This is a genomic window from Paraburkholderia sp. EG304 (assembly GCF_046543485.1).
Lineage (GTDB): Bacteria > Pseudomonadota > Gammaproteobacteria > Burkholderiales > Burkholderiaceae > Paraburkholderia > Paraburkholderia youngii.
On the sequence record NZ_JBKGUA010000012.1, the window covers coordinates 112,182 to 167,322 of the forward strand.

Sequence of the window (55,141 nt, forward strand, 5' to 3'; positions counted from 1 at the left end):
AGTTGTCAAAACGGGCTTATCCCGAATTAATGCGGTTGACCGTGATCCGTTTCGATGATTAATTCGCCAGGAATCGCCTGAAAACTGTTGAGGAGAGTAATGGAGCAACTGAAACAGCAAAGCAGTGGGACGGATTGGACGGTCGAGGAAGAATGCGACCTTTGCCGTATCACCTATTCGATCTACTCAAACTTCCCGCCGATGCCGTCCGCACAGGCCCTGAACGCCGAAACCGGCGAGTTCTTTCCGTTTGACAGGGTTCGCAAGACGAAATCCGGCTACGCCATGGCCGAAGCGTTGGGTTATGCATGGGCGTGCAACTGTCGCGGACGCGACCCTAAACGGTTCAACGAGCAGTTCGAGCTAAGAGACTCCACCGGCAAGCGGCAGGCGGGGGTGCGTTACAGGATCCGCGTCGGTTCGAGGGTCATCGCGAAAGGTGTCACCGATTCCCAAGGGCGGACCCAGCGTGTTTCGACAGATAAAGCAAGTGAGGTTTCCATCGAAGTTGCCGGGCAATAGCAGTGGACCCAGGTAAGTCTTCTATCTCTGGTGAACACATGACAAATGAATTTCTGACCAAGAATAGCCAATACTTTAAGACCGACGAGAATGAAGAATGGACAAAGGTCGGCACAGCCATTACCAATGCCATTCCCGGGTCAATATCCAATGTCGTAATCAATACGACGCCTATCTGTCCAAATATGAGCAATAAAGAATTTAGAGGGTTAATAATGCGTTTACGAGATGCAGCGTTAACTCTCATAAAGGAGCGCATTGCAGATGTTGCACGTTGGGATATGTCAGCACAGGATCGCGCAGGAATCTGGTTTGGCAGGAGCGATCAATATATCCGCGATAAATTGAATATCGGTCTACCACGGCTTGCAGCCGCGATGCGAGAACTGCAACCTGAGAAAATAATTCGTTGGGACGAACAGAAGGTTGTACAGCTTTCCTGTGCAATAGTTCCCGATAGGGGCACGAACGATGCTGCTGTGTGCAAGCCAGATTCGCAAAGGCGATATATTGCAATTTATCCCCATTTTTGCACGCTGCCACCCGTTGCAGTCTCAGCAAATTGCCAATTGAAGGTAATCATCCATGAGTGCACGCACTATGTCGATACATTCAATTCAGACGATGTGATGTATGGTTTTGGTCGGGGCGTCGGTTACTGGGCTCAGAACGATCCTGAGGGGGCTTGCAGGAACGCAGATAGCATCGCATGCTACATCGCGCACTTCGATACCCAAACGGAATTCAACCAAAAGAAGATCTGGTGATCCCATGAAGAAATTCGCGTTCGCCGTCCTTTCGGCTTTTTGGTTCGCCGCTTCTCAGCAGGCGGCTGCATGTACTATTTCGGAAGATTTTACGGAAAGTGTTCCGCTTAACTATCAGGGAATTCCTAATTCCTATCGTCTTAAAATGGTGGACTTAGTATCAAATGCACGCCGATGGCCCGACGTTGAAATTCAGGCTCAAATCGTCACAAACGCTTACGTCGGCGAAAAGAATGCAGAAGAATTAGCAAAGTCGAGGGGTCAACAGTTGAAAGAATTCCTAATTCAACTTGGAGTGAAGTCGCAATATATATATGTCGACACCCATCTGGAAGAGTCGCCCTATCCGCAAGACAACAGCGGATTCAAGGGATACCTACAGCTAAGCGTTGGTCTCATGCCGCTTTGCAAGGGCGGCTGCGAACGACTATGCGACGATCCCCGCATAACGCCGACGAGCAAGGCCGTCAAATAGAAATTCGCCCCGCTTCGGCGGGGCTTTTACCTTCGGCGCGTCGGTGCAGCAGATCGTGCGCAGTTGTTCTTTGTCAGGCGGACAGCACGACTGAGCGGGAAGCGCTGGACATACGACAACGCGTGGCAGAAATCAAGGGACCAATGGCAGTCTTGCCAAACACAACGCGCATAGAATCGATCCGTCCAGCTGGAAGAAATGACAGATGGCGTGTTTCGATTTCTCCTTCGATAAGGTATCCCTATGAGCCTCCAAATCGGTTTTCTGGTGTTTCCGAAAGTACAGCAACTCGATCTGACCGGCCCGCATGACGTGCTCGCATCGTTGCCGGAAGCCACGATGCATCTGGTCTGGAAGACGCGGGAGCCGGTGGTGTCGAGCAACGGCCTCGTGCTGACGCCGAGCGCGACGTACGAAAGCTGCCCGGCGCTCGACGTGATCTGTGTGCCAGGCGGGAGCGGCGTGACCGCGCTGTTGCAAGACGAGCAGACGATCGACTTCGTTCGCCGGCAGGCCGCGAGCGCGCGCTACGTGACTTCGGTCTGCACCGGCGCATTGCTACTGGGCGCGGCCGGATTGCTGCGCGGGCGGCGCGCGACGACTCACTGGGCGTTTCACTCGTTGCTGGAGCCGCTCGGCGCGATTCCGACGCATGCGCGTGTAGTCCGCGACGGCAATCTGATTACCGGCGGCGGCGTGACGGCTGGCATCGATTTCGGGTTGACCGTGGCTGCCGAATTGGCGGGCGTCGAAGAGGCGCAGGCGATCCAGCTCGAACTCGAATATGCGCCCGCGCCGCCGTTCGACGCGGGCGACCCGGCGTTGGCGCCGCAAGCGGTGGTGGAGCTGGTTCGGCAGAGGTCGGCGGAAAGTCTGGCGGCGCGGCGTCGCGTCGTGATGGAGATCGCAGAGAGAAGCTAAACCTTGATTGCGCGTGTGGGCATTCCATTAAACTGTGAGGGTCCACCCGTTTCCGCCAGTCGGATTGATGCGATGAAGTACTGCAAATTGTCCCGGGGGCACTCCCCATGCGCGTAGGCAAGCCCGTCAAGGCACTGCCGCAGCCGTCATGCGACTACTGCGGCAATCGTGCTTTGCTCGCGCGTTACGGCGACGAGTCCTACCCGTATCGCAGCGATCAAGGCCCGCTGTGGATCTGCACCGCCTGTCAGGCGTGGATCGGCGTGTATTCGCGCAGCAAGCACAACCTGCCGCTCGGCCGCCTCGCCGACGCGGCGTTGCGCGAGTCGAAGAGCAAGCTGCACGACGCGCTCGAACCGCTCGTCGCCGCGAAGGTGCGCCGCGATGGCGTGAACGCATTCGAAGCCCGCGCGAAAGCGATCCGGTGGGTCGCGACCGAGCTCGGCTTCGATCCGGTTCCGGCGAGCATTCACGCGTTCACGCCCGGGCAGTGCGAACAGGCGCTGCGTTATGTCGAGGCTTTCGTTGAAGCGCGGCGTGCGCGATAGCGCGACTTTCCGCAGGCCGCTACATCTCCAGCAAAACATCGCGCAGCGCATCCAACGACGCATCGCGCGGATTCCTCGGCCGTTGTAACGCAATCGGCAGTTCGCGCGCGATGCGGCTCGGGCTGCCAACGCCCGCCGGGGACAACAGCAGCACGCGATCGGACAGACTCAGCGCTTCGTCGAGATCGTGCGTGACGAGCAGCACCGTCGTGCCGCGCGCATGCTTCAACGCGAGCAGCAACTGCTGCAGCCGCGCGCGCGTGATCGCATCGACGGCGCTGAACGGTTCGTCGAGCAGCAGCAGTTCAGGTTCGTTGAACAGACCTCGCGCGAGCGCGACGCGCTGCGCCATGCCGCCGGACAGTTGCTTCGGCAGCGCGTCGCGCACGCCAGCGAGGCCCACCTCGGCGAGCAGCGCATCGACGCGCGGATCGTCTCCCGCGTGTGGCCCCGCGGCAAAGGCGATGTTGTCGGCCACGCTGAGCCATGGCAGCAGGCGCGGTTCCTGAAAGATCATGCCGACGCGCGGCACGGCGCGAGCAAAGGCACGCCGTCGATCAGCACGGTACCCGTGGTTGCGCGATCGAGTCCCGCCACCGCGCGCAGCAGTGTGCTTTTACCGCAGCCGCTAGGACCGACCAGACTGACGATCTCGCCGCGCGACAGCGCGAACGATACCTTGTCGAACACGTTGCGCTCGCCAAAGCGCCGCGTCAGTCCACGTACTTCGAGTAACGGAGCAAGTGCCCGATTCATCGCGCGGCCTCCGACGTCTGGTGCGCATCGCGCCACGACAGCGCGCGTAGCTCGATCGCTTTCAGCATGCCGTCGCTCAGTTTGCCGAGCAACGCGAGCAGCAGGATCGCGCCGAACACCAGATCCGGCCGGCCGGTTTCACGTCCATCGCTGAGCAGATAACCGAGCCCGCGCGTCGCCGCGATCAGTTCAGCGGCCACCATGAACATCCAGGCGAGGCTGAGCCCGGTGCGCAGCCCGGTGAAAATCTGCGGCATCGACGCGGGCAGCAGTATGCGCGTGAACAGCGCGCGCCGGCTCAGCCGGTTCAATTCGCCGAATTCGATCAGCTTGCGGTCGACGCCGTGAATGCCGGCCACCACGCTCAACTGCACGGGGAAAAACGCGCCGATCGCGATCAGCGTGATCTTCGGCGCTTCGTCGATGCCCATCCATAGCAGCAGGATCGGCACCCACGCAAGCGACGGAATTGCGCGCAAGGCCTGAAACATGGGGTCGAGCAACGCATCGACGCGCCGGCTCAGGCCCATTGCCGCGCCGATCAGCAGCGCGAGCACGGCGCCGATCGCAAAGCCGCCGTACACGCGGATCACGCTCGCGCCGATATGGCGCGCGAGCCGCGCCGCGCCGAGATCCCATAGCGTCTGCGCGATCGCGCTCGGCGCGGGGACCAGATGCATCGGCAGGATCGACGCGCGCACCAGCAGCTCGATGACAGCCAGGAACACGACCGGCAGCGCGAGACCGGCATAGCGCCACAGTCGTAATGGGTCGATCGCGCGCGGCGGTTGGGCGAGTTCGCTACACGACGGACAGGACGAATCCCTCCGTGCGAGCGTGAAGTTCTTCGCGGTGCTCATCGGCAGGCTCGGGTCTGGTGCGTGCGGTTCATTTCGTGCCGTTGCTCGCCGTCGCAATCACCGGCTGCGCGACTTTAGCGTCGACCAGTGCATCGATGATCGCGTTCAGATCGGTGCCGCTCTTCACGAGTTGCTCGTCGACCAGGATCGGCGCAGCGGCTTTGAGCGCGGCAATCTGCCGGGCGCCAGGCTGAGGCTGGCTGAAGTCGTTGCGGCTCAACTGCAGTTTCGCGACCGGCAGCGAAACCTTGGATTCCTCCGCGACGATCCTGGCGGTGTCGTCAGGGTGAGCGGCGATCCAGACGCGGGCCTTTTCATAGACCTTCAGCACACGCGCGAGCGCGTCCTGATGGTCGCGGATGAAGTCCTCGCGCGCATTCAGGAAGCCCCAGGTGTTGAAGTCGACGTTGCGATACAACAGCCGCGCGCCATCGTCGACCTGCGCGGCCGCCATGTGCGGATCGAGCCCGGCCCACGCGTCCACCTGGCCGTTGGCGAGCGCGGTGCGGCCATCGGGATGCTGCAGGTTGACGATCTCGACATCGTCGCGCGACAGCCCCGCCGTATGCAGCGCGCGCAACGTGAACAGGAACGGATCGGTGCCCTTGGTGGCCGCGATCTTCTTGCCCTTCAGATCGGCGAGGGTTTTGATCGGCGAGTCCTTGCGCACGACGAGGGCGGTCCACTCGGGCCGCGAATAGATGTACACCGCGCGAATCGGATTGCCGTTCGCCTTGCCGAGCACGGCGGCGAGGCCCGCGGTCGAGCCGATGTCGATCGCGCCGCTGTTCAGGTATTCGAGCGCGCGGTTGCTGCCGAGGCTGAGCACCCACTTCACTTGCGTGTGGTCGGCGGCGAACTCCTGTTCGAGCCAGCCGTTGCGCTTGATCACGAGGCTTTCCGGCGAATAGTACGCATAGTCGAGCTTCAGCTCGTCGAGCGGCGCGGCGTTAGCGGTGTGGGCTGCGCCGAAGATGCCGAGTGCAAGCGCGGCCGCGGCCGTTTTCAGCCAACCGCGTCTGCTGCGGTTGCGTTCGCCGCCGGGCTCGATTGCATTGCGCGCTGTCGTGAAGAATGAAAAGCCCCGGGTCGGTGTCATCGATTGTCCTTATGGTCGCGTGTGGTGGTCGTTCAATGTAACCAGGACGGTCGCGCGAGCGAACCAACAAATGCTCAGAATCAAAGCAGTTTTGGCGCTATGGCGGAGAGTCACGACGCAAAAGCAATGCTGCGTTCCAGTGATTAGCTATGCATGATTCGTTGGAACCGCGCCGGTCGAAAATGCCTATAGTCGGAGCCTTCTTCGTATCTCAAATCAACCCGAAGGCTTCCGATGAATCACTCTCTCCGTCAGTTGCGGCGTGCGCTGCGCGCCGCTGCCTTCGTCGCGGCGTCGGCCGGCATTGCCGCGTTTTCGCCGTTCGCTTCATCCGCGCACGCGCAAAGCCGCGAAGTCGTGATCGGCTATCAGGACATGGTCGTGCCGTGGCGTTACGCGCAAGCCACCGGCGCCGTCGAAAAAGCGACGGGCTACAAGGTCACGTATCGCAAGCTCGGCAGCGGCGCGGATGTGGTGCGCGCACTGGCGTCAGGCTCGATCCAGTTGGGCGAGGCGGGATCGAGCCCGATCGCGGCGGGCCTGTCGCAAGGCGTCGACCTGTCGCTGTTCTGGATTCTCGACAACATCAACGACGCGGAAGCGCTGGTCGCGCGCGACGGTTCGGGCGTCACGAAGATCACCGACCTGAAGGGCAAGACGATCGGCGTGCCGTATGTGTCGACGTCGCATTTTCATGCGCTGGTCGCGTTGCAGCAGGCGGGGGTCGATCCGTCGTCGGTGAAGATCCTGAACCTGCGTCCGCCTGAAGTCGCCGCCGCCTGGCAGCGCGGCAATATCGATGCGACCTACATCTGGGACCCGGTGCTCGCGAAGGTCAAGCAGAATGGCAAGGTGCTGATTACGTCGGGCGAAGTCGCGAAGGGAAGCGGCAAGGCAACCTTCGACGGCTTTGTCGCGTCGCGGCAGTTCGAGCGCGACAACGCGGCCTTCATGGCGGGTCTCGTCAAGGTGCTCGCCGATACGGACGCGCTGTATCGCGATCACAAGGCCGACTGGACCGCGGCTTCGCAGCAGGTGCAGGCGGTCGCGCAGGAGTCGGGCGCGGCACCGGCCGACGTGCCCGCGAGCCTCGCGCTGTACGCGTTCCCGAGCGCCGCGGAGCAGGCGTCGCCGACCTGGCTCGGCGGCGGCAAGCAGTCCGGTGCGGCGCAATCGCTCGCGGCCACGGCGGCGTTCCTGAAGACGCAGGGCACGATCCAGAACGTGTTGCCCGATTACTCGGCGGCCGTGAATCCGCGCTTCGCGCAGCAGGCCGCGCGATGAGCATGCTCGACATCCGCGGACTGCGCGTGAGCTACGCCGGTGCGAGCGAGCCCGCACTCGCGGGTGTCGATCTGCGCATCGAGCGCGGCGAGTTCGTGGTCGCGCTCGGGGCGTCGGGTTGCGGCAAGACCACGTTGCTCAACTGCATCGCCGGGTTCGTCGATCCGAGCGAGGGCGAGGTGCGGCTCAACGGCACGCCGATCGACGGACCCGGTGCCGAGCGCGGCGTCGTGTTCCAGAAGCATGCGCTGATGCCGTGGCTCGACGTGCTCGACAACGTCGCGCTCGGCTTGCGGTTTCGCGGCATCGCGCGTGCGCAGCGACACGAGATCGCGCGGCGCACGCTGGCGCTCGTCGGGCTCGAACGGCACGCGAACGCGAAGATCCATGCGCTGTCGGGCGGCATGCAGCAGCGCGTGGGTATTGCGCGCGCGTTGGCGAGCGATCCTGAGATATTGCTGATGGACGAGCCGATGGGCGCGCTCGATGCGCTGACGCGCGAGACGGTGCAGGAACTCGTGCTCGACGTGTGGGCGCGCACCCACAAGACGGTGTTCTTCATCACGCACAGCGTCGAGGAAGCGCTGTTTCTCGCGACGCGTCTGGTACTGATGACACCGGGGCCCGGACGCATCGCCGAAGTCCATGAACTGCCGTTCGCACGCGAATATCTGGCGACTCGCGATGCACGCGCGGTCAAGTCGTCGCCGGCTTTCATCGAGTGGCGCGAGCGTCTGACGCGGCGGCTGCACGATACATTGCGTGAGGCCGCCTGATGAGCATGATCGAATCGTCGCAACAACACGCGCCGGCACGTCCTGACACAGCGCGTCGCTCGACCCGGCTACGCGGCGCGGCGCACGGCCGCAGACCTTATCGCGGCATGCCGGGTGAAGGCCCGAGCGCGTGGCTCAGTGTGACCTGCGTCGCGGTAGTTGCGCTGCTGTGGTGGACCGCGACTCATCTGCACTGGCTACCACCGCTGTTCCTGCCCGCACCGGACGCGGTCTGGCATGCGTTCGTCGATGCATGGCACGGTCGCATCCAGGGCGGCTTGCCGTTGTCGGAGCATCTGCTGTGGAGCGCGATCCGCGTGTTCGGCGCGTTCGCGCTCGCGAGCATCACCGCGATACCGGTCGGCATTCTGATGGGCGTGAGCCGCGTTGCGCGCGGACTGCTCGATCCGCCGCTGGAGTTCTACCGGCCGCTGCCGCCGCTCGCGTATCTGCCGCTCGTCGTGATCTGGTTCGGCATCGACGAGACCGCAAAGATCGTCGTGATCTGGCTCGCATGTTTCGCGCCGATCGCGATGGCCGCGCGTGCCGGCGTGCGCAGCGCGAGCGTCGAGCAAATCAACGCGGCGTGGTCGCTCGGCGCGAATTTCCGCCAGGTGGTATTGCACGTGGTGCTGCCCGCCGCGCTGCCCGAAATCCTGACCGGGCTGCGCATCGCGATCGGCTTCGGCTGGACCACGCTGGTTGCGGCCGAAATGGTCGCCGCCACTGCCGGACTCGGCCAGATGGTGCTCAACGCGTCGAGCTTCCTGCGCACCGATGTGGTCGTGATGGGGATCGTGCTGATCGGTCTGATCGCGTGGCTGTTCGATCTCGGCATGCGCGCGCTCGAACGCAGGCTGGTGCCGTGGAAAGGCAAGCAGTAAGCACCTGCCGCATATCTGAATCGCCGCTTAGCTCGTGACGATTAGTTGGTTCGCCATTGCGATGCGCGTTGTTACAGTCAGTGCGTCGTTGTCGTGAGGCAGTCGTGAATCACGTCGTACATAAAACATCCAAAACAAAGGCCTAACCATGAAAATCAGATTCGTTGGCGCAGCAGTGATGGGGTTGCTGCTCGCGATTTCCGGCACAGCGCACGCCGATCGTCTCGACGACATCAAGAAGGCGGGCGTGCTGCGCGTCGCCACCTTCGACAGCAACGCCCCGTTCGGTTTCGTCGATCCGAAGACCAATCAGATCGTCGGACTCGACGTCGACTATGCGCGGGCGGTCGCAAACAAGCTCGGCGTGAAGCTCGAAATCCAGCCGACCAATCCGGCGAACCGCATCGCGTTCCTGAAGTCGGGCAAGGTCGACCTCGTGTTCGCGAACTTCACGATTACCGACGAGCGTAAGAAGGAAGTCGATTTCAGCACGCCGTACTTCGCGTCAGGTACGCAGTTCATCGCAAAGAAGGGCGTACTGACGTCGCCGCAGCAGGTGAACAGCCTGCGCGTGGGTGCGGACAAGGGCACGACGAACGAACAGCAGGTGCGCGCGCAATTCCCCAACGCGACGATCGTCGCCTACGACGACACGCCGTTCGCGTTCGCCGCGCTGCGCGCCGGCAACGTGCAGGCGATCACGCAGGACGGCCCGAAGCTCGTCGCGCTGCTCGCGAACGTGCCCGACAAGGCGAATTACGAGATCCCGCCGTTCACGATTTCGAACGACTATGAAGGCGTCGGCGTGCCGAAGGGCGAGACGCGTCTGTTGAACGTCGTCGACGATACGCTGAAGGGCCTCGAAGCGAACGGCAGCGCCGCGAAGATCTACGACCGCTGGTTCGGACCGGAGAGCCGCGCGCCGTTGCCGCGTCTGTTCAAGATCGGCGATCCGCAGAAGAGCTGATCCGACGGAAACTTTAGAGCCGGCCTGCCGTGTGAAAACGGCGGGCCGCTTTTCATTGCGCAACGAAAGCGCTCGAGTAGAAGGGCAGAATGAACGGTTGGCTGGAACCGAAGTACCTTGGGTGGATCGCGCATGGCTTTCTGATGACGCTCATGTTGTCGGCCTGCGCGGGCGCGGCGGCGACGTTCGCCGGTTTCGGGCTCGCGCTCGCGCGTAATGCGCGCAACGGTATGCTCGCGCGTGCGGCCGCGCTATACATACTGGCGTTTCGCAATTCGCCGTTGCTCGTGCAATTGCTGTTCTGGTATTTCGGTGCAGCGACGCTGTTGCCGCAGCCGTGGATGGAATGGTTCAATGCGTCGCACACGGTGTCGCTATTTGGCTGGACGATTGCGTGGCCGTCGTTCGAATTCGTCGCGGGCTGGGTCGGGCTTACCTGCTATACGACCGCGTTCGTCGGCGAGGAATTTCGCGCGGGTATGCGCGGCGTCAAGGATGCGCAGCATCAGGCCGCCGCGGCGCTGGGGCTCACGCCGCTCGCGGCGTTCCGTTACGTGATTCTCCCGCAGGCGATCCGCATCGCGACACCGCCTCTTGCCGGGCAATACATGAACCTCGTGAAGAACTCGTCGCTGGCGATGACGATCGGGCTCGCGGAACTGTCGTATGTATCGCGGCAGGTCGATACGGAAACCTTCAAGACGTTTCAGGCATTCGGCGCGGCGACGGTGCTCTATATCGCGATCATCGCGGTTATCGAAGTGGTGTTGCTGGTGTGGAAACGCGGCGGTGCGCGGCGCGGCAACGCGCGGCTTTTGCAGGGAGGGCATTGATGAGCGAGCTCGAATGGCTGCCGACACTGCGCTATCTGCTGCTCGGCACGTTCCCCGATGGGCCGCTCGGCGGCGCGGCGCTGACGGTCGTGATGTCGATCGTCTCGGCGTTGCTGTCCGCTCTGGTCGGTCTCGCCGGCGGCATCGCATTGTCGATGACGCGCGGCGCCGCGCATCTGGCGCTCACGGCCATTGTCGGCTTCTTTCGCGCGATCCCGGTGCTGATGCTGATCTTCTGGACCTTCTTCCTGATGCCGATACTGCTGCACATCGACGTGCCCGGCCTCGCCACCGTGGTTTGCGCACTCGCGCTGATCGGTGGCGCGTATCTGTCGCATTCGGTGCAGGCAGGCATCGCGGCGGTCGGCGCGGGACAGGCGCAAGCGGCGGCGTCACTCGGAATGACGCGCTGGCAGGCGCTGCGATACGTGCAATTGCCGCAGGCGATACGGATCATGATGCCGTCGTTCGTCAATCAGTGGGTCACGCTGATCAAGGATACGTCGCTCGCTTATATCGTCGGCGTGCCCGAATTTACGTTTCTCGCCAATCAGGTCAATAATCGGCTGATGGTGTATCCGGTGCAGATCTTTGTGTTTGTCGGCATCGTTTATCTGCTGCTGTGTTCGACGCTGCAGTACGGTGCGACGTGGTTGCTGAAGCGCCGCTTTCGTTCGGGTCATGCGGCGAACGGCGAAACGAAGATCAAATGGCAGTTTCCGTTTGGCGTCTAGCCGCAACGGCTAGAAGGCCGTTACTTGCGCGAGCGAAGCAATGAGTTCAACCCTTACGCCGAGCAACCCGATTCGCAGTGAAATCGATCTGGACGCTCAGGGCAAGCATGCGGGCTATCTGCGGCTGCCGCATTCCGTGCATCGGTCCGCGTATGGCTGGCTGCCGATTCCGATCGCTTCGATACGCAACGGCGCGGGCCCGGTCGTGCTGATCATGGCGGGCAATCACGGCGACGAGTACGAAGGACAGATCCTTGTGTCGACGCTGATCCGCGAAATCGACGCGGCTGAGGTTGCCGGTCAACTGATCCTGTTGCCGCAAGCGAATGCGCCGGCGGCCGAGGCGGGCCTTCGCACGTCGCCGCTCGACGACGGCAATCTCAACCGCACGTTTCCGGGCGATCCGCAAGGTTCTCCGACGCAGGTGATCGCGCATTACATCGAGCATGTGTTGCTCGCGCGCGCGGACTATCTGATCGATCTTCATTCCGGCGGCAGCTCGCTGCTTTATCGTGGCAACAACATGCTCGCGATCGATCCGCGCGACGACGCGGAGAATGAGCGGCTGCAACACGCATTACGCGCTTTCGGGTTGCCGAACGCGTTTTTGCATGCGGAAAACCCGGTGCATGCGGCGACGGCTGCGCGCCGGCAAGGGGCGCTGTCGATCACCGCTGAGCTCGGCGGCGGCGGAGCCGTCGATGCGGCGTTACTCCGCGAAGCCCGCCACGGCCTGCTGCACTTTCTCGGCGCGATCGGTGCATTGAGCGGTCCACTCGTGCCTGAGGTGCCGCCTGCCGACACGCGTTTCCTGCGCGTCGCGGGCGCGCGTCACTACGTGTACGCGTACGACAACGGTCTTTTTGAGCCGCTGGTTGAACTCGGCGAGCGGGTGGTCGCAGGGCAGCCCGCGGCGCGCATTCATTTCCCGGACGCGCCGCTCAGAGAGCCGGTGACCTGTCGTTTCGCGAGCGATGGCGAAGTCGTATGCAAGCGGGTGCCTGCGCCTGTCAGGCGAGGGGATTGCCTATTTCATCTCGCGGAGGAATGGGTCCGCTGAAGCGGGCGGGGCGCATTCGGATCGCTTGACGCTGTCTGGACCGACGTCCGCGAGACGCCGGGCCCCGACGGATGCTGCGCAGTCTGCGCCGGGAACGTAACGGCACCGGCGACTGTAGTCGTTCGGCGGAACTGGCAGTCGGTGCCTCCAAACGCCATCGCTCGGGGATGAGCGCGCTATTCGGCGGGCGGGGAGTGCCAGCAGGCAGTTGCGGCGCCAGATCCTCCCAGCGCGGCACGCACCTGGCGGTCGTGCGATAGCCAGTTGCACTCGCAAAGGCCGCTTCGCGTCGCCGGGCGGGCATGCGCGCGAAGATGCCAGCATTCTGCTGCTAATTGGAACAATGCCTTCGAATACTAGGGGTTAACCCTCGGGCGGAAGGCTCCTAGACTTTCGGTGTTGGTGCAGACACGTTGTCGCACCGCTAACGAAAGTCGATGGAGAATCATGAAGTCCCTCATCCAAGCCGTTGCAGTTGCCGTTGCAGTCGTAGTGCCGGTTGCCTCGTTCGCCCAGTCGAATGGCCCGATTACCCGCGCCCAGGTGCGCGCGGAACTTGTTCAGCTTCAGAAGGCGGGTTATCGCGGCGGTGATGGGGATCAAGCGCACTATCCCGACGCGATCCAGGCCGCGGAAGCGAAGGTCGCCGCGCAGCAAGTTGCAACAAACGGTGGTTACGGCGGTGCCGCAAGTGGTTCGTCGGACCAAGGTCGGCCGGCAGTGTCGAAGGCTGACTGGGACGCGATGTACAACCATCCGTAACTTGGCGGTGCTGAGCGCTCGAGCGCGTGTGCACGGTTTCGGATTTCGCAGGGCCCCTCCGCGCTCTGCGTCGTCGCGGCATCGACGACGACCAGGGGGCGTCGTCGAGGTCGGGTTTAACGTCTGTATCCCACGTTCATTGGCGCTCACGCACGTTAAAGAGACGGCTGCAACGGGTGTTGCATTTACTGCCTCGTGCGATACCACCGCCATAGCTTCATGATCGCCGCATACGCCAGCGCCGCCACGATCAGTTCGATCGTCACCCAGACCACGAAATAGAAGTCCGTGAGGTCCCGCACGCCGAGACAACCGGAAGCCGCCCAATATGCGTTCGACTCGCTTTCTGCCCACACATTGTTTGGCGGGACACAGCGAACCGACAGCAGAAACAACGAAATGAACAGCCCGATCTTGAACAGCCCTCGGAACCGCTTGCAATGCGTGCCTTTCTACTGGCTCAAAGCGCCATCAATGGTCCTCACAACAAAACTGGATGGAATCCCCGTGATCCTTGCCGTCACACCAGTTTGATCGATGTCGGGTCCGCGGTCAGATAACCGACCGCCGAGCCGAAGCGGTTCCGGTAGTTCGCGCGTACGAGCGGATCGAGCATGGCCTGCACTTTCGAATGCAGGGAAGTCCAGTCGCCCGCATGTTGGAAATTGCTCATGATGTAGGTCCAGCCAGTGATTTCATCGACGGCATGCAATCCTGTCGACTCCGCACCGGCCGGACACGACAGCACGCGCGACAGCGCCTTCGTGTCGACGTTATATGCCCACAGGAAATTGTTGACATGCATGCCGCTGTCCTCACCGATGAACAAAGTACGCAGCTTTTCCGAGAACTTCAGGTTGTCCGGATTCGCGATCTTCTCCGGATTCGCGGTATTACCGAGGCTGTCCGCACTCGCCAGATCTTCGCCAACCAGTTCAGCCGGCGCGCTCATATCGATGGGAACCCATTCGCTGTCGATCGCGGCGCCATCGAGATCGCGCTGCCCGCCCTTCATATTCAGCGCGTAGACGGCGCCCGATGAAATGCCCTTGTCGAGCGCGATATCGGTCGAATGGTCATTGCCCCGCACCATCGACGCCGTGATCTGCGACATCGCCGAATACAGGATCTTGTCTTTCGCGTTGACCGTCGTCCCTTCGAGTTTCGTAAAGCCCATGCTCGCGCCGCGCAGTGCGGCGTAGCGGTGCGTCTCCAGAAATGCGGCGGCTTTCTCCATGCCAGGCTTCAGGCGGACCCAGTTGAATTTGCCGCCGAAGTGAATCCGGGTGAACGTCGGATCGGCAGGCGGGTTCTTCTCGTCGGTGACGATGTCCATGATGTCCGTGATCGTCAGCGTATCGGCGAGCGCCTCGATTTCATCGCTGGTCGCGTGACCGATTCTGAGCCACGTCAGCGTAGCAGCGCCGGCACCCGCCGACGAGCGTTGCGCCCACTTCGCGACATACAGCGTGCCCGCCGACAGGTCGGCTTCTTTGTCCGCGATGAACATGAACAGGCCGCCGTTGGTCGCGTCATCGCCCATCAGCACGGTGCGCTTGTCGGGCATCACCTGAATCAGTTCATGCGAAATGCGGCCGAGGCAGTAATGCTTCTTGACCGTACCCGTGCCGTCAGGATGCACGGTCACTTCCGGCAGATGGCCATAGTGATACGGCCGCGCCGCCGATTTGCTGCCGTACAGGTTAAGGCTGTACGCCTGGAACTGCGTGTTCGTCGCGATGGTCGCGGCATCCGGTTCGTACTCTTCGCTCGACAAATGCGTATTCCACGGCGACAGGCTCGCGCCGCACGTGATCCACAATCCATGCGCGCCCGACGTATCGACGTTCGAATAGCTGACCAGCGTGAGCTTGCCGGTCGTCGGGTCCTGATCGAGCGTCAGCACGGCAATCGGCGACGGCAGCTTGCCGTACATGTCGCCCGCGGCTGTTTCCGTCTGGTCGCGCGTCGCGTATTCGAACTGCACCACAGCGAACACCGCGTTCCCCTTGACGCCCTTCACCACCGGCTTGTCGAGCCGGATCAGCGAGGTGCCGTCCGGGCAGTCGGAGAAAATTTGGCGCTCCTTGCCCGGTACCGATGTGTCCATGATCGGCTGGTTGTTGATGTCGAAATAACCGCCCGCCACGATCACGCCGCCCGTCGTGTTCGCTACCGTGTCGCCCGTCACGAAGAACGGCTGATACGCGAGTTTGTAGGTACGGCTGCTGCCGTCGCTGTACTGCGTGGTCAGCGTCGATCCGACCGTGGTCGCTGCCATCGCAGCAGGATTCGCGAGTGTAGGCGCTGCCATCCCGGCGAACGACGCTGCCGTGAAGGTCGCTTCCCTGGCGGCGGGCGTGTTTCTCCCCGCTAGGTCGTTACTCCCGCCGCAGCCCGTGAGAAGCGTCGTCGCGGCACACGCGCCGAGGGGCAGCATCGGCGCGCCTGCGATGATCCTGAGAGCCCTGCGGCGTGAGTAGTCGAATGATTGCACCATGTTCTCCTGGTTCCTTGTTGTGGGGTGTACCGGGGACTCAGGATCGGGATGACCATGGCGCGCCGGATTGACGCGTTACTTTATGGAATTAATATGAAACGTATTTGACAGCAGTTTGTAATGTTTTCGGCAAAGTGCTGTCACGGTGTGTCGACCGGAGATCGCGCCGCGTGCCGACGTAGGTCGCCGGAATTGCTGGCGCGTACGTTTGCACGCATCTCGACGTGACATGGGCGTTGCGCTACGCAATTGCAGCGCGTTTGTCGCGATCGCAGCCAATCGCGAGACCAGATAAAGATAGAGAAATTGCTTGGTTAGCGGCCACGCGGCTGCACGCTATCGTATGAGCTCCTGACTATCCGACGACCTCGCGTCGATCGTTCATGAGCACTCTCGTCGTTGATACCACGCCACTCGATCCCCGTGCGCAACCGCTGCTCGACGCGCTGCTGCACGAATACGCGACCCGCTACGAAGATTATCGAAAGGACGGCGGCGCGGCCGCCGCGCAGGAGATGGCGCGCTATCCGGCCGACCTGTTCGCACCGCCGCACGGCGCATTCATTCTGCTGATTCGCGACGGCGAGACGATCGGCGGCGGCGCGTTCAAGCGCTACGACGCGCGTACCGCGGAACTCAAACGCATCTGGACGCGCGACGATCTGCGCCGCCAGGGACTCGCGCGACAGGTCGTGCAGGAACTGGAAGCGCGCGCGCTCGCGCAGGGCTACTCGCGCATCTATCTGACTACCGGTTTCAAGCAGCCGGAAGCATGGGCGCTTTACGAACGCACCGGCTATACGAAGTTGTTCGATACCGCGTTACCTCCCGAAGTGCACGTGCATCTTCGCTTCGGCAAGAACCTGCTCGCGCCGCAACGCATCGACACGCTCGACGACCTGCGCGCGAAAGACGCCGATCTGGCAGTCCGCTAAACGCTGCACTCCTATCTCCTCACACTTCGACGGATATCACATGAAGACAGGTCTACAGTTGTCGTCGCTCGTATTGGCGGCCATGTTCTATGTCAGCGGCAACGCGTTTGCCGCGACCGGTTTCGATCTCAGTCCCGACCAGCACGGCCGCGTTCGCGCCGAACAGGATGCAGCCGCGACGAAGGCGGTGCCGGCGAACTTCCCGTTCGTCGCGAAAGACGAACTGACCGTCGGCATCGTCGTCGCGCATCCGCCGATCAGCACCTATGCCACCGATGCGAAGACCGTGGTCGGCTTCGATCCCGATCTCGCGCAACTCGTCGCGGACAGCCTCGGCCGCAAGCTCAATGTCGTGATCCTCGCGTGGCCGGACTGGCCGCTCGCGCTCGCTTCCGGCAAGGTCGACGCGGTGATCTCGAACGTGACGGTGACCGAGGAGCGCAAGGCGAAGTTCGACTTCTCGACCTACCGGCGCGACGAGGTCGGCTTCTTCGTGAAGACCGACAGCCCGATCAAATCGATTCGCGAACCCAAGGATGTCGCGGGACTGCGCGTGATTACCGATGCCGGCACGAACCAGGAAAAGATCCTGCTCGAATGGGACAAGCAGAACGTCGCGCATGGATTGAAGCCGATCCAGGTGCAGTACTACGACGACGATGCGGTCAAGTCGGTGGCGCTGCAATCGGGGCGTGCGGACGCGATCTTCAGCGTCAACGCGGCGCTGCTGTACGACTCGGCCACCCATGGCAAGACGCGTCAGGTGGGCACCGTCAGCGGTGGTTGGCCGCGTACCGCCGAAGTCGCGGTGACGACGCGCCGCGGCAGCGGTCTCGCCGCGCCGGTAACGATCGCGCTGAACGATCTGATCGGCAAAGGCCAGTATCGCGCGGTGCTCGAGCGCTGGAACCTCGGCTCCGAAGCGATCGACAAGGCCGCGACCAATCCGCCGGGATTGCCGAAATCCTGAGTGCGTCAGCGCTTTTTATCTTGCTTCGTCGATCTGCCATCCCATGACCTTTTCGCTATCGCTGCTGGATAAGAGTCCGATCGCCGCGGGTGCGAGCGCGGCCGAAGCGTTGCGCTTCACGGTGTCGCTCGCGAAGCGCGCCGAAGCGCTCGGCTTCAAGCGCTTCTGGATCGCCGAGCATCACGGCGCGCCCAACCTCGCGAGTTCGGCGCCGGAGATCGTCGTCTCGCATGTGCTCGCGCATACGTCGCGGATTCGCGTCGGCTCGGGCGGTGTGATGTTGCAGCACTACAGCCCGTTCAAGGTCGCGGAGACCTTCAGGCTGCTTGCGGCGCTCGCGCCCGGGCGCGTCGATCTCGGCATCGGTAAGGCGCCCGGCGGACTGCCGCAGACCACCCGCGCGCTGCAATGGCTGCACGACAGGAAGAACAAGCCCGGCTTCAACACGCAGCTCGCGCAACTCGATGCGTTTCTCGGCGCGGGCGTCGAACCGGACCATCCGCTCGCGGGCGCGCTCGCGTTTCCGGCTCCGCCGACGCTGCCTGAGCGCATTCTGCTTGGTGGCAGCCCGGATAGCGCGGCGCTCGCGGCCCGGCAGGGCTGGCAGTTCTGCTACGCCGGACACTTCAACGGCGATGAGGCGAACATCGAGCGCACCGTGCAGACGTACCGCGATGCGAGCGGCCGTGCGCCGCTGCTCGCGCTGTACGCGGTCGCCGCGCCGACGCGCGACGAAGCCGAGCGGCTCACCGGGCCGGTGCGCATCTACAGGCTGCAACTGGCCAGCGGCCAAAGCCTGAATCTGGCGACGGCCGAAGCCGCTGAAGAATACGCACGCCAGGCGGGCGCGAACGGCTACACGATCGAAGAGCGCCATCCGCACGTCGTCAAGGGCACGGCCGACGATGTACGGGACCAGCTCGACGCATTGAGCCGCCGCTACGGCATCGACGAATTCGTCATCGATTCGCCGTTGCAACATTACCCTGCGCGCCTGCGCTCGGTCGAACTGCTCGGCAGCACGATCGAGCCGGCCTACGCGTGATCTCTCCAACGAACACTCAACGATTGGCGGACTATCCGATGAGCCATCGCAAACTCAATTTCGGCATCATGCTGCAGGGCGCCGGCAGCCATATGAATTCGTGGAAGCATCCGGCCGGGCCCGCCGATGCGAGCGTGAACCTGAAGTTCTTCGTCGATACGGTGCGCAAGGCCGAGGCACACGGCATCGCGTTCGCGTTCGTCGCCGATGGTCTGTACATCAACGAGAAATCGATTCCGCACTTTCTGAACCGCTTCGAACCGATCTCGATCCTGTCGGCGCTCGCGACGGTCACATCGAAGATCGGGCTCGCGGGCACCGTATCGACGTCGTACAGCGATCCGTTCACGGTCGCGCGCCAGTTCGCTTCGCTCGATCTGATCAGCGCCGGGCGCGCGGGCTGGAACGTCGTCACGACGCCGCTCGAAGGCACGGCGAAGAACTACGGCGGCTCGCATCCCGAGCATGCGCTGCGCTACGAGATTGCCGACGAATACCTGAGCGTCGCACAAGGCCTGTGGGATAGCTGGGACGACGACGCGTTCGTGCGCGACCGCGAGCGCGGGGTATTTTTCGAGCGCGACAAACTGCACACGCTCGATCACGAGGGCAAGTTCTTCCAGGTGGCCGGGCCGCTCAATATTCAGCGCTCGGCGCAGGGTCAGCCGGTGATTTTCCAGGCGGGTTCATCGGATGCGGGCATCGCGCTCGCCGGCAAATACGCGGACGCGGTGTTCACGCATTCGGTGTCGATCGAAGAAACGCGCGCGTTCGCGCAGCGCGTGAAAGACAGCGCGGTCGAACATGGCAGAAGCCGCGACGACGTGAAGATTTTCCCCGGCATCAGCCCGATCGTCGGCGCGACACCCGAGGAAGCGGAAGCGAAATACCGCGCGATTCGCGAGCTATTGACGATCGACGAAGCGCTCGCGTATCTCGGCCGCTATTTCGATCACCACGACTTCACGCAGTATCCGCTCGACGAACCGTTCCCCGAGCTAGGGGAGATCGGGCGCAACAGTTTCCGTTCGACCACCGACCGCATCAAGGCGGAAGCGCGCAGGAAGGGCTCGACGTTGCGCGAGGTCGCGCTCGAAGTCGCGACGCCGCGCACGCATTTTCTCGGCACACCCGCGCAGATCGCGGACGAGTTGATCCGCTGGCTCGACGCCGGCGCGGCCGACGGTTTCATCCTCGGTTTCGCGGTGCAGGCGCAGGGTCTCGACGATTTCGTGCGCTACGTGGTCCCCGAACTCGAACGACGCGGGCGCTATGAGCGCACGTTGACGGGCTCGACGCTGCGCGATCATCTCGGCTTGCCGCGCAAGGCGAGCCGCTACGAGGCGTTAGCAAGGTTGGCAGACCCGGCCGACACGGCCAACGCGGCTGCCCTGGCCTGAGACCGCGGAGCAGACGACGATGAACGACACCGCTGAACTCGCGAATCCGCAACTCGCCGCCTCGCACGCCGAGACGTTGCGTGAGCGCGCCGACTATCGCATCGTGCCCGCGAAGAACCGCGCGCGGCTCGCCGGCACCGTGGCGGCCGTGGCGCTGATCGGCATCGTGCTCGAATCGGTCTTGGGCAATCCGCGCTGGGGCTGGAATGTTTTCGCTGAATGGTTTCTGTCCGAGCCGGTATTGTCCGGCCTCGGCCGCACGCTACTGTTGACCGCGCTCGGCGCGGCGTTCGGCTTCGCGCTCGGCGTTCCGATCGCGCTCGCGCGCGTCTCGCGTTCGCCGCTGCTCGCGGGCTGCGCGTGGGCGTTCGTGTGGCTGTTCCGCTCGATCCCGCTGATCGTGCTGCTGTTGATCCTGAACAATCTCGGCTATCTGTACGAGACCGTTCACCTCGGCGTGCCGTTCACGAGCCTCGTCGTTTTCGATGTGCCGACCACCGAGCTGATCAGCCCGTTTCTCGCCGCGGTGCTCGGCCTGACGCTCAATCACGCGGCGTTTTCGGCGGAAGTGATTCGCGGCGGCATTCAGTCGGTCGACCACGGTCAGCTCGAAGCGGCCGCCGCGCTCGGCTTGCCGCGCGAGCGCCAGGCCCGGCGCATCGTGCTGCCGCAGGCGATGCGCGCGATCGTGCCCACCGCGTTCAACGATCTGATCGCGCTCGCTAAGGGCTCGTCGATGGTCTATGTGCTCGCGATGCCGGAGTTGTTCTACACGGTGCAGATCATCTATCGACGCAATCTGGAAGTGATTCCGCTGCTGATGGTCGCGACGGTCTGGTATCTGATCATTCTGACCGTGTTGTCGGCGATACAGGTTTATGTGGAGCGGCATTTCTCACGCGGCGTAAAACGTAGCGCGGTGCGGTCCGCTTTCCCTTTCGGCGGGCTGCTGAAAAGCGCGGGCATTCTGCGTGGCGGCGACGATGCGCACGTCGAGCCGCCTGGGGAAGCAAAAGACAATGCACGTGTAGGCGCTTCCCTGGATCAACGCTGGGCCGATCAACGCGACGGCGCGCGCATCACGATCCAGCAGGTATCGAAGAGCTTTGGCACGCTGAAGGTGCTCGACAACGTGTCGTTGACGTTGCGTCCCGGCAGCGTCACCGTGATTCTCGGTCAATCGGGCTCCGGCAAATCGACGCTGCTGCGCACGATCAATCATCTGGAGCGCGTGGACCGTGGCCTGATCGATATCGACGGCGAGCTGATCGGCTATCGACGCGACGGCGATACGCTGTACGAGCTGAAAGAGACAGAGATCCTGCGACGCCGCGTCGAGGTCGGCATGGTGTTTCAGAGCTTCAATCTGTTCCCGCATCTGACCGTGCTGGAAAACATCATCGAGGCGCCGGTCGCGTTGGGACGTCTGTCGCGCGCGGAAGCAGAGAGTCTTGCGCTCAGTCTGCTCGCGCGTGTCGGTCTCGAAGCGAAGGCGCATGCGTGGCCGCGTCAGTTGTCGGGCGGGCAGCAGCAGCGAGTGGCGATTGCGCGCGCGCTGGCGCTGAAACCGAAGGTGCTGCTGTTCGACGAGCCGACCTCGGCGCTCGACCCCGAACTCGTCAACGAAGTGCTCGACGTGATCAAGGCGCTCGCGCGTTCCGGCACGACGATGGTGATCGTCACGCACGAGATCGGCTTTGCGCGCGAAGTGGCGGACACGATCGTGTTCATGGATCGCGGACGCGTGATCGAGTCGGGGCCGCCCGCGCAAGTATTGAACGAACCGCGCCATGCGCGCACGCGCGAGTTTCTGTCGCGCGTCCTGTGAATGCAGACTGATCCCTATCAATGACCAATCGACGTCAATTCATTCTCACCGGTACGGCGCTCGGCGCGCTGCTCGTGCGCAATGCGCTCGACCTGGCACACGCGGCGCAGGCGCCGCACGGCACCGTGGACCTGAGCCCTGAGCAGCCGGGACGCATTCGCGTGCCGAAGAATCCGGCAGCGATCGCGGCTATCGGCAATCACTACCGCTTTGCGAACGACGGCAACTTCACGGTCGCGATTTCGCCGCACCTGCCGCCGACCGCGACCTATGCGACCGATGCGCGTACCGTCGTCGGTTCCGATGCCGACTACGCGCAACTGATCGCCGATTCGCTCGGATTGAAGCTGAACCTCGTGCCGATCGCATGGGCCGACTGGCCGCTCGGCCTCACCTCGGGCAAGTACGACGCGGTGATCTCGAACGTCGGCGTGACCGAGCAGCGCAAGGAGAAGTTCGATTTCACGACCTATCGGCAAGGACTGCACGGCTTCTACGTGAAAACCGCGAGTCCGATCAGGAAGATCGCGCAGCCGCAGGATATTGCGGGTCTCCGGCTGATTACGACCTCGGGCACGAACCAGGAAAAGATCATCCTCGAATGGAACCGGCAGAACGTCGCGAAGGGTTTGAAGCCGGTCGAGTTCCAGTACTTCGACGATGACGCCGCGAGCCGCATCGCGTTGCTATCGGGCCGCGCCGACGTCGTATTCAACCCGAACGCGCCGCTTGCCTACGATGCGGCCACGACCGGCGCGATCCGCGAGGTGGGTACCCTGAACGCCGGCTGGCCGGCGCGCGCGGACGTGGCGATCGCCACGCGCAAGGGCAGCGGCTTGATGGATGCGCTGACGGTCGCGACGAACGGACTGATCGCGAATGGCGCCTATCAGCGCTCGCTCGCGCACTGGGGCATCGAGTCGGAAGCGTTGGCGCGCTCCGAAAGCAATCCGCCGGGTCTGCCGAAGTTCTGAGGCGTCGAAAGTCATTGCAGCATCGGGTTTATCACTCCAGCAGATAACCGTATCGGATTTGCTTCGTTGGCATCGCGCGCGCGGGCCGGTACATTCGTCGCACTGACCGCGCCGTTAGGCGCCCGCTGAATAGTTTCGACGAAGAGACGCCTGTGACGACCACCGCCGCTGCTTTTACCGCTCCCGCTGCCCCGGCGCAATCCTTCGAGATTCGCCCGTTCGATGCGCCGCTCGGCGCCGAAGTGCTCGGCCTCGATCTCGGCCAGCCGCTCGCCGACGACGATTTCGCGCGCATCCACCGTGCGCATCTGGCCCACCACGTTCTCGTGTTTCGCGACCAGCGCATCACGCCGGACCAGCAGATCGCGTTCAGCCGCCGCTTTGGCCCGCTGCAGATTCACGTGCTGCATCAGTTTGGCCTGGCAGGCTATCCCGAGGTGCTGGTCGTATCGAACGTGATCGAGAACGGCAAGCCGATCGGTCTCGGCGACGCCGGCCACTACTGGCACTCGGACCTGTCGTACAAGGAAAAGCCGAGCCTCGGCTCGTTGCTGCACGCGCAGGAGTTGCCGGCCGAAGGCGGCGATACGCTGTTCGCGAACATGCATCTGGCGTGGGATACCTTGCCCGCGCATCTGCGCAGCGCAGTGCAAGGGCGCAGCGCGGAGCACACCTACCTGGCCAAATACGCGGAGCTGCAGAAGCGCAGCCCGTGGCGGCCGAATCTGTCGGCCGAGCAGATCGCGCAGGTGAAGCCGGTCGTGCATCCGATCGTGCGCACGCATCCGGAGACGGGGCGCAAGGCGCTGTTCGTCAGCGAGCACTTCACGACGCGCGTGATCGGTGTGCCGGAAGACGAGAGCCGCGCGTTGCTCGACGAGCTGTTCGCGCACAGCGTGCGGCCCGAGCATCTGTACCGGCATCGATGGGCCGAGCACGACATGGTGTTCTGGGACAACCGCTCGTTGATGCATCTCGCCGCCGGCACGCCCGACCATCTGCGCCGCAAGCTGTATCGCACGACGATCGAGGGCGACGTGCCCCGCTGAGCGACGCTTTCCATCACAACGACACCCATCACACCGCACGCCGACTGGAGTTTCAATGCTGAGCCGATTTCACCCGACCGCCGCACGGCCGTCGTTTGTCCGCCGTTTGACGGCTGTACTGCTGAGTCTGTCGATGGGCGCCGTCGTCAGCGCTCCCGCGCATGCCGAGGGCGAGATTCGCGTGGCCGAGCAGTTCGGCATCGTGTATCTGCTGCTGAACGTGGCGCGCGATCAGCATTTCATCGAGAGCGAAGGGCGCAAGCACGGTCTCGACATCAAGGTCGATTGGGTCAAGCTGTCGGGCGGCGCGGCGGTCAACGACGCGTTGCTGTCGGGCGCGGTCGATATCGCCGGCGCGGGCGTCGGCCCGCTGCTGACGATATGGGATCGCACGCACGGCAAGCAGAACGTGAAGGGCGTCGCGTCGCTCGGCAATCTGCCGTACTACCTGGTCAGCAATAATCCCGACGTGAAGACGATCGCGGACTTCACGCAGAAGGACCGCATCGCGCTGCCGGCGGTCACCGTGTCGGTGCAATCCCGCGTGCTGCAATACGCTGCGGCGAAGCGCTGGGGCGACAAGGAATACAACCGGCTCGACAAGTACACGCAGGCGTTGCCGCATCCGGACGCGGCCGCGGCGATCATCGCGGGCGGCACAGAAATCACCGGGCATTTCGGCAATCCGCCGTTCCAGGAGCAGGAACTGGCCGGCAATCCGAAGGCGCATATCGTGCTCAATTCGTACGATGTACTCGGCGGCCCGAGCTCGGCGACGGTCCTCTATGCCACCGAAAAATTCCGCCATGACAACCCGAAGACCTATCGCGCGTTCGTCGATGCGCTCGCCGATGCGGCGAAGTACATCAATGCGAATCCGCAGGGCGCGGCCGATATCTATATCCGCACCAATCAGTCGAAGATCGATCGCGACCTGCTCGTGAAAGTCATCACGAACCCGCAGGTGCAGTTCAAGATCGTGCCGCAGAACACGTTCGGGCTCGCGCAGTTCATGTATCGCATCGGCGCGATCAGGAACGAACCGTCGTCGTGGAAGGACTATTTCTTCGACGATCCGGCGACGGCGGCGGGGAGCTGAGCATGACGTTGCGCGTTGTCGTGGCGCTGCGCGGTACGCGGCAATATTCGCCGGTTGATCCGGTTCACTCGCAGGGAGCGCTTTGATGGTGGCCAATCCCACGCTTCTCTTTCCCGATGACGCCGCACGGAACGCCGCGGCAACCAGCGGCAAACTGCTCGCGGTCGAGAACGTGAACCTCGAGTACCGCACGCGCGAGCGGATCGTGCGCGCGACGCACGACGTCAGCTTCGACGTCTACGGCGGCGACCGCTTCGTGCTGCTCGGGCCGTCCGGTTGCGGCAAGTCGACACTGCTGAAGGCGGTAGCCGGTTTCATCGAGCCGAGCGCGGGCAGCATCTCGCTCGACGGTCAGCGCGTGCGCGGACCGGGCGCCGATCGCATCGTCGTGTTTCAGGAGTTCGACCAGTTGCCGCCGTGGAAGACGGTCGTGCAGAACGTCGCGTTTCCGCTGCGCGTCGCGAAGAAGCTGTCGAAGGCCGAAGCTCATGAACGCGCGCTGCATTACCTCGATAAGGTCGGGCTCGCCGCGTTCGCGCACGCATATCCGCACACGTTGTCGGGCGGCATGAAACAGCGCGTCGCGATCGCGCGTGCGCTCGCGATGCAGCCGCGGGTGCTGCTGATGGACGAACCGTTCGCCGCGCTCGACGCGCTGACGCGCCGCAAGATGCAGGAAGAACTGCTGCGGCTATGGGAAGAGGTGAACTTCACGCTGCTGTTCGTCACGCATTCGATCGAAGAGGCGCTGGTGGTCGGCAACCGGATTCTGCTGCTGTCGCCGCATCCGGGCCGCGTGCGCGCGGAACTGAACAGCCATCAGTATTCGCAGGACAGCTTCGGCCGCGCCGATTTTCAGCGCAGCGTCGCGCGGATTCATCACCTGCTGTTCGAACAGACGGAGACCGTGCAATGAGTACGCCTGTCACGTTGCTGCCGCCCGTGCGCGACGAATACGAACGTCCGCTCGAAGCACCCGGCGACCTCGCGATCGAAGCGCCGTTGCCCGCGGCCAGGCGGATCTTCGCGCACGGCTGGCTGCGTAAGACGCTGATCGCGCTCGTACTGATCGCCGCGTGGGAAATCGCCGCGCGCGTGATCAACAACGATCTGCTGCTGCCGACCTTCGGCGCTACCTTGACCGCATTCGTGCAAGGCGTGTGGTCCGGCGAACTGCTCGCGAAGACGGCGGTATCGATGTCCGTGCTGCTGCGCGGCTATCTGCTCGGCGCCGCGTTTGCGTTCGTGCTGACATCGCTCGCGGTATCGACGCGCGTGGGCCGCGATCTGCTGTCGATGCTGACCGCGATGTTCAACCCGCTGCCGTCCATCGCGTTGCTGCCGCTCGCGTTGCTGTGGTTCGGGCTCGGCACCGGCAGCCTGCTGTTCGTGCTCGTGCATGCGGTGCTGTGGCCGCTCGCGCTCAATACCTATTCGGGCTTTCAGTCGGTGCCCGCGACGCTGAAGATGACGGGGCGCAATTACGGTCTGACGGGCCTGCGTCACGTGCTGTTGATCCTCGTGCCGGCGGCGCTGCCGTCGATCCTGGCCGGCCTGCGCGTGGGCTGGGCATTTGCATGGCGCACGCTGATCGCCGCGGAGCTCGTGTTCGGCGCGAGTTCGGGCAGCGGCGGGCTGGGCTGGTACATCTTCCAGAACCGCAACGAGCTGTATACGGATCGCGTGTTCGCGGGGCTCGCGGCCGTGATCGTGATCGGCCTGCTGGTCGAGCATCTCGTGTTCGATACGCTCGAACGCGTGACCGTGCGGCGCTGGGGCGTGCAGCAGTAACGCGTTGCGTCTACTGGAATTCGCGCTTCGCGGCGGCGGCGCGAGCGCTTGGGTGCGGTGCGCGTGGCCGTCGGATCGCATCCTACGTTCGGGTGCAAATATCCGGTTGCGTCCGTCGCTGTCGTGAACTACAAATGTAAGGCTACGCGCTGGCTCGATTTTTGGCGGGCCGGGCTTCCGTTCAGAACCGTTCAGAACGACAGGGAGAGTGCCGTCATGGGAATGCGCCCCGATCTTACCTTTCATGCATCGCCGAAACTCGCGATGGATGCGCCGGCGGAAGAATACGCGTACACGGTGCTGCTAAGTCCGGATTCCTCGCAGCCCGACGCGCTCGCCGTGATCGACGTGAAGCCCGGTTCGCCGACCTATAGCCAGGTGGTCCACACGGTGCCGGTGCCGAACAAGGGCGACGAATTCCATCACTTCGGCTGGAACGCGTGTTCGTCCGCGCTGTCGCCATTGACGGGCCACGCGTTTCTCGAGCGACGCTATCTGATCATTCCGGGTATGCGCTCGTCGCGCATCTATATCGTCGATACGAAACCGCATCCGACCCAGGCGAAGATTCACAAGATCATCGAGCCAGAGGAAATCTTCCGCAAGACCGGTTATTCGCGTCCGCACACCGTGCATTGCGGACCGGAGGGCATCTATGTGAGCACGCTCGGCGGTGGCGGCAAGGACGGCACCGACGGGCCGCCCGGAATCTTCATCATGGATTGCCAAACGTTCGAGGTGCTGGGACGCTGGGAAATCGAGCGCGGCGCACAAGAGAAGCATTACGACTTCTGGTGGAATCTGCCGCGCGATTACATGGTCTCGACCGAATGGGCGTTGCCGCCGCAATTCGAAAACGGCATCGTGCCTGAAGACCTGCTTTCGAACAAATACGGCCACCGCGTGCACTTCTGGGATCTGCGTGCAAGGCGCAACGTGCAGACGCTCGATCTCGGCGCGAACCATCAGATGGCGCTGGAAGTGCGGCCCGCGCACGATCCGAGCCGCGAGTACGGATTTATCGGCGTCGTGGTCGATACCACGAATCTGGAGGGGTCGATCTGGACCTGGTGGCGCGAAGGCGGCCACTTCCACATCGAAAAGACCGCGACCATTCCGCCGGAGCCCGCGCACGCCGACGAATTGCCGCCGTTGCTGCAAGGTTTCGGCGCGGTGCCGCCGCTCGTCACCGACATCGATCTTTCGATCGACGATAAATTCCTCTACGTCTCGTGCTGGGGCACCGGCGAGATGCGCCAGTACGACGTGACCGAACCGCGCAAGCCGAAATTGACGGGCTCCGTGCGCATCGGCGGAATCGAACGTTGCACGCCGCATCCGAACGGCAAGACATTCGCCGGTGGCCCGCAGATGGTCGAGATCAGTCGCGATGGCAAGCGCGTCTACTGGACCAACTCGCTCTATTCGACGTGGGACGACCAGTTCTATCCGGATGGTGTGCCCGGCGTGCAAGTGATGGCGCATGCCGATCCGAATGGCGGTCTCAAACTCGCCGAAGATTACTTCGTCGAATTTCCCGCCGGCTATCGCGCGCACCAGATCCGACTCGAAGGCGGCGACTGCTCGACCGATTCTTTCTGCTATCCGTCGGTGGGCGTTTGAGCGGCGCGGTGTCGCCGCAAGCGGCACTGTGGCTCGCCGTCGTCGCGAGCGGCGTGTATCACGGGGTCAATCCGGCAATGGGGTGGCCGCTCGCGGTGTCGAACGCGCTGATGCAGCGGCGCTCGCAAGCGCTGGTCGTCGCGCTTCTCTATCTCGCGGCCGGGCACGCGCTCGCGATACTGCTGATGATGCTGCCATTCGCGATGCTTGCGAGCTTGCTTGCGTGGCAGCGTCAGATGCAGATCGGCGCGAGCGTGCTGGTGATCGGCTTCGGTCTGGTGTTGCTGATGCGCCGCCGCCATCCGCGCGTGCTGGCGCGAATTCCGCCGTCGCGGCTCGCGCTATGGTCGTTCGCGGTGGCGATCGCGCACGGGGCCGGCTTGATGCTGGTGCCGATCTATCTCGGTCTGTGCCGCGCCGACGCCATGGACAGCGCGCACAAAGCCGCCCAGGCGCTGATCGAAACGAGTTTGCGCATGGCGCTGTCGGTCTCCGCGGTGCATGCAGTGACCATGACGATGGCCGGCGGTGTGCTCGCGTGGCTCGTTTATCGCTACCTCGGGCTCAGGTTCGTGTCGCGCAGCTGGTTCAATCTCGATGCGGTGTGGGCGTCGAGTCTGATTCTGGTAGGGGGTGTGTCGCTGGCGTTGAATGCGTCGGCAACGGGGGTTTCCGGGTGATTTCGACGAACGCGGGCACAGCGTATGCTGCGCAGTTTCGGTGCAGGAACGCCATTGCGTGCGGGTCCTGATTTTTCCTTTCGTCATCTACACCCGGAGAAGATCATGCCGCTGAAGAAAGGTACATCGAAAGAGACCGTGTCGCACAACATCAAGACCGAGACGAAGCATGGCAAGCCGCACAAGCAGGCTGTCGCGATCGCATTGAATCAGGCGCGCAAGTCGGGCGCGAAGATTCCGAAGAAGAGCGAGAAATAAGCTGCTTCGGCACGCGCGGTCGTACCCATGACCGACAAACCGCAGAAAAAGCGCGCGCATGGCGACGCGCAATCGGAGCCAGCGGATGTCGAACCCGATCAGCATCCGGCGAAGCTCGGCGATTGCCGCCGGTGCGCGCTCTGGCGCAACGCGACTCAGGCCGTGCCCGGCGAAGGGCAGCGGCATGCGTCGATCGTGCTGGTCGGCGAGCAGCCCGGTGACATGGAAGATCTGCAGGGCAAGCCCTTCGTCGGGCCGGCCGGCGCGTTGCTCGATAGAGCGCTCGAAGAAGCCGGCGTCAAGCGTAACGACGTATACGTGACGAACGCGGTCAAGCATTTCAAGTGGATTGCGCGCGGCAAGCGCCGCTTGCACAAAACGCCCGCTCAGCGCGAAGTCGAAGCGTGCAGCTACTGGCTCGAACAGGAACTCGACATGCCGGATGTGCGCGTGGTCGTCGCACTCGGGGCGACCGCGCTGAAAGCGGTTGTCGACGATCCGCACGCGCGTTTGCAGGATGCGTTCGACAAAACGCTCGAACGCGGCGAGCAGCGTGTGGTCGCGACGTACCATCCGTCGTATGCGCTGCGCGCGCCGGACCCTGAAACCCGCCGCGAGGTGTACGAGCGCATCGTCGCGGCGCTGCGCACCGCGCAGAAGCTGGCGCACGGCGGCAAGCGATCAGGGTAATGCTGGCGCTTGCGTCGCCTGGATTCCGAGGTCTTTCATCAATCGTTGCGCGTCGAACGGCGCCCGCGCTTTTACGTCATTGTCGAAGTAGCAGTAGACGTCTCGCGCGGCCCGGCGGCGCGGCGCGAGTTGCGGCGCGATCAATCGCGCGTCGGCCGGTTGTGAGCCGCCGCGCCATGCATCGATTCGCTCGGCCCATCGTTGCAAAGCTTCGTCCCCATATGAACCCGAGTATTTGGCTTCGCTGCCGTGCAGGCGGATGTAGACGAAGTCCGCCGTCAGATCTTCGGCGACGGGCCACGGTTCGGTGGAATCGGAAACGACGAGCGCGACGCCGTATTGCCGCAGCAAGGTCACGAACGCCGGATCGACGAAGCTCGCGTGGCGCACTTCGACCGCGTGACGCAACACCCGCTTGCGATCGATGTCGACGTAGGGTGTCTTGACGCGCTTATCGTGTTGACTGGCGAGCGCCGATGCGCTCGCGGTGTCGGGCGGCAACTCGCGCAGAAAGCGCTCCATTGCGCCGGGCTCGAATCGGAAGGACGGCGGAAATTGCCACAGGATCGGACCCAGCTTTTCGTTCAACGCGAGCAGGCCCTGCGCGAAGAAGTTCGCGATGCCGACGCGCGCGCTCGCATCGCGAAACCGCAGCATATGAGTCAGATAACGCGCGCCTTTGATGCCGAACACGAAGCCGTCAGGCGTTTGCGCATACCAGCGCCGCCAGCTATCGAGCGATTGAAGGCTGTAGTGCGTGCCGTTGATTTCTATCGTACCGAACAGCGCCGACGCGTACTGCAATTCCGCTGCATGTTTCAGATCCTCGGGGTAAAAGCTGCCGCGCCAACCTTGATAGCGCCAGCCGGAAATGCCGATACGCACAACGCCGGACTTCTTCATTCGCGCGTCGAGTGTGGCGTGCGTCATTGAATCCGCGCGATTTCCTTCGCGACCGAGGCCGGGCTGTCGAAATTGTGATCGGGCAGCCGGTCGACCAGATCGACGATGTCGGTATTCGCGTGATTCTTGCGCGCCTGCGCGACCAGCTTTTCGCGCGTGGTCGGGTAATTCACGCCACTGAGTGCTTTTTCGATGTCAGCGGGATTCGGCTGGCCGGGGTGACGATGCTCCTGCGAATGAGCGGGGTGCTGTGACATGGTTCCTCCTTGAGTGAGTACATCACGACTGTGCGCCTATCGTTACTTGTCGCATATGTCGTGCCGCGGCTCGCGGGCTCGTTGAGGAATGCGGCTTGCGGTCAGCCGGAAACGCAGCGCCGCTGACACACGACCTTTCAAGGAGAAGGCTCATCATGAGCACGATGCTCGCTTATCGCATTCACAGCTTCGGCGGTCCCGAGGTGTTCAAGGCCGAGACGATCGAGATCCCCGAGCCAGGCGCCGGCCAGGTGCTGGTGCGCGTGCGCGCGGCCGGCGTCAATCCGGTCGACCTGAAAACACGCTCGGGCCAGTATCCGTTGATCCGCGAAGAACAGCTGCCCTATACGCTGGGGCGCGATTTTTCCGGTGTGGTCGAGCGGGTCGGCGAGGGCGCCGCGCAATGGCGCGCGGGCGAGCAGGTGTATGGCTTCGTTGGCCAGGGGCAGGGCGCGTACGCGGAATTCGTCGTCGTGCCCGCGAGTGCGCTAGCGCACGCGCCGGAAAAACTGGACGCGGGGACCGCGGGCGCCGTGCCGCTCGCCGCGCTGACCGCGTGGCAGGGCCTGTTCGAGCACGGCTGCCTCGAAGCCGGCTGCCGCGTGCTGATTCACGCGGGCGCGGGCGGCGTTGGACATTTCGCCGTGCAGTTCGCCAAGCAGAAGGGCGCGGAGGTGTACGCGACGGCGTCCGGCGACGGCATCGAGTTAGTGCGCTCGCTCGGCGCGGATCGCGTGATCGACTATCACGCGCAGCGTTTCGAAGACGTCGCGCGCGACATGGACCTCGTGTTCGATCTGGTCGGCGGCGATACGCAGCGCCGCTCGTGGTCGGCCGTCGCGACCGGCGGCGCGCTGATCTCGACGCTCAACGAGCCGTCGCAGACCGAGGCGTCGAGCCATGGCGCGCGGGCCGCGCGTTATACCGCGCGGCCCGATGGGCGGCAATTGACCGAGATCGCGTCGTTGATCAATAACGGCAGCGTGCGTGTCGTGGTCGCCGAACGGTTTTCGTTCGATGCCACGGCCAACGCGCTCGAACGGCTCGCGAAAGGCCACGTGCGCGGCAAGATCGTGGTGGAGGTCGCGCCGTAGCACTGAGAGCGCGGAGGATGCCAGCGGGCTAGTTCGGCGTCGCGTCGTCGCTCGCACTGCGCAGCGGCGCCCGGCTCTGATCGTTGTTCAGATGCACGAACTTTCTCAATAGCCTCAATAGCTCTCGCGCATCCTCGTCGCCCATGCCGTCGAGCAGGCCGTGATTGAGCGCGTTGACGCCGGGGATCAATTCATCGAGCAACTGCTCTCCGGCCGGCGTCAGCAACAGACGACGCTGGCGGCGCGGCAGAACTTCGCGCACGATCCAGCCTTTCGCTTCGAGCCGCACCGCGATGTCGGCGGTGGTCGACGTGTCGAGACCGACCCGCTGCGCGAGCGTGACCTGATCGAGTCCGGGCAATTCCTGCAGCATTCTGAGCACCGCATACTGCACGGGCGTCACCTCGCGCCCGATCAGATCATGAAACATGGACACGGAAATCTGATGCGCGCGTCGGATCAGATGGCCGGGCTGGTCGTACAGATCGATGCTGATCGCGGAAGTGCTGGTATCGGTTGAAGTGACCATATTAGTTCTGAAGACCTCGTGCCTTTCCCGGAGCGAATGGCAAACTGGTCTTCGTGTTACCTGATTGAAAGTTGGTCTAGGGGAAAACCTTCATTTAATCATTAAAGGCTCATTGAGTACACTGAATCTCAATGAGTGAACTGAATGAAGTGCGCGAACTAACAACAAGGAGTGACACTGACATGTTTCCCAAGAACGCGTGGTACGTCGCATGCATGCCCGATGAAGTCGCGGATAAGCCGCTCGGCCGGCAGATCTGCGGCGAGCCGATGGTTTTCTATCGCAACGCGGAAGGCGCCGTGGTGGCGCTCGAAGACTTCTGTCCGCATCGCGGCGCGCCGCTGTCGCTCGGTTTCGTGCGCGACGGCACGCTCGTGTGTGGCTATCACGGCCTCGAAATGGGCTGTCAGGGCAAGGCGACCGGCATGCCGGGCCAACGCGTCAATGGCTTTCCATCGATTCGCAGCTATCCGGTGATCGAGCGCTACGGCTTCGTCTGGGTGTGGCCCGGCGATGCGGCGCAGGCCGATGCCGCCAGGCTGCATCATCTGGAATGGGCCGAGAGTTCCGAATGGGCGTATGGCGGTGGGCTCTACCACATCCGCTGCGATTACCGGCTGATGATCGACAACCTGATGGATTTGACGCACGAGACCTATGTGCACGCGAACAGCATCGGGCAAAAGGAAATCGACGAAGCCGCGCCGAAGACGGTGGCCGAAGGCGATACCGTGCGCACGAGCCGTTTCATGGAAAACGTCGCCGCGCCGCCGTTCTGGAAGATGGCGTTGCGCGGCAACGGTCTCGCCGACGACGTGCCCGTCGACCGTTGGCAGATCTGCCACTTCACGCCGCCGAGTCACGTGCTGATCGAGGTGGGCGTCGCGCATGCCGGACATGGCGGCTACCACGCGCCGGCCGACAAGAAGGCGTCGTCGATCGTGGTGGATTTCATCACGCCGGAAACCGAAACATCGATCTGGTATTTCTGGGGTATGGCGCGCAATTTCCGTCCCGACGATGCCGCGCTGACCGCAAGCATCCGCGAAGGACAGGGCAAGATCTTCAGTGAAGATCTGGAGATGCTCGAACGTCAGCAGCAGAACCTGCTGCGCTGGCCCGAGCGCAATCTGCTGAAACTCAATATCGATGCGGGCGGTGTGATGTCGCGTCGCGTGATCGATCGGCTCGTCGCGCAGGAGCGCGCGGAGACGGGCGCGCCGCAGGCTGGCGCGGCTCGGGCTGACGCGCCCCGGGCCGAAGTGACGCGCGTGATTCCGGTGCGGACGGCGACATGAATCATCCTGTGCTGAATGTGGTGGTTGTGCGCCGGCGCGACGAAGCGCCCGGTATCGCGAGCTTCGAACTCGCGAGCGAAAACGGTCAGGCGTTGCCCGCTTTCGACGCCGGCTCGCACGTCGACGTGCATTTGCCCAACGGACTCGTGCGTCAGTACTCGTTGTGCAACGATCCGCGCGAAACGCATCGCTATCTGATCGCGGTGCTGCGCGACGAAGCGGGACGCGGCGGATCGAAAGCGGTGCACGATTTGCTTCGCGAAGGCGATAGCCTGCAGATCAGCGCGCCGCGCAATCATTTCGCGCTCGCTGACGATGCGGCACATCATCTGCTGCTCGCGGGCGGCATCGGTGTCACGCCGATTCTTTGCATGGCCGAGCGGCTCGCCGCCACGGGCGCTTCGTTCGACATGCACTATTGCACGCGCTCGAAGGAACGCACGGCGTTCGTCGAGCGTCTTGCACAAGCTGGCTTCGCGAAGTCAGTCCAGCTTCATCACGATGATCATCCGGGCGGCTCGACGTTCGATATCGAGCAGACGCTAAGCGATGCGCCGCCCGGCACGCATCTGTATGTCTGCGGCCCGCGCGGCTTCATGGATTTCGTGCTCGAGACCGCGCGCGCCAAGGGCTGGCCGGAAAACAGGCTGCACTACGAGTTTTTCGGCGCGGCCGCGAATCAGCCGGCGACGGGCGGCAGCTTCCAGGTGCGCATCGCGAGCAGCGGCGCGACGATCGACGTCCCGCCCGAATGCACGGTCGTGCAGGCGCTGGCCGCGCATGGCGTCGAAGTGATCACGTCGTGCGAGATGGGGGTGTGCGGTACCTGTTTGACGCGGGTGCTGTCTGGCGAGCCGGATCACCAGGATTCCTATCTGACCGACGAGGAACGCGCGGCGAACGATCAGTTCCTGCCGTGCTGCTCGCGCGCGAAATCGCCGCTGCTGGTGCTCGACCTGTGATCTTTTGCGGACGACGGGGCGGGTCGCCCGTCATACCGCTTATTGCCCTTTCCCCTTCGAGTCCGACGAACTAACCGTGCGCACACTCAACGCCGGGTCGTGTGCAATCGCTTTTTCGGAGAACGACAAAGCCCGCTGGTCGGCGGGCTTAGGTCGCAATTTTTGATGCGGAGGCAGCGATTATTTCCACCGTAAGATGGCTAGTCGTCGAGCTTTCGCTGACCACGTTTATTGCTTCGCCGGACAAGCAGAATTGCTGCGGCAAAACCTAGCACGATTCCGGCCGACGACATGAGAAACGCCAGGTCGGATTCTTGGTATGCCGTCTTGACCCCGTACATACGAACCGCCAATTTCCATATCGGATTCGAAAAGTTCAGGGGCGCTTCTGGATTCATCATCCACCACAGCGCATTGGCAAAGATTGCGAGCAGTAAGCCGAAACCGACTGCGAGGCAGATTAAAAGTTTTTTCATTTCACCGTCACTTCACCGTACGCTTTAAGTTCCGATTCAGGAACTGATACTTTCGGCGTGTTGGTAAATATCGAACGGATATGATGCCAGTCTGCAGGTCGGTCGATAGTTATGCAGCCCTCGCTCCTCCCCAGTCGACCCTTCGGATGCAATCGGAACTGGCCACGAATAATGCCGTCGCATAAGACTTTATCGTCGTCAATATTAGCGTCGATCGCGTGGAGCGCGAACCATTCGCTCTTGTCATTGCCATTCAGGTTAAGCCGATCTTTCCATGGCCCAAGAATGCCGCCGGATCTTCGGTCAAAAATAAAATATCGGCCGACCGGAATGGCGCCGATCTTCGGCGTGCACATTCCAGCCGTTTTGTTGATATAACTCCCGTGCCCGGAGTATGCAGGAAACGATAGAGCGCCAATCCTAAATTCGCTCATTGGCTTACCATTCAATTCGAACGTGCATTGAAACACCTGTCCTCCAGATTGTCCGATAACAGTGAACTCATAAATAACTAAGTTATGCAGAGCGGCATTCTAGAGGCGATTTTTTTTGAGAAGGCCACTATTAAAACAAATTCTTCAGGGCAGCAACTCCCGCTTACACGACAGCTCGCCTGACCGAGCGAACCCACCCTTCTACTGACCCGCTCCCGTCAGCCGCACACGCGGCCTGATTTTTGCTGGCCTGCTTGAGCGTCGTCTCGTTCGCAGGGGGACGACGCGTGTTGAAAGCTCATCACCAGCGGGGTCCCAGTGGCAGCAGCGCAAGCATCCGGAACGTCAGGACGGCGCATCAGGCGCGGCAGCGTCACGTCGTTAGCGGCACTGGCTCTCGCGTCCGCAAGCTCCGCGCACGCAAACCCGGTGGCACCGCTGAACTACTTCCTGCACGCGGCGGGCCCGGCGGCCCGTCCGACGCTTTACCTCGGCTGGGTTTTCACCGCGATCGTGACGCTGGTCACGCTGATCGTCGCCGGTCTGCTGATCGGCGCGATGGTCCGCAAGCGTCCCGCGACGCAAGAGGATGCGCTGAGCGCCGAGCCCGGCGGCATCCGCTGGGTGTTCATCGGTACCGCGGTGTCGTCGGTCGTGCTGTTGGGGATGCTGGCCTATGCACTGGTCACGCTCGAATCGGTGGCGTCGCCCGCGTCGTATCCGCAATTGACGATCACCGTGACCGCTTACGACTGGTGGTGGAAAGCCGATTACAGCGACGATCCGAACCAGGCCCGCAACTTCAGTACCGCGAACGAGATTCACATTCCGGTCGGTGAACCCGTGAAGATCCAGCTCAAAAGCGCGGACGTCGTGCACGCGTTCTGGGTACCGCAACTCGCGGGCAAGACGCAGACGATTCCGGGGCAAACCAACGAGCAGTGGATTCAGGCGGACCGTCCCGGCATTTATCGAGGGCAGTGCTCGCAGTTCTGCGGCGCGCAGCACGCGCATATGGCGTTCGAAGTGATCGCGCAGGACACCGCCGCCTTCAACGCGTGGCGCGACGCGCAGGGACGCGCGGCCAGCGTGCCCACCGGCGACGCAGCGGTCGCGGCCGGCCGGCATCTATTCGAAGAGCGCTGCGCCGGCTGCCACACGATTCGCGGCACCAAGGCCAACGGCGTGCAGGCGCCCGATCTGACTCATCTCGGTTCGCGCCGGATGATCGCGGCAGGCGCGCTTAGCAACACGCCCGACCATCTGCTCGACTGGATCGAGCACGCGCAGAGGATCAAACCCGATGGATTGATGCCCAGTATCGCGCTGACCACCAGCGAGGCCGCCGCGTTGTCGGCGTATCTGGCGACGCTGCATTGAAGCGCATCGCACTCGAGGAGCCCGCTCAATGTCCGAACATCCCGCTTCCGCTTCAGTGCCCGCACTGACACGCACGCCGCGGCGCGGCCGCGTCGAGCCCGGCAGCGAGCAGGAAAAGCGGCTGCGCGAAATCTGGGAGTCGCGGCCCGGCTGGCGCGGCTGGTTCTCGACGGTCGATCACAAGACCATCGGTCTGCGCTACCTGGTGACCGCATTCGTCTTCCTGCTGATGGGCGGCGTCGAAGCGCTGATCATGCGCGTTCAACTGGCGCGCCCCAACGCAACGGTGCTCACGCCCGAACAGTACAACCAGCTGTTCACGATGCACGGACTGACGATGATCTTTCTGTACGCGCTGCCCGTCCTGTCCGGCTTCTCGAACTACCTCTGGCCGCTCGTGCTCGGCGCGCGCGACATGGCCTTTCCGCGCCTGAACGCGCTGTCGTACTGGGTGTTCCTGTTCGCCGGCATCTTCCTGTATGCGAGTTTTCCGACCGGTCAGGCCCCCGACGCAGGCTGGTTCAACTACGTGCCGCTGTCCGGGCTGGAATACAGCAACGGCCCGAACATCGACGTGTATGCGCTCGGCATGGTGCTGCTCGGGATTTCGACGACGGTCGGCTCGATGAACTTCGTCGTCACGCTGCTGAGGATGCGCGCGCCGGGCATGTCGCTCGATCGCGTGCCGGTGCTCGTGTGGGGCACGCTGACCGCGTCGGGCGGCAATCTGTTGGCGGTGCCTTCGGTGAGCCTCGCATTTCTGATGCTGTGGATGGACCGCCGCATCGGCACGCATTTCTTCGACGTGCTCAATGGCGGGCGTCCGTTGTTATGGCAGCACCTGTTCTGGATTTTCGCGCACCCATGGGTCTATGTGGTCGTGCTGCCGGCGATGGGCATCGTGTCGGATGCGCTGCCGGTCTTTTGCCGCCGGCCGCTGGTCGGCTATGGGCCGGTCGCGTTGGCGACGGTCGCAACGATGGTGCTCGGCTTTGCCGTGTGGATTCACCATATGTTCGCGACCGGCATCCCCGCGCTCGCGCTGTCGTTCTTCGGCTCGGCCAGCATGGTGATCGCGGTGCCGAGCGCGGTCGCGACGTTCGCGTGGGTCGCGACGATCTGGACCGGCCGCCCCGTGTATCGCGTGCCGTTCCTGTTTTTCGCGGGCTTCGTGCTGCTGTTCGTGATCGGCGGTGTCTCCGGTGTGATGACCGCGGCGGTGCCGTTCGACTGGCAACTCACCGACACCTACTTCGTCGTCGCGCATCTGCACTACGTGCTGCTCGGCATCAATGTGTTTCCAGTGATTGGCGGCATCTACTTCTGGTTTCCGAAGTTCACCGGCAGGATGACGAACGAGCGTCTCGGCAAGCTCGCGTTCTGGGTGCTGTTCATCGGCTTCAACGTCGCGTTCTTTCCGATGCATATCGCGGGACTGCTCGGCATGCCGCGTCGCATGTACACGTATCCCGCCGACATGGGCTGGAACACCGTGAACCTCGTCACGTCGCTCGGTTCGTTCCTGTTTGCGGCCGGCGTGCTGCTGTTTCTGATCGATATCGCGGTGAGCCTGAAGCGCGGCAAGCCCGCCGGCAACAATCCGTGGGATGCGCCGACGCTCGAATGGTCGGTCAGCTCGCCGCCGCCGCCGTACAACTTCGCGGTGGTGCCGACGCTCGCGAGCCGGCATCCATTGTGGGAAGGGCGCGTCGAAGAGCCGGGCGAGGCGGATCAAGCGCGCTCGCAACTCGACGAAGGCTATCTGCTCGCGCATGGTCGTGAAGCGTTGGGCACGACCGCACTGGAAGCGAGTCCCGACGTGATTCTGAAGATGCCCGAAGACTCATACGCGCCGTTCTGGCTCGCGGTCTTTGCCGCGCTGCTGTTCACGGGGCTCGCGTTGACCGCCTGGGTTTTCGTGGGCGCGATGCTGGCCGGTTGCGCGGTGTCGATCATCACGTGGCTGTGGCCCGAGCGCGCGCTGATCCAGCGCGAGCCGGTCGCGGTCGAAGATGCGGGAGGCTGACGTGAGCGATGCACTCAACTTCAATCGCGCGTCGAGCGAACCGGACCAGACCGCGCGAGCATTGCCGGTTGGCAGCGCGGGCGAGCGATCGAGCGGCTGGTGGGGCTGCTTCACGCTGATCGCGACCGAAGGCGCGCTGTTCGGCTATCTGATCTTCTCGTATCTGTATCTGGCGTCGCAAAGCCAGCAGCATTGGCCCCCCGAGGGATTGCCGAAGCTCGGGCTCGGCAGCGCGAATACGGTCATTCTGCTGTCGAGCAGCGTGTTCGTCTGGTTCTGCGAGCGCTGCGTGCGCCGGCGGCGGTTGCGGCTCGGTGTCGCGTCGATGGCGGCGGGCATCGTGCTGGGCAGCATCTTCATGGGCATTCAGTTGCGCGAGTGGCACAACCACCCTTATGGCCTGACCTCGCATCAGTATGGCTCGCTGTACTTCACGATTACCGGCTTTCACATGGCGCACGTGCTGGTCGGAATCGTCGTGCTGACCTTGCTCGCGATCTGGACCGCGCTCGGCTATTTCGACGACAAGCGCTGCGCGGCGCTGTCGATCGGCGGGCTGTATTGGCACTTCGTCGATGTCGTGTGGCTGTTCATTTTCAGCACGCTGTATCTGACGCCGTATCTGTTCCAGGAGTGGTCATGACGACGCTGCCCCGAGACTCGCACATCTCGATGCGCTATGTGCTGATCGGTCTGCTCGCGGCGCCGTTCGCGTGGCTGTTGCAGATGATGCTCGCGGAGACGCTCGCCGCGCAGGCCTGCTATCCGCACAACCATCCGCTCGGCGCGCCGCTCGTGTCGTGGATGCGTCCGGCGATCGTCGCGCTCGGCACGGTGTGCCTGGTCGCGGGCGCGTTCGGCGCCTGGGTCGCATGGCGCAATCTGCGCCGCGTCGCGCCGCTGAAACTCGGCGCGCTGAACGGCGAGCGCCGCACGCGCGCCGAACTCGACTGGTTTCTGACACACGTCGCGGTGATGACCAGCATGCTATTTCTGTTCGCATTGATCGCTACGGATGTCGCGGTCGCGATCGTGTCGCCGTGCAGGTGGTGGTGATGAAGCGCGGCGTTCTCGACACGGTTGGATACGGCATCGTGGCCGCATGCGCGCTGACGATAGCAACGGCGGCAAACGCGGCCGGCGCGGCCGACGCGGCCGACGCCGCAGCGAACCCACCGGGCGCATCCACCGACGCCGCGCAGATCGCACGCGGCGCATATCTCGCCAAAGCCGGCGATTGCGCCGGTTGCCACACCGCCGCGCCGCGCGTCCCGCATCCGGGCGCGGCGCCTGAAGCTACGCCGCCGTTCGCCGGCGGGCTCGGCATGGGATCGCCGTTCGGCACGATCTATACGTCGAACATCACGCCGGACCCGCAATACGGCATCGGCCGTTATAGCTATGACGACTTCGCCCGCGCGTTGCGCGAGGGCATCGCGCCCGGGGGCAAGCGGCTTTATCCGGCGATGCCGTACCCGTCGTTCGCGAAGATCACCGATGACGACATGCACGCGCTCTACGCCTACTTCATGCACGGCGTGCAACCGGTCGCGGTGCCCGCCCCGCAAACGCGCTTGCCGTTTCCATTCAATCAGCGCTGGGCGTTGATGTTCTGGGACTGGGCGTTCGCACCGAAAGGCCAGTTCAAGGCCGATGCGAAACATGACGCGCAGTGGAATCGTGGAGCGTATCTGGTGCAATCGCTTGGCCATTGCGGCGCCTGCCACACGCCGCGCGGACCCGCCTACGAAGAGCGCGGCTATGACGAGTCGGCATCGGCTTATCTGACGGGAGGTACCAACGACCACTGGTTCGCGCCGAACCTGAGCGCCGACCCGGGCTCGGGGCTCGGCCGCAGTTCCGCGGCCGACATCGTCGACTTCCTTCGACGCGGCCACGGCGGCGGACTCATCACGTTCGGCAGCATGGTGCAGGTCGTCGAAGACAGCACGCAGTACCTGAACGACGACGATCTCGCGGCGATCGCCGCGTATCTGAAGAGCCTGCCGCCGCGCGCGCCGAGCGGCAATTTCAACGCACGCTCCAACGCCGCGCAGCAAACCGTGCAGGCGCTGAAAACCGGCGACGTGGAAAGACCCGGCGCGGGCATCTATGCGTCGTATTGCGCGCGCTGTCATCAGATGGACGGGGCAGGGGTGCCGCATAAGTATCCGCGCCTCGCGGGCAACCCCGCCGTGCTATCGGCATCGAGCGCGTCACTGGTGCGGTTGCTGGTCGAGGGCGGCGGCAGTCCGCATACCGAGTCGGGACCGGAGCCGCACAAGATGCCGTCTTTCGCCGGCAAGCTGACGGACACCGAAATGGCCCGTGTGCTCACGTTCGTGCGGACCACATGGGGAAACGCGGCCGGACCGGTCACGCGAAACGATGTGTCGAATGTGCGCGGCGCATTGCACAAGTAAGTGCCAACACGTCGTTATGCGGTGTTCTCGTCGCCGTCGACGTCACGGTGGCCATTGGCGGCGCTGAACAGGGTCTTCAGCTTCGCGTTGACCGCGATCAACTCTCCCACTGGCGCCACCGCGAGTTGCTCATCGAAGAGCGTGAGGACCTGGCCGAGCAGCGCGAAGGCGTCGTGATCGACCACGCAGATGCCGGTTTCGAGTCCCGCCTGGCGGCAGCGCAGAATCACGCCCTCCGCGTCGCGAAACAACTCGGGTACGGCCGAACCATAGCCGCGCTGATTCAGCAGCATCGCCATGTAAATGGCCTGCGCCATGCTGCCGACGTGATATTGATTGGCGACGCCGCTGCGTAATGCTTCGAGCGTCATGATAGTCGAGCGAGATTTCGCCCGCTTTGGCGGGCACGATCGGGCGCAGCATCGCCTTCGGGCGGCTGCGCGGCGACTTCGCGGGTGCGGCGCGAGTACGGCTCGCTTTTCTGGTCATATGCTCACTGAGGCGGCCGGCTTGCGCCGGGCCGCTAAACCATCACGGAACCTGACAACGTCGATAACGGAAGACGGCTGCGCCGCATCCCACGCGGCGCCGTTCCCGTTAGCCCATATGCAGACCGCCGTTCAGCGAAAAATCCGCTCCGGTCGCAAAGCCCGCCTGATCCGACGCGATCCACGCGACGATCGACGCAATCTCTTCCGGCGTGCCGAGACGCCGTACCGGAATCGTCGCGACGATTTTCTCCAGCACCTCCGGACGGATGGCCTTGACCATGTCGGTGCCGATATAGCCCGGCGACACGGTGTTGACCGTCACGTTCTTGGTCGCCACTTCCTGCGCGAGCGCCATCGTGAAGCCGTGAATGCCGGCCTTGGCCGTGGAGTAGTTGGTCTGCCCGAACTGGCCTTTCTGGCCGTTGACCGACGAGATGTTGATGATGCGCCCAAAGCCCCGGTCGACCATGCTCTCGATGACCTGTTTGGTCACGTTGAACAGGCTCGTGAGATTGGTGTCGATCACCGCTTGCCAGTCTTCGTATGTCATCTTGCGGAACATGCCGTCGCGCGTAATGCCCGCGTTGTTGACGAGCACGTCGACTTCACCGACTTCCTTCCTGACCTTCTCGAACGCTTTCGCGGTGGACTCCCAATCCGCGACGTTGCCTTCCGATGCGATGAAGTTAAAGCCGAGCGCTTTCTGATCTTCCAGCCATCGGGCTTTGCGGGTCGAGTTCGGTCCGCAGCCCGCAATGACGGTGTAGTTCTCTTTGTGCAAGCGCTGGCAGATGGCGGTTCCGATACCACCCATGCCGCCGGTTACGTATGCAACACGATTTGCCATAAGTCCTCCTTCTTGTTTAGGGTGAGTTGAGCAAGTTTGATTGGAGGATGGACCTATTATTGGCAGCGGCAATCGGCCCGGACGATGGGCATTTTCACCTACGGGTTAACTGTCAATTCGGATGCAGGAATCGTTGTTTGACGAGGCAATGAATCGCGTTGACTACTGGTCGAATGCTTTGCGAACTCCGGTGTCTCGTTGCCGCCGGCCGCTTTCCCGTCCTTGCCTGCGCGCCGTCTTCCTCATACCCTTAGCGTTAGCCTTAAGTAGCTGCCCCGGACACAGTGCGGCAGACCGCCGCCACGGTCGTCGGTCCGGGGTGCGAAGCCGTCCCTTGCTCTCACATCTATTCGTGTGATCATCAGAGGCACATCGGATGACTGATTATCTTGCTGACATCGATCCCGACAAGTTGAACATCCTTGGGATCTTCGGGCTGTTGATCGGCGGCCTCGCGCTGTTTCTTCTGGGGCTCGAGTTCTTGACCGGCGGGCTCAAGGCGATCGCGGGATCGAAACTGCAGTCGTTGATCGGCGTGCTGACCGCGAACCGGTTTCGTGGCGTGTTGGCGGGTGCCATCGTGACCGCGCTGCTGAACTCGTCGACCATCACGACGGTGCTGATGGTCGGCTTCGTGTCCGCCGGCCTGATGACACTTGCCCAGTCGGTGCCGATGATCATGGGCGCGAACATCGGCTCGACCATCACCGCGCAGATCATCGCCTTCGACGTTTCGCGTCTGACGCCCTACATGCTCTCGATCGGCTTCGTGCTGCACGCGTTTGCCCCGCGCGAGGTGTTGCGGCAGATCGGCCGCGTCGTGCTGGGGCTAGGGCTGCTGTTCATGGGCATCCAGCTGATGGGCGAGTCCACGCATCCGTTGCGCACGTACCAGCCGTTCATCGACGCGATGCAGGACATGCGCAATCCGCTCGTCGGCGTCATCGTGGGGGCGGTCTTTACCGCGATCGTGCAAAGCTCGGCGGCGACGCTCGCGGTCGTCATTGCGCTGAGCGGGCAGGGCCTGATGCCTCTCGAAGCCGCTATTACGCTGATTCTGGGCGCGAATGTCGGCACCTGCGGCACGGCCTTGCTCGCCTCGATCGGCAAGCCACCGGAGGCGGTGCAGGTGGGCGTCGTGCATCTGGTGTTCAATGTGCTCGGCGTCGTGATCGCGCTCTTTCTGATTCCTCAGATGGCGGAATTCGTGCGCTGGATATCGCCGTCGCATCCGGACCTGCAGGGCCTCGAGCGCCTCGCGGCCGAGGCGCCGCGCCAGGTAGCCAATGTGCATACGCTGTTCAGCGTAGCGAACACGCTGCTGCTGATCTGGTTTACCGGTCCGATCGCGCGGTTCGCGCAACTGGTCGTGCCGCAGCGCGCGAAGCCCGCCAAACCCGCGGGCGATCCGCAGTATCTCGACGAGTCGGTGTTGACGGTGCCGGCGCTTGGATTGCAGCGCGTGCGTATCGAGCTGACCCGGCTCGGCATGCAGGTGCTCGAAGTCGTGCAACGCGGCTCCCAGATGGTGTCGACGGGCACGATGGAAGAGATCAATCAGATGCTCGATAAGGACAAGGAAAGCGACCGGCTTTCCTTCGAGATTCTTCAATATATCGGCCGCCTGTCGAAGGGGGAACACTCGGAGGAGGAAGGTCAGCAGATGGTCGGCTATACGCAGGTCACGAGTCACCTCGAGAGCATCAGCGGCATTGTCGGCACGACGCTGCTGAGCGTCGCGCAGCAGCGAATGACGCAGCAGATCGACCTGTTGCGCCTGCGCGATGCGGCGACCACGCAGTTTTCCGAGGCGGTGATCCGCAATCTCGAGCAGGCGATTCGCACGATCGAGGCGCCCGATCCGGACGAAGTGGCGAAAGTCATCGACGCGAAAGCCGGCATCGAGAAACTCGCCGCGACCGCGCGTCAGGTCGTGCTCGCGAAGCTTCAGCTGGCCGACAAGACGGACGTCGTCACGTTCCGGCTCGCGATGGATCTGATCGAGCAGGGCCGGCAGATCGCGCAGTTTGCGCGGGCCATTGCGAAAAACGTGGCGGCGCTTCAATAGATTCAAGGGCGATCGATATATTCGCGCGGAACTGATCGCCAGCACACGTAGGTGCGGGTTGCACGACGGTTAAACTTGTGGCGTGTCATCCTCGTGACACGCTTTCAAAGAGAGTGGGATTGCCCGCCTTTGCTGTGCGGGCTTTTTTCTTGTCGCGCGGGCTGTGGTATCAGTAGTGAAGCTTGCAACACCTGTAACGAATTAACACACGCCGCGTCCATTATTTGATAGCCTTTGTCGCAGCAGAGCATTGAACTCAAGGAGGGATTCACCATGATAAGGTGGCTTGCTAACTGGGCTTCACAACATGCTCCTACTCCCGAGAAACAGGCCGAACGCGCGCTGAACAACTTGCGCATGGAACTGTTTCAGGCCGAACAGCTGGTGCTCGACGCACAGCTGCGTGCCGATTACTATCGGGCTCGCCTGACCTTCCTCGAAGAAGTCACGAGAAAGGGAATCGAACAGGTATCGGACGAACGCAAGGCTCCTCTGGAGCCTCCCCAGCCACTGCGGCCGGGACTCAAGCTCACCGCGGCGCAATAGCCGCGCGTATTCCATCGCAATGTGTTCGGTCACCCGCGTTTCGATACGTGGGCTGACGGCAATCGTGCTGTCCGGGGCGCGTGCAGTGCGCGTTTTTGCCATCCGATTGCGCGAGCATTGATTGCCGCGCCGAGAAGGTTCGAGTTGCCCGGTCAGTGATCCGACCGGGCAACTTCGTCTGAGCGATTGATTTTTACTGCGGGACGTTCACTGCACTGAATTTCGCTTTCTGCGAAACGCCTGGTTTGTCGTGCCTAGCTTGCCAGATCGGGTGGCAGCTTGCCGCCGTTTGCCGCGAGTGCCTGCATGACCTGCTTATGCAGCCAGATGTTCATGCTCGCTGAGTCGTTCATATCCCCGCTGTACTTCAATTCCTGCGCAAGCTGCTTGCGGTGTTCGAGACTGCTGTCGACACCGAGCGCCTTCATCGTGTCGACAATCGACGTACGCCAGTTCAACGTCTGTCCGCTTTCGCTGACGAGTTGATCCATCACCGCGGCCACGTCGACGTCGGACAGCGGTGCGGGTGCGGCGGGCGCGTTGGGCGTCGCGGCTTGCGCGGCGGCCGGGTCGGGGGTGGGTTCCGTCGCGGGGGGAGGTTGGTCCGGCTTCGCTTTGCCGAACAGCTTGTGCACGATGTCACCAAAAATACTCATTTCCGAAATCTCCGCGGTTGAATGACGAATGCGAGTGGGGGCGCTCGCGGGACATGCCCCCGATATGCTACGCGTCTGGCACGCTGAAAAACGTAATATTTTGTCAGCCCGTCGTCATTCGGCGTGCTCACGGTCGAACTGCCATACCGCTGGGAAGCCCATCAGATTGCACATTTCGGAGAACGGATACATGGTGTTTTCCATGTGCGTTGTGCCGCGCTGCGCCTTGATCCGGCCGTAGATATCGTGCAGTGCTTTCGCGACCGCGAGAAAGCCCGATGCCGGATAAATCGCAATCGAAAAACCGAGCTTCTGCAATTCAGCCGGGGTCAGTTGCGGCGTGCGCCCGCCTTCGACGATGTTCACGAGCAGCGGCGTATCGAACGTGCGTGCGATCATCTCCAGCTCTTCGACGGTTTCCGGCGATTCGATGAACAATACATCGGCGCCCGCCTTGGCGAACGCTTCGCCCCGCCGCAATGCTTCGTCGAGTCCGAGCGATGTGCGAGCATCGGTGCGCGCGACGATCTGGAAGTTTGCGTCGTCACGCGTCTCGACCGCGACCTTGATCTTCTTCACCATATCGTCGAGCGCAATCACTTTGCGGCCTGGCGTGTGGCCGCATTTCTTCGGAAACTCCTGGTCTTCGAGCTGGATGCCCGCGGCACCGGTGCGCTCGTAGCCGCGTACCGTGTGCGCGACGTTCAGGAGACCGCCGTAGCCGGTGTCGCCGTCGCAGATCAAGGGCGTGTTGGTGGCGCCACAAAACGCGGTGACGCGATCGACCATGTCGGTATAAGTGGCGAGGCCTGCATCGGGCAGGCCAAGGTAGGACGCGACCGTGCCGAAGCCCGTCATGTACAGGCAATCGAATTGCATCGAGTCGGCCATCTTCGCGGAGATCAGATCGAAGATGCCGGGGGCGGTGACGATTTCCGGCTGGGCGAGACGTGCCTTCAATTGCTGACGTTTATGCAGTGCGTTCATGCTATTTCCGTTTGATGACGATGAATGTGCGCCAATTCGAGGGCGGATCATTGACGCGGTTCACGCGCGACCGATGCGCCGGCGAGCGCGGTGTCCACATCGACTGTGGGCGGCGGCGCGATGTCTTCGAGCGAGCGCTGATTCGTTTCGATGCCGAACACCGCGAGAATCGCGGCCATCGCGACGAGCACGCCGACGATCACCGACAGCACGTCGCGCACACCGCCCGTCGCATACAGAACGACCACCAGCTGCGGTGCAAGAATCCCGGCGATGCGGCCCGCGCAACCGGCAATGCCGTTCGCGCGCATGCGGTTTTCCGTGGCGAACAGCTCGGGGATGTAAGTGGCGATGCCGAGCGCGACCATCAGATAGGTGAGCGTGAATAGCAGGAAGCCGAGTACTGTGGCGGTCGCGACGTTCGTCGAGTGTCCGTACAGCCAGCCGACCACGGCGGCGATCACCGCGACCGCAATGAGCCCATTTTTACGGCCTATCCGGTCCGCGATCAGCACGCCGAGGAAGGCGCCGGCGGGACCGCCGAGCGACATCAACGTCGTATAACCGAGCGACGACGCCATGCCGAGACCTTGCTTGATCAGGAAGGTCGGCACCCAGACAATGAAGCCGTAGATCACGACGTTGACGGCGATCTGCACGCAGATCGCCAGCAGCGTGCGGCGAATCCGCGGCCCTTTGAACAATTCGAAGAGCGTGGTGGAGCGCGGTGCGACAGCGGCCGAGTCGAACGAAGGCGTGAAGGGCGGCAGCGGCTCACCCTTTGCCGATTCGGCTTCCGCCGCGCGAAGAATCGCATCGGCTTCGGCGTAGCGGCCCTTCGATTCGAGCCAGCGCGGCGACTCCGGCATCTTTTTGCGAATCACCCAGACGATCAACGCGCCGACGCCGACGATTGCAAACATCGCGCGCCAGCCGATCGACGGAATGATCAGATAGCCGATGAACGTCGAGAAGAACAGCGCGGAGTTGGTGATCAGCGACAGGTACGCGGACCACTTGCCGCGCACGGCCGGCGGAATGAACTCGCCGACCGATCCATAACCGACGACGATTTCCGCGCCGAGCCCGAGGCCCATGAAGAAACGGCAGACGATCAGCCACGTCATGTTCGGCGCGAGCGCGCCGGCGAACGACGCGAGACCGAAGATCGCGAGATTGAATTGATAGGTGAACTTGCGGCCTTTTGCATCGCCCAGCAAACCGGCCGTGAATGCGCCCAATAACATGCCGACGAAGGTCGACGATAGAAACGCCGCATTCAATTGCATCGTCGACCAGCCGCTCTTCGCGAGCGCGCCGAGCACGCCGCCGGCAAGGTAGATATCGAACGAATCGAGAAACATGCCTCCGCCGATCAGCCAGAGGATGCGCCGGTGAAAACCGGAGAGGGGCAGTCTGTCCAGTCTTGGACCAGCGTTCACGGTGCTCGGCATTTCACGTCTCCTGCGTCGTTATGGGACGGGTATTCGTGGGTGCTTCGATGCGTGGGCTACGGCGGCTACGACGAAGGGTGCTCCCTTTGATAGCGGTCGAGCACCGCTTTCTCGGCGGCGAGGATATGACAACGGGTGATCGCCTCGGCCCAGGCGGCATTGCGATTCTCGAGCGCCTGCACGATTTCGAAGTGCTGGCGTGCGCTGCTGGCGCGGTGTTCGTCGTTGTAGGAGTCGAAGGTCCACTTGATCAGCGGGGTTTCCTTCATCGACGTCAACGAACGGTCGAGACGCGCATTGCCCGCCGCGGCCGTGATGATCGAATGGAACTCGCCATTGGCGGCGAACCATGCTTCGGTCGTTTCAGGCGTGGATGCTTGCCGCGTGATGGCCGACATCTGTTCCGCGAGTGTGCGGAGCCGTTCGATTTCGGCGGCGCCGATGTTCAATGCGGCGCGCCCGGCGAGAAATGGTTCGATCAGAAGCCGCGCTTCGAAGATTTCACGCGCGTCCTGCAGCGACCATGCCTTGACCCGCACGCCATAGTTCGGGCGGATCTCGACCCAGCCCTCGGCGCCGAGACGGCGCAGCGCTTCACGCACCGGTGTGCGGCTCACACCGAGGCTTTTGGCGAGCTGTTCTTCGCGCAGATACTGGCCCGCGCCAAAGCGGTGCTCGGCAAGCGACTGCTTGATCGCCAGATAGACGTCGTCCGGCGATCGCGTCGGCGGGGTCTGCATTGTATGCAAATTGCTCTCCTTAACGGCGAGAGGGCGGGTAACTCAGCCGATTGACGGATACATTGTATGCAAAGTGGTGAAGCTGAGGCTCGGTGCTTTCCCTGGCAGATGCAGCGTGACGCGACGGCTTCGGCTACCCGGACGCCAGCTTCTAACCGACGTATCTGAAAGGGAACCGGTCATCCGCTTTTTCTCTTGTGAGCCCTTTTTTCGTGGCGCAAATCCGCTGCAAGCGCGGCGCATTCACGTCGATCGCAAAAGCGGGGCGTCTCGCTGTCGTTCTATGCGAGTTCGTTCCCGCGTCATCTGTTTTGTTTATCAGCTGGTGTCCCAACTGGCTTTCGGCAGGGCCGCTTCGAAGGGCGGTGGGACTAGGTTGAACGCCTGTCCGGCGCGGCGTGGCGCGAGTCGGACGGACTTCGGCGACGCTATGCGGAACGCTGAAAATGCGGATACTCGCTTCGACCATATGGTTAACCCGCGCTTTGGCCCGCGAAGGACGAAACGTACCGTCACGCCAATTGATTGAGAAGGGCGTGTAGGGGTCCCATCGTCACGCGCACTGACGCACGCAGGAACGTGGCGCGCGTGCAGTCCGCGCGCGCCCGCTGGTCAAATTCATCTACTGAGGAATCACGGTGATCATCGACATTCACGGCCACTACACCACCGCGCCCAAAGCGCTGGAGACGTGGCGTAACCGCCAGATCGCAGGCGTCAAGAGTCCGTCCGAGATGCCGGCGGTGTCCGAATTGCAGATCAGCGACGACGAGCTGCGCGAGTCGATCGAAAACAACCAGTTGAAACTGATGCGCGAGCGCGGCCTCGATCTGACGGTCTTCAGTCCGCGTGCGAGCTTCATGGCGCATCACATCGGTGACTTCGAAATCTCCAGCACGTGGGCCGCGATCTGCAATGAACTGTGCTATCGCGTGAGCCAGCTGTTTCCGGAGAACTTCGTGCCGGCCGCGATGCTGCCGCAAAGTCCGGGTGTCGATCCGGCCACCTGTATTCCCGAACTCGTCAAATGCGTCGAGCAGTACGGCAATGTCGCGATCAATCTGAATCCCGATCCGTCCGGCGGCCACTGGACCAGCCCGCCGCTGTCGGACCGCTCGTGGTACCCGATCTACGAGAAGATGGTCGAGTACGACATTCCCGCGATGATCCACGTGAGCACCAGCTGCAACGCGTGCTTCCACACCACCGGTTCTCACTACCTGAACGCGGATACCACCGCGTTCATGCAATGCCTGACCTCGGACCTGTTCCGCGATTTCCCGACACTGCGTTTCGTGATTCCGCACGGCGGCGGCGCGGTGCCGTATCACTGGGGTCGTTTCCGCGGCCTCGCGCAGGAAATGAAGAAGCCGTTGCTGAAGGACCATCTGCTGAACAACGTGTTTTTCGACACCTGTGTCTACCATCAGCCGGGTATCGATCTGCTCACGCACGTGATTCCCGTCGACAACATCCTGTTCGCGAGCGAGATGATCGGCGCGGTGCGCGGCATCGATCCGGAAACCGGTCACTATTTCGATGACACGAAGCGTTACGTTGAAGCGGCGGATATGAACCCGCAGCAGCGCTACAAGATCTACGAGGGCAACGCGCGGCGCGTCTATCCGCGTCTCGATGCCTTGCTGAAAACGAAGGGGCTGTAATCATGTATGAAATCGGAGTCGTCTATCGCAACATCCAGCGGGCGGATGCGGACGTGGCCGCGAAACTCGGCGCGCTCGGTTCGGCCACTGTGCATGAAGCCATGGGCCGCACGGGCCTGCTCCAGCCGTATATGCGCCCGATCTATACCGGCGCGCGCGCGAGCGGCACGGCCGTCACGGTGCTGCTGCAACCGGGCGACAACTGGATGCTGCACGTCGCGGCCGAACAGATCCGCCCGGGCGACGTCGTCGTCGCGGCTGTCACCGCGGAGAGCACCGACGGCTACTTCGGCGATCTGCTCGCGACCAGCTTCCAGGCGCGCGGCGCGCATGCGCTGATCATCGACGCCGGTGTGCGCGACGTCAGCGTGCTGACCGAAATGAACTTCCCGGTCTGGAGCAAGGCAATTTCCGCGAAGGGAACGGTCAAGGCGACGCTAGGCTCGGTGAACATACCGGTCGTGTGCGCGGGCGCACTGGTCACGCCGGGCGACGTCGTCGTTGCCGATGACGACGGCGTGGTCGTGGTGCCGGCGGCCGCCGCGCAAGCGGTGCTCGATAAGGCCGCGGCACGCGAGGCGAACGAAGTCGAGAAGCGCGCGAAACTCGCCTCCGGTGTGCTCGGTCTCGACATGTACAACATGCGCGGGCCGCTCGAGCAGGCCGGACTGCGTTACAAGGACTGACAGGCGTGGTCGCGGAGATCAACGGTCACGCCGGGCGTGCGCCGATCACCGGCATTTCGTCGATGGCGACACGTCAGGTGCTCGCCGAACTCGCCGCATCGTACGAGCGGCGTACGGGGCAGGGCATCACGATCGAATCGGTTGGTGGCGTCGATGCGGCGCGCCGGGTCGAGGCTGACGAAGTCTTCGATATCGTCGTGCTCGCGGCCGACGCGATCGAGCGGCTCGTCGCGATGGGTTGCGTCGAGGCGGCGAGCCGCGTCGGGCTTGCACGCTCGGGCATCGCGGTCGCGGTCGCGGCCGGAGCAACGCACCCGGACATCGCGACCGAAGCGGCGCTGCGCGACGCGATTCTCAGTGCGCGCAGCATCGGTTACTCGACGGGGCCGAGCGGCACGCATCTGCTGAAGCTGTTCGAACGCTGGGGCATTGCCGGGCAGATCGCTTCGCGGATCGTGAAGGCGCCGCCGGGTGTGCCGGTCGGCACGCTCGTCGCGCGCGGAGAAGCCGCACTCGGCTTTCAGCAGATGAGTGAATTGATTCATGTGCTGGGTATCGACGTGCTCGGCGAGCTTCCTGCCGCCATCCAGTCCACCACGACTTTCACCGCCGCGATCTGCACGGCGGCGCGCCACCGTGAAGCGGCGCAAGCGTTGCTGGCGTTTCTGGCCTCGCGCGAGGCCGACGGAGCAAAGCTGCAAAACGGAATGTTTCCTGCTTGATGGCGGGCGACGTTCGCCGCCCAGGCTCGATGGCGGAATCCCAACGCCGCGAAAGAAAGCGGATTCAAGCCATCAGCTTGCCCCACTCGTAATCGATACTGTCCGGCGTGAAAGGCAGCACGCCCGCGCCGGGCGTAAATGTCAGTTCGCCGAAGTAAACGCGGTCGTCCGGCGCGTACAGGTCCACTCGCACATAGTCGAAGTCTTCGCACAGACGGACCGCGATATCGAGCACAGCGTCCAGATTCGGCGGGCGCGGACCAGGCGCCGCGCTGCGCTTGTAGTCGCCGATGGCGATATCGAGGTGATTCCAGTCGACGTCGTACACGTCGCCGTGCGTTGCGGTACCGAAGCGGTCGGAGATCACGAGGATATAGATGATCGGCCCCCCAGGCCGGCCGCCGAAGCAGTGCATCTTGAGATCGGCCGGAATCTGACCGCGCTGATCGAGCAGCAGCTTCTCGAAGAACACGCGCGGCTCGATCGACCGATAGTGCCGTTCGCGCCCAACGTAATAGAATTCGGTGCGCAGCCACTGATCGGCGAGTGCCTTCAGCTTGTCGAACGAGGTCTCCGATTTATTTCTCACCACTTCCACGAAACTGCTGCCGTGATTGGCTTTCATCACGAAAGAATTGGGCAGCGCGTCGAACACTTCGGGTGTGAATACATCGGGCGCTGCGATCAGCGGTATCAAATGCTTGTCACCGATTTTCCGCGCAATATAGTCCCGCACCAGCAGCTTGTCGGTCAGGTCGATATAACGCGGATCCGGGTGAAGATTGCGCTGCAGGATCTTCTCATTGAACGTCACCGGACGAATCAGATTCGGATAACGGCCGGTGCATTTGTGATGTAACAGGCTTAGGAAAAGGGCATCCGGCAATAAGGTCTTCGCCGCTTCCTTGATCTTTCTCACGGTAGATGGCGCTTGCTCCTGCGCGAAATGCGCGCCTGCGTGCAGGCCCGGCCGCTCGCAGGTCGCAGCCACGGCACTGTCAACGGATTGTAGGGAGGCCATGTTTTCCGGCGCGACGGCCGCGTCCTCCGCGGCTAGTTCGGCGGTTTTGATGATCGTCATGTTCTTATCCCTTTGCGGTCGAGCCGACTATTCGTGCTCGGAGTAACAGGGAATTGAAATCAAAGCGTCAGCGGCGCTTGCCGCAACATCTCGGTCGCGGCACTCCAGCTTTCCTCCGGTGTCAGCCAGCGTTCTTCCGCATCCACATGTTGTTGCGCGCGGAATTGCGTCGGCGACATGCCATAGCGCTCCTTGAATAGCCGCCCGAGCCGATTACCGTCGCCCATTCCGCAGCGACGCGCGATCTTATCGACCGGCAAATCGGTGTTCTTCAGCATCGAGCGAACGATCTCGAAGCGGGTGCGCAGCAGATATTCGAGTGGCGTCATGCCGAACTCGCATTTGAAACGGCGCTGAAAATTGCGCTTGCTCATCGCCACCGACTCGGCCGCCTGAGCAACAGAAATAGCCTTGCTGTAGTTTTCCTTGATCCAGCGCGCCGATTCGCGAATCTTCTCGGTCGTCGTCGTGATATTGACGTCGTCGAGCTCCGAACGGCTCTTCTCGGCATAGCCGGTTTGCAGGATGCGGCCGATTTTGCGGGCCGTGTCGGTGTTGATGTCGCGTTCGATCTGCGCGAGCGCGAGATCGGTCGGCGTCACATTGCTTTGCGTGCGCGCGGCGTCACCGCTGTCGTCGAACAGAAAAATCGGCACGATCGATTGCAGCGGATCGTTGCAGACGACCGCGAGATTCGCACCCTGTTGCATGCCGAAAGATGCGATCGATCCTTGCAGCGAGATCCACGACAGAAACCGGTCATTGGATTCGGCCACTTCTGTGACGTCGCGACAGGCCACGAAGAACGCGTGGAAATCCGCGAGGCAATAGCGTTCGAGGCCTTGCGTCCAGATCGATATGCCGGACGAACTGGTCACCAGACCACCGCCGTCGGATACCACGGTAAACCGGTATGGCGCCTCTTCGCCAGCCGTTCTCTTGAACTCATTGGCAAGCCGAAACGCGTCGCCAATCGCGCCGGTACTTGCCATCGAACAATCCTGAAAGACGAATAGACCAATGTGCTTCATCACGCGAGCTTCTCCAGACAGGAAAATCTACGCATTGAGATTAGCGCATCGATTTCGGTCAGACGAGCTTGGCCGGCATGCGTGGGTGTTTTGGCGTAATCGTCAAGATTCGAGAAATTCTTACCTCGCCATTCGACGAATTGCGTGCTACTAATTAACGTTGCACGGAATTTTTTTCCAGATCAATTAGCGCGATTTTTGCAGGCGAGAAGCCAGGGCATCGGCGGAATGCGCCGAGTGGCTTGGAATCGGCACGATTTGCGGGATATCAACGGCATTCTTTGCACTCCCGTTGC

Annotated in this window: 56 protein-coding genes and 1 pseudogene; 40 read left to right on the forward strand and 17 right to left on the reverse strand. The window is 62.8% G+C overall.

All coding sequences use genetic code 11. The features are described 5' to 3' along the window. Positions 1–99: 99 nt before the first annotated feature. The 5 genes from ACLFKU_RS16865 to ACLFKU_RS16885 all read left to right on the forward strand — a co-directional run bounded on the left by ACLFKU_RS16865 (position 100) and on the right by ACLFKU_RS16885 (position 3,233). Positions 100–522, forward strand: coding sequence for a hypothetical protein (locus ACLFKU_RS16865; RefSeq protein WP_410849806.1), 423 nt, complete (start codon positions 100–102; stop codon positions 520–522). A gap of 38 nt (positions 523–560) precedes the next feature. Then, positions 561–1,289 carry a M35 family metallo-endopeptidase gene (locus ACLFKU_RS16870; RefSeq protein ID WP_410849807.1) on the forward strand — a complete coding sequence of 243 codons (729 nt, stop codon included), beginning with the start codon at positions 561–563 and terminating at the stop codon, positions 1,287–1,289. A gap of 4 nt (positions 1,290–1,293) precedes the next feature. Continuing rightward, positions 1,294–1,764, forward strand: a complete 471-nt coding sequence (locus ACLFKU_RS16875; protein WP_410849808.1) for a hypothetical protein — start codon at positions 1,294–1,296, stop codon at positions 1,762–1,764. A 243-nt stretch (positions 1,765–2,007) separates the two neighbouring features. Further along, entirely contained in the window at positions 2,008–2,685 is a 678-nt protein-coding gene (locus tag ACLFKU_RS16880) for a DJ-1/PfpI family protein (protein WP_410849809.1), read from the forward strand. A 107-nt stretch (positions 2,686–2,792) separates the two neighbouring features. Beyond that, positions 2,793–3,233 (forward strand): zinc-finger-containing protein, encoded by a 441-nt coding sequence (locus ACLFKU_RS16885; RefSeq protein ID WP_410849810.1) that lies wholly within the window; start codon positions 2,793–2,795, stop codon positions 3,231–3,233. 19 nt (positions 3,234–3,252) lie between these two features. Here ACLFKU_RS16885 and ACLFKU_RS16890 read toward each other — a convergent pair. The 3 genes and pseudogenes from ACLFKU_RS16890 to ACLFKU_RS16900 all read right to left on the reverse strand — a co-directional run bounded on the left by ACLFKU_RS16890 (position 3,253) and on the right by ACLFKU_RS16900 (position 5,948). Continuing rightward, positions 3,253–3,989, reverse strand: a pseudogene (locus tag ACLFKU_RS16890) (ABC transporter ATP-binding protein). After that, complete coding sequence (locus ACLFKU_RS16895) at positions 3,986–4,849, reverse strand: ABC transporter permease (protein WP_368586148.1); 864 nt, start codon at positions 4,847–4,849, stop codon at positions 3,986–3,988. Before ACLFKU_RS16895 ends, ACLFKU_RS16890 begins: the two are co-directional and overlap by 4 nt. A gap of 28 nt (positions 4,850–4,877) precedes the next feature. Continuing rightward, complete coding sequence (locus ACLFKU_RS16900) at positions 4,878–5,948, reverse strand: aliphatic sulfonate ABC transporter substrate-binding protein (protein WP_410849811.1); 1,071 nt, start codon at positions 5,946–5,948, stop codon at positions 4,878–4,880. A gap of 234 nt (positions 5,949–6,182) precedes the next feature. Between ACLFKU_RS16900 and tauA the strand changes: the two genes are divergently transcribed. The 8 genes from tauA to ACLFKU_RS16940 all read left to right on the forward strand — a co-directional run bounded on the left by tauA (position 6,183) and on the right by ACLFKU_RS16940 (position 13,248). Beyond that, on the forward strand, positions 6,183–7,232 hold the full coding sequence (gene tauA / locus ACLFKU_RS16905) for a taurine ABC transporter substrate-binding protein (protein ID WP_368586150.1): 1,050 nt from the start codon (positions 6,183–6,185) through the stop codon (positions 7,230–7,232). Further along, complete coding sequence (locus tag ACLFKU_RS16910; RefSeq protein WP_410849812.1) at positions 7,229–8,008, forward strand: taurine ABC transporter ATP-binding protein; 780 nt, start codon at positions 7,229–7,231, stop codon at positions 8,006–8,008. The genes tauA and ACLFKU_RS16910 overlap by 4 nt, the downstream gene beginning before the upstream one ends. Continuing rightward, positions 8,008–8,892 carry an ABC transporter permease subunit gene (locus ACLFKU_RS16915; protein ID WP_410849813.1) on the forward strand — a complete coding sequence of 295 codons (885 nt, stop codon included), beginning with the start codon at positions 8,008–8,010 and terminating at the stop codon, positions 8,890–8,892. The genes ACLFKU_RS16910 and ACLFKU_RS16915 overlap by 1 nt, the downstream gene beginning before the upstream one ends. Before the next feature lie 148 nt (positions 8,893–9,040). Next, positions 9,041–9,859: an ABC transporter substrate-binding protein gene (locus ACLFKU_RS16920; RefSeq protein WP_410849814.1), complete on the forward strand. Its 819-nt coding sequence runs from the start codon at positions 9,041–9,043 to the stop codon at positions 9,857–9,859. An 89-nt stretch (positions 9,860–9,948) separates the two neighbouring features. Then, complete coding sequence (locus ACLFKU_RS16925) at positions 9,949–10,692, forward strand: amino acid ABC transporter permease (RefSeq protein WP_410849815.1); 744 nt, start codon at positions 9,949–9,951, stop codon at positions 10,690–10,692. Then, positions 10,692–11,426, forward strand: a complete 735-nt coding sequence (locus ACLFKU_RS16930; protein WP_368586155.1) for an amino acid ABC transporter permease — start codon at positions 10,692–10,694, stop codon at positions 11,424–11,426. The genes ACLFKU_RS16925 and ACLFKU_RS16930 overlap by 1 nt, the downstream gene beginning before the upstream one ends. A 40-nt stretch (positions 11,427–11,466) precedes the next feature. Then, positions 11,467–12,486 carry a succinylglutamate desuccinylase/aspartoacylase family protein gene (locus ACLFKU_RS16935; RefSeq protein WP_410849816.1) on the forward strand — a complete coding sequence of 340 codons (1,020 nt, stop codon included), beginning with the start codon at positions 11,467–11,469 and terminating at the stop codon, positions 12,484–12,486. 447 nt (positions 12,487–12,933) lie between these two features. Continuing rightward, positions 12,934–13,248, forward strand: a complete 315-nt coding sequence (locus ACLFKU_RS16940) for a DUF4148 domain-containing protein (protein WP_410849817.1) — start codon at positions 12,934–12,936, stop codon at positions 13,246–13,248. A gap of 520 nt (positions 13,249–13,768) precedes the next feature. Here ACLFKU_RS16940 and ACLFKU_RS16945 read toward each other — a convergent pair. Beyond that, positions 13,769–15,748 (reverse strand): PhoX family protein, encoded by a 1,980-nt coding sequence (locus tag ACLFKU_RS16945; RefSeq protein WP_410849818.1) that lies wholly within the window; start codon positions 15,746–15,748, stop codon positions 13,769–13,771. Positions 15,749–16,131: 383 nt separating this feature from the next. On the opposite strand from ACLFKU_RS16945, the gene ACLFKU_RS16950 reads away from it, so the two are divergent. From ACLFKU_RS16950 to ACLFKU_RS17015, 14 genes are all read left to right on the forward strand, one after another. Beyond that, a complete protein-coding gene (locus ACLFKU_RS16950) occupies positions 16,132–16,683 on the forward strand; it encodes a GNAT family N-acetyltransferase (RefSeq protein ID WP_368586159.1) in 552 nt (183 codons plus the stop codon). Positions 16,684–16,723: 40 nt separating this feature from the next. Next, positions 16,724–17,653 carry an ABC transporter substrate-binding protein gene (locus tag ACLFKU_RS16955; RefSeq protein WP_410849819.1) on the forward strand — a complete coding sequence of 310 codons (930 nt, stop codon included), beginning with the start codon at positions 16,724–16,726 and terminating at the stop codon, positions 17,651–17,653. 43 nt (positions 17,654–17,696) lie between these two features. Next, positions 17,697–18,698 (forward strand): LLM class flavin-dependent oxidoreductase, encoded by a 1,002-nt coding sequence (locus ACLFKU_RS16960; RefSeq protein WP_410849820.1) that lies wholly within the window; start codon positions 17,697–17,699, stop codon positions 18,696–18,698. 38 nt (positions 18,699–18,736) lie between these two features. Then, positions 18,737–20,098 carry an LLM class flavin-dependent oxidoreductase gene (locus ACLFKU_RS16965; protein WP_368586161.1) on the forward strand — a complete coding sequence of 454 codons (1,362 nt, stop codon included), beginning with the start codon at positions 18,737–18,739 and terminating at the stop codon, positions 20,096–20,098. A gap of 19 nt (positions 20,099–20,117) precedes the next feature. Beyond that, positions 20,118–21,926, forward strand: coding sequence for an amino acid ABC transporter permease/ATP-binding protein (locus tag ACLFKU_RS16970; protein WP_410849821.1), 1,809 nt, complete (start codon positions 20,118–20,120; stop codon positions 21,924–21,926). 20 nt (positions 21,927–21,946) lie between these two features. Further along, entirely contained in the window at positions 21,947–22,900 is a 954-nt protein-coding gene (locus tag ACLFKU_RS16975) for an ABC transporter substrate-binding protein (RefSeq protein WP_368586163.1), read from the forward strand. A gap of 152 nt (positions 22,901–23,052) precedes the next feature. Further along, complete coding sequence (locus ACLFKU_RS16980; protein ID WP_410849822.1) at positions 23,053–23,949, forward strand: TauD/TfdA dioxygenase family protein; 897 nt, start codon at positions 23,053–23,055, stop codon at positions 23,947–23,949. 55 nt (positions 23,950–24,004) lie between these two features. Then, the gene (locus tag ACLFKU_RS16985) at positions 24,005–25,048 is read left to right on the forward strand and encodes an ABC transporter substrate-binding protein (protein ID WP_410849823.1); all 1,044 of its coding nucleotides are present in this window, start codon (positions 24,005–24,007) and stop codon (positions 25,046–25,048) included. Between the two features lie 85 nt (positions 25,049–25,133). Further along, a complete protein-coding gene (locus tag ACLFKU_RS16990) occupies positions 25,134–25,964 on the forward strand; it encodes an ABC transporter ATP-binding protein (protein ID WP_368586166.1) in 831 nt (276 codons plus the stop codon). Further along, the gene (locus tag ACLFKU_RS16995) at positions 25,961–26,839 is read left to right on the forward strand and encodes an ABC transporter permease (protein WP_410849824.1); all 879 of its coding nucleotides are present in this window, start codon (positions 25,961–25,963) and stop codon (positions 26,837–26,839) included. The genes ACLFKU_RS16990 and ACLFKU_RS16995 overlap by 4 nt, the downstream gene beginning before the upstream one ends. Positions 26,840–27,055: 216 nt before the next feature. Next, positions 27,056–28,462 carry a selenium-binding protein SBP56-related protein gene (locus ACLFKU_RS17000; RefSeq protein WP_410849825.1) on the forward strand — a complete coding sequence of 469 codons (1,407 nt, stop codon included), beginning with the start codon at positions 27,056–27,058 and terminating at the stop codon, positions 28,460–28,462. Beyond that, positions 28,459–29,142: a hypothetical protein gene (locus ACLFKU_RS17005; RefSeq protein WP_410849826.1), complete on the forward strand. Its 684-nt coding sequence runs from the start codon at positions 28,459–28,461 to the stop codon at positions 29,140–29,142. Before ACLFKU_RS17000 ends, ACLFKU_RS17005 begins: the two co-directional genes overlap by 4 nt. A 105-nt stretch (positions 29,143–29,247) precedes the next feature. Beyond that, a complete protein-coding gene (locus ACLFKU_RS17010) occupies positions 29,248–29,400 on the forward strand; it encodes a DUF6496 domain-containing protein (RefSeq protein WP_176107560.1) in 153 nt (50 codons plus the stop codon). Between the two features lie 27 nt (positions 29,401–29,427). Further along, positions 29,428–30,090, forward strand: a complete 663-nt coding sequence (locus ACLFKU_RS17015) for a UdgX family uracil-DNA binding protein (protein WP_410849827.1) — start codon at positions 29,428–29,430, stop codon at positions 30,088–30,090. On the opposite strand, the gene ACLFKU_RS17020 is transcribed toward ACLFKU_RS17015, so the two are convergent. Together ACLFKU_RS17020 and ACLFKU_RS17025 are read right to left on the reverse strand one after the other, a co-directional pair. Further along, positions 30,082–30,993, reverse strand: a complete 912-nt coding sequence (locus ACLFKU_RS17020) for a DUF72 domain-containing protein (RefSeq protein WP_410849865.1) — start codon at positions 30,991–30,993, stop codon at positions 30,082–30,084. The genes ACLFKU_RS17015 and ACLFKU_RS17020 overlap by 9 nt on opposite strands. Before the next feature lie 23 nt (positions 30,994–31,016). After that, positions 31,017–31,250, reverse strand: coding sequence for a DUF2795 domain-containing protein (locus tag ACLFKU_RS17025; RefSeq protein WP_410849828.1), 234 nt, complete (start codon positions 31,248–31,250; stop codon positions 31,017–31,019). Positions 31,251–31,405: 155 nt separating this feature from the next. On the opposite strand from ACLFKU_RS17025, the gene ACLFKU_RS17030 reads away from it, so the two are divergent. Continuing rightward, complete coding sequence (locus tag ACLFKU_RS17030) at positions 31,406–32,344, forward strand: NADP-dependent oxidoreductase (protein WP_410849829.1); 939 nt, start codon at positions 31,406–31,408, stop codon at positions 32,342–32,344. A gap of 28 nt (positions 32,345–32,372) precedes the next feature. Here ACLFKU_RS17030 and ACLFKU_RS17035 read toward each other — a convergent pair whose 3' ends face one another. Then, positions 32,373–32,873, reverse strand: coding sequence for a MarR family winged helix-turn-helix transcriptional regulator (locus ACLFKU_RS17035; RefSeq protein ID WP_368586590.1), 501 nt, complete (start codon positions 32,871–32,873; stop codon positions 32,373–32,375). Between the two features lie 182 nt (positions 32,874–33,055). Here ACLFKU_RS17035 and ACLFKU_RS17040 point away from each other — a divergent pair, with 182 nt between their 5' ends. Both ACLFKU_RS17040 and ACLFKU_RS17045 read left to right on the forward strand, forming a co-directional pair. Continuing rightward, complete coding sequence (locus ACLFKU_RS17040; RefSeq protein ID WP_410849830.1) at positions 33,056–34,171, forward strand: Rieske 2Fe-2S domain-containing protein; 1,116 nt, start codon at positions 33,056–33,058, stop codon at positions 34,169–34,171. Further along, positions 34,168–35,133, forward strand: coding sequence for a 2Fe-2S iron-sulfur cluster-binding protein (locus ACLFKU_RS17045; protein ID WP_368586592.1), 966 nt, complete (start codon positions 34,168–34,170; stop codon positions 35,131–35,133). The genes ACLFKU_RS17040 and ACLFKU_RS17045 overlap by 4 nt, the downstream gene beginning before the upstream one ends. Positions 35,134–35,333: 200 nt before the next feature. Here the strand turns inward: ACLFKU_RS17045 and ACLFKU_RS17050 are convergent, their stop codons facing one another. Together ACLFKU_RS17050 and ACLFKU_RS17055 are read right to left on the reverse strand one after the other, a co-directional pair. After that, positions 35,334–35,609: a hypothetical protein gene (locus tag ACLFKU_RS17050; protein WP_410849831.1), complete on the reverse strand. Its 276-nt coding sequence runs from the start codon at positions 35,607–35,609 to the stop codon at positions 35,334–35,336. Further along, complete coding sequence (locus tag ACLFKU_RS17055) at positions 35,606–36,079, reverse strand: DUF2778 domain-containing protein (protein WP_410849832.1); 474 nt, start codon at positions 36,077–36,079, stop codon at positions 35,606–35,608. The genes ACLFKU_RS17050 and ACLFKU_RS17055 overlap by 4 nt, the downstream gene beginning before the upstream one ends. A 321-nt stretch (positions 36,080–36,400) precedes the next feature. Between ACLFKU_RS17055 and coxB the strand changes: the two genes are divergently transcribed. From coxB to ACLFKU_RS17080, 5 genes are read left to right on the forward strand one after another with little or no spacing between them, the layout of a single operon-like run. Then, the gene (gene coxB, locus ACLFKU_RS17060) at positions 36,401–37,423 is read left to right on the forward strand and encodes a cytochrome c oxidase subunit II (RefSeq protein WP_410849866.1); all 1,023 of its coding nucleotides are present in this window, start codon (positions 36,401–36,403) and stop codon (positions 37,421–37,423) included. 28 nt (positions 37,424–37,451) lie between these two features. After that, entirely contained in the window at positions 37,452–39,449 is a 1,998-nt protein-coding gene (gene ctaD / locus ACLFKU_RS17065; protein ID WP_410849833.1) for a cytochrome c oxidase subunit I, read from the forward strand. A gap of 1 nt (position 39,450) precedes the next feature. Then, positions 39,451–40,092, forward strand: a complete 642-nt coding sequence (locus ACLFKU_RS17070; protein WP_410849834.1) for a heme-copper oxidase subunit III — start codon at positions 39,451–39,453, stop codon at positions 40,090–40,092. Continuing rightward, entirely contained in the window at positions 40,089–40,505 is a 417-nt protein-coding gene (locus tag ACLFKU_RS17075) for a hypothetical protein (protein ID WP_410849835.1), read from the forward strand. Before ACLFKU_RS17070 ends, ACLFKU_RS17075 begins: the two co-directional genes overlap by 4 nt. Further along, a complete protein-coding gene (locus ACLFKU_RS17080; RefSeq protein WP_410849836.1) occupies positions 40,505–41,872 on the forward strand; it encodes a c-type cytochrome in 1,368 nt (455 codons plus the stop codon). Before ACLFKU_RS17075 ends, ACLFKU_RS17080 begins: the two co-directional genes overlap by 1 nt. A 14-nt stretch (positions 41,873–41,886) precedes the next feature. On the opposite strand, the gene ACLFKU_RS17085 is transcribed toward ACLFKU_RS17080, so the two are convergent. Both ACLFKU_RS17085 and ACLFKU_RS17090 read right to left on the reverse strand, forming a co-directional pair. Next, complete coding sequence (locus ACLFKU_RS17085) at positions 41,887–42,243, reverse strand: Fis family transcriptional regulator (RefSeq protein WP_410849837.1); 357 nt, start codon at positions 42,241–42,243, stop codon at positions 41,887–41,889. 226 nt (positions 42,244–42,469) lie between these two features. Beyond that, the gene (locus ACLFKU_RS17090) at positions 42,470–43,210 is read right to left on the reverse strand and encodes a 3-ketoacyl-ACP reductase (RefSeq protein ID WP_368586600.1); all 741 of its coding nucleotides are present in this window, start codon (positions 43,208–43,210) and stop codon (positions 42,470–42,472) included. Between the two features lie 376 nt (positions 43,211–43,586). Here ACLFKU_RS17090 and ACLFKU_RS17095 point away from each other — a divergent pair, with 376 nt between their 5' ends. Together ACLFKU_RS17095 and ACLFKU_RS17100 are read left to right on the forward strand one after the other, a co-directional pair. Beyond that, positions 43,587–45,278, forward strand: a complete 1,692-nt coding sequence (locus ACLFKU_RS17095; RefSeq protein ID WP_368586601.1) for a Na/Pi cotransporter family protein — start codon at positions 43,587–43,589, stop codon at positions 45,276–45,278. 273 nt (positions 45,279–45,551) lie between these two features. Further along, on the forward strand, positions 45,552–45,824 hold the full coding sequence (locus ACLFKU_RS17100; RefSeq protein ID WP_013091148.1) for a hypothetical protein: 273 nt from the start codon (positions 45,552–45,554) through the stop codon (positions 45,822–45,824). A gap of 254 nt (positions 45,825–46,078) precedes the next feature. Here ACLFKU_RS17100 and ACLFKU_RS17105 read toward each other — a convergent pair whose 3' ends face one another. The 4 genes from ACLFKU_RS17105 to ACLFKU_RS17120 form a co-directional block, all read right to left on the reverse strand. Further along, positions 46,079–46,480, reverse strand: coding sequence for a DUF3597 domain-containing protein (locus ACLFKU_RS17105; RefSeq protein ID WP_368586602.1), 402 nt, complete (start codon positions 46,478–46,480; stop codon positions 46,079–46,081). 114 nt (positions 46,481–46,594) lie between these two features. Continuing rightward, positions 46,595–47,467, reverse strand: coding sequence for an oxaloacetate decarboxylase (locus ACLFKU_RS17110; protein ID WP_410849838.1), 873 nt, complete (start codon positions 47,465–47,467; stop codon positions 46,595–46,597). A 47-nt stretch (positions 47,468–47,514) separates the two neighbouring features. Further along, complete coding sequence (locus ACLFKU_RS17115) at positions 47,515–48,921, reverse strand: MFS transporter (RefSeq protein WP_410849839.1); 1,407 nt, start codon at positions 48,919–48,921, stop codon at positions 47,515–47,517. A gap of 65 nt (positions 48,922–48,986) precedes the next feature. Next, the gene (locus tag ACLFKU_RS17120) at positions 48,987–49,661 is read right to left on the reverse strand and encodes a GntR family transcriptional regulator (RefSeq protein WP_368586605.1); all 675 of its coding nucleotides are present in this window, start codon (positions 49,659–49,661) and stop codon (positions 48,987–48,989) included. 638 nt (positions 49,662–50,299) lie between these two features. Here ACLFKU_RS17120 and ACLFKU_RS17125 point away from each other — a divergent pair. The 3 genes from ACLFKU_RS17125 to ACLFKU_RS17135 are packed head-to-tail and all read left to right on the forward strand — an operon-like array spanning position 50,300 to position 52,733. Then, a complete protein-coding gene (locus ACLFKU_RS17125) occupies positions 50,300–51,325 on the forward strand; it encodes an amidohydrolase family protein (RefSeq protein WP_410849840.1) in 1,026 nt (341 codons plus the stop codon). 2 nt (positions 51,326–51,327) lie between these two features. After that, positions 51,328–52,011 (forward strand): 4-carboxy-4-hydroxy-2-oxoadipate aldolase/oxaloacetate decarboxylase, encoded by a 684-nt coding sequence (gene ligK / locus ACLFKU_RS17130; protein ID WP_410849841.1) that lies wholly within the window; start codon positions 51,328–51,330, stop codon positions 52,009–52,011. 5 nt (positions 52,012–52,016) lie between these two features. Then, positions 52,017–52,733 (forward strand): substrate-binding domain-containing protein, encoded by a 717-nt coding sequence (locus ACLFKU_RS17135; RefSeq protein WP_410849842.1) that lies wholly within the window; start codon positions 52,017–52,019, stop codon positions 52,731–52,733. 64 nt (positions 52,734–52,797) lie between these two features. On the opposite strand, the gene ACLFKU_RS17140 is transcribed toward ACLFKU_RS17135, so the two are convergent. Beyond that, positions 52,798–53,814 (reverse strand): ATP-grasp fold amidoligase family protein, encoded by a 1,017-nt coding sequence (locus ACLFKU_RS17140; protein ID WP_410849843.1) that lies wholly within the window; start codon positions 53,812–53,814, stop codon positions 52,798–52,800. Positions 53,815–53,873: 59 nt separating this feature from the next. Continuing rightward, positions 53,874–54,806 carry a helix-turn-helix domain-containing protein gene (locus ACLFKU_RS17145; protein WP_176107584.1) on the reverse strand — a complete coding sequence of 311 codons (933 nt, stop codon included), beginning with the start codon at positions 54,804–54,806 and terminating at the stop codon, positions 53,874–53,876. Positions 54,807–55,141: the final 335 nt, after the last annotated feature.

Excerpts from the sequence above, each read along its gene's own strand:
- ACLFKU_RS16975 (WP_368586163.1), top strand. The coding sequence starts at position 21,947 with ATGACCAATCGACGTCAATTCATTCTCACCGGTACGGCGCTCGGCGCG.
- ACLFKU_RS16970 (WP_410849821.1), top strand. The coding sequence starts at position 20,118 with ATGAACGACACCGCTGAACTCGCGAATCCGCAACTCGCCGCCTCGCAC.
- ACLFKU_RS16945 (WP_410849818.1), bottom strand. The coding sequence starts at position 15,748 with ATGGTGCAATCATTCGACTACTCACGCCGCAGGGCTCTCAGGATCATC.
- ACLFKU_RS17090 (WP_368586600.1), bottom strand. The coding sequence starts at position 43,210 with ATGGCAAATCGTGTTGCATACGTAACCGGCGGCATGGGTGGTATCGGA.
- ACLFKU_RS16965 (WP_368586161.1), top strand. The coding sequence starts at position 18,737 with ATGAGCCATCGCAAACTCAATTTCGGCATCATGCTGCAGGGCGCCGGC.
- ACLFKU_RS16915 (WP_410849813.1), top strand. The coding sequence starts at position 8,008 with ATGAGCATGATCGAATCGTCGCAACAACACGCGCCGGCACGTCCTGAC.
- ACLFKU_RS16995 (WP_410849824.1), top strand. The coding sequence starts at position 25,961 with ATGAGTACGCCTGTCACGTTGCTGCCGCCCGTGCGCGACGAATACGAA.
- ACLFKU_RS17050 (WP_410849831.1), bottom strand. The coding sequence starts at position 35,609 with ATGAAAAAACTTTTAATCTGCCTCGCAGTCGGTTTCGGCTTACTGCTC.
- ACLFKU_RS17025 (WP_410849828.1), bottom strand. The coding sequence starts at position 31,250 with ATGTCACAGCACCCCGCTCATTCGCAGGAGCATCGTCACCCCGGCCAG.
- ACLFKU_RS16930 (WP_368586155.1), top strand. The coding sequence starts at position 10,692 with ATGAGCGAGCTCGAATGGCTGCCGACACTGCGCTATCTGCTGCTCGGC.
- ligK (WP_410849841.1), top strand. The coding sequence starts at position 51,328 with ATGTATGAAATCGGAGTCGTCTATCGCAACATCCAGCGGGCGGATGCG.
- ACLFKU_RS17115 (WP_410849839.1), bottom strand. The coding sequence starts at position 48,921 with ATGCCGAGCACCGTGAACGCTGGTCCAAGACTGGACAGACTGCCCCTC.
- ACLFKU_RS17095 (WP_368586601.1), top strand. The coding sequence starts at position 43,587 with ATGACTGATTATCTTGCTGACATCGATCCCGACAAGTTGAACATCCTT.
- ACLFKU_RS17110 (WP_410849838.1), bottom strand. The coding sequence starts at position 47,467 with ATGAACGCACTGCATAAACGTCAGCAATTGAAGGCACGTCTCGCCCAG.
- ACLFKU_RS17075 (WP_410849835.1), top strand. The coding sequence starts at position 40,089 with ATGACGACGCTGCCCCGAGACTCGCACATCTCGATGCGCTATGTGCTG.
- ACLFKU_RS16865 (WP_410849806.1), top strand. The coding sequence starts at position 100 with ATGGAGCAACTGAAACAGCAAAGCAGTGGGACGGATTGGACGGTCGAG.
- ACLFKU_RS16935 (WP_410849816.1), top strand. The coding sequence starts at position 11,467 with ATGAGTTCAACCCTTACGCCGAGCAACCCGATTCGCAGTGAAATCGAT.
- ACLFKU_RS16955 (WP_410849819.1), top strand. The coding sequence starts at position 16,724 with ATGAAGACAGGTCTACAGTTGTCGTCGCTCGTATTGGCGGCCATGTTC.
- ACLFKU_RS16870 (WP_410849807.1), top strand. The coding sequence starts at position 561 with ATGACAAATGAATTTCTGACCAAGAATAGCCAATACTTTAAGACCGAC.
- ACLFKU_RS16920 (WP_410849814.1), top strand. The coding sequence starts at position 9,041 with ATGAAAATCAGATTCGTTGGCGCAGCAGTGATGGGGTTGCTGCTCGCG.
- ACLFKU_RS16900 (WP_410849811.1), bottom strand. The coding sequence starts at position 5,948 with ATGACACCGACCCGGGGCTTTTCATTCTTCACGACAGCGCGCAATGCA.
- ACLFKU_RS16950 (WP_368586159.1), top strand. The coding sequence starts at position 16,132 with ATGAGCACTCTCGTCGTTGATACCACGCCACTCGATCCCCGTGCGCAA.
- ACLFKU_RS17140 (WP_410849843.1), bottom strand. The coding sequence starts at position 53,814 with ATGACGATCATCAAAACCGCCGAACTAGCCGCGGAGGACGCGGCCGTC.
- ACLFKU_RS16895 (WP_368586148.1), bottom strand. The coding sequence starts at position 4,849 with ATGAGCACCGCGAAGAACTTCACGCTCGCACGGAGGGATTCGTCCTGT.
- ACLFKU_RS17080 (WP_410849836.1), top strand. The coding sequence starts at position 40,505 with ATGAAGCGCGGCGTTCTCGACACGGTTGGATACGGCATCGTGGCCGCA.
- ACLFKU_RS16880 (WP_410849809.1), top strand. The coding sequence starts at position 2,008 with ATGAGCCTCCAAATCGGTTTTCTGGTGTTTCCGAAAGTACAGCAACTC.
- ACLFKU_RS17045 (WP_368586592.1), top strand. The coding sequence starts at position 34,168 with ATGAATCATCCTGTGCTGAATGTGGTGGTTGTGCGCCGGCGCGACGAA.
- ctaD (WP_410849833.1), top strand. The coding sequence starts at position 37,452 with ATGTCCGAACATCCCGCTTCCGCTTCAGTGCCCGCACTGACACGCACG.
- ACLFKU_RS16990 (WP_368586166.1), top strand. The coding sequence starts at position 25,134 with ATGGTGGCCAATCCCACGCTTCTCTTTCCCGATGACGCCGCACGGAAC.
- ACLFKU_RS17030 (WP_410849829.1), top strand. The coding sequence starts at position 31,406 with ATGAGCACGATGCTCGCTTATCGCATTCACAGCTTCGGCGGTCCCGAG.
- ACLFKU_RS16940 (WP_410849817.1), top strand. The coding sequence starts at position 12,934 with ATGAAGTCCCTCATCCAAGCCGTTGCAGTTGCCGTTGCAGTCGTAGTG.
- ACLFKU_RS17010 (WP_176107560.1), top strand. The coding sequence starts at position 29,248 with ATGCCGCTGAAGAAAGGTACATCGAAAGAGACCGTGTCGCACAACATC.
- ACLFKU_RS17015 (WP_410849827.1), top strand. The coding sequence starts at position 29,428 with ATGACCGACAAACCGCAGAAAAAGCGCGCGCATGGCGACGCGCAATCG.
- ACLFKU_RS16910 (WP_410849812.1), top strand. The coding sequence starts at position 7,229 with ATGAGCATGCTCGACATCCGCGGACTGCGCGTGAGCTACGCCGGTGCG.
- ACLFKU_RS17040 (WP_410849830.1), top strand. The coding sequence starts at position 33,056 with ATGTTTCCCAAGAACGCGTGGTACGTCGCATGCATGCCCGATGAAGTC.
- ACLFKU_RS17000 (WP_410849825.1), top strand. The coding sequence starts at position 27,056 with ATGGGAATGCGCCCCGATCTTACCTTTCATGCATCGCCGAAACTCGCG.
- ACLFKU_RS17105 (WP_368586602.1), bottom strand. The coding sequence starts at position 46,480 with ATGAGTATTTTTGGTGACATCGTGCACAAGCTGTTCGGCAAAGCGAAG.
- ACLFKU_RS17145 (WP_176107584.1), bottom strand. The coding sequence starts at position 54,806 with ATGGCAAGTACCGGCGCGATTGGCGACGCGTTTCGGCTTGCCAATGAG.
- ACLFKU_RS17120 (WP_368586605.1), bottom strand. The coding sequence starts at position 49,661 with ATGCAGACCCCGCCGACGCGATCGCCGGACGACGTCTATCTGGCGATC.
- ACLFKU_RS16875 (WP_410849808.1), top strand. The coding sequence starts at position 1,294 with ATGAAGAAATTCGCGTTCGCCGTCCTTTCGGCTTTTTGGTTCGCCGCT.
- ACLFKU_RS16985 (WP_410849823.1), top strand. The coding sequence starts at position 24,005 with ATGCTGAGCCGATTTCACCCGACCGCCGCACGGCCGTCGTTTGTCCGC.
- ACLFKU_RS17100 (WP_013091148.1), top strand. The coding sequence starts at position 45,552 with ATGATAAGGTGGCTTGCTAACTGGGCTTCACAACATGCTCCTACTCCC.
- ACLFKU_RS16960 (WP_410849820.1), top strand. The coding sequence starts at position 17,697 with ATGACCTTTTCGCTATCGCTGCTGGATAAGAGTCCGATCGCCGCGGGT.
- ACLFKU_RS17085 (WP_410849837.1), bottom strand. The coding sequence starts at position 42,243 with ATGACGCTCGAAGCATTACGCAGCGGCGTCGCCAATCAATATCACGTC.
- ACLFKU_RS17035 (WP_368586590.1), bottom strand. The coding sequence starts at position 32,873 with ATGGTCACTTCAACCGATACCAGCACTTCCGCGATCAGCATCGATCTG.
- ACLFKU_RS17020 (WP_410849865.1), bottom strand. The coding sequence starts at position 30,993 with ATGAAGAAGTCCGGCGTTGTGCGTATCGGCATTTCCGGCTGGCGCTAT.
- tauA (WP_368586150.1), top strand. The coding sequence starts at position 6,183 with ATGAATCACTCTCTCCGTCAGTTGCGGCGTGCGCTGCGCGCCGCTGCC.
- ACLFKU_RS16925 (WP_410849815.1), top strand. The coding sequence starts at position 9,949 with ATGAACGGTTGGCTGGAACCGAAGTACCTTGGGTGGATCGCGCATGGC.
- ACLFKU_RS16885 (WP_410849810.1), top strand. The coding sequence starts at position 2,793 with ATGCGCGTAGGCAAGCCCGTCAAGGCACTGCCGCAGCCGTCATGCGAC.